Annotated in this window: 46 protein-coding genes and 2 pseudogenes (1 of these 48 running past the window's edge); 26 read left to right on the plus strand and 22 right to left on the minus strand. The window is 71.4% G+C overall.

Annotated elements, in window-relative coordinates; genetic code table 11:
• The first annotated feature begins 283 nt into the window (after positions 1-283).
• The 5 genes from ABZ896_RS16625 to ABZ896_RS16645 all read left to right on the plus strand — a co-directional run bounded on the left by ABZ896_RS16625 (position 284) and on the right by ABZ896_RS16645 (position 5,286).
• The gene (locus ABZ896_RS16625; protein ID WP_360928483.1) at positions 284-1,597 is read left to right on the plus strand and encodes a sugar ABC transporter substrate-binding protein; all 1,314 of its coding nucleotides are present in this window, start codon (positions 284-286) and stop codon (positions 1,595-1,597) included.
• Positions 1,597-2,583 (plus strand): sugar ABC transporter permease, encoded by a 987-nt coding sequence (locus ABZ896_RS16630; protein ID WP_360928486.1) that lies wholly within the window; start codon positions 1,597-1,599, stop codon positions 2,581-2,583. The genes ABZ896_RS16625 and ABZ896_RS16630 overlap by 1 nt, the downstream gene beginning before the upstream one ends.
• Before the next feature lie 7 nt (positions 2,584-2,590).
• On the plus strand, positions 2,591-3,430 hold the full coding sequence (locus ABZ896_RS16635; protein WP_360928650.1) for a carbohydrate ABC transporter permease: 840 nt from the start codon (positions 2,591-2,593) through the stop codon (positions 3,428-3,430).
• Positions 3,431-3,450: 20 nt separating this feature from the next.
• Positions 3,451-4,809 (plus strand): GH1 family beta-glucosidase, encoded by a 1,359-nt coding sequence (locus ABZ896_RS16640; RefSeq protein ID WP_360928489.1) that lies wholly within the window; start codon positions 3,451-3,453, stop codon positions 4,807-4,809.
• 81 nt (positions 4,810-4,890) lie between these two features.
• Positions 4,891-5,286 (plus strand): hypothetical protein, encoded by a 396-nt coding sequence (locus ABZ896_RS16645; RefSeq protein ID WP_360928492.1) that lies wholly within the window; start codon positions 4,891-4,893, stop codon positions 5,284-5,286.
• Between the two features lie 8 nt (positions 5,287-5,294).
• Here ABZ896_RS16645 and ABZ896_RS16650 read toward each other — a convergent pair whose 3' ends face one another.
• The 3 genes from ABZ896_RS16650 to ABZ896_RS16660 all read right to left on the minus strand — a co-directional run bounded on the left by ABZ896_RS16650 (position 5,295) and on the right by ABZ896_RS16660 (position 10,114).
• Entirely contained in the window at positions 5,295-8,564 is a 3,270-nt protein-coding gene (locus ABZ896_RS16650; RefSeq protein ID WP_360928495.1) for a type ISP restriction/modification enzyme, read from the minus strand.
• Between the two features lie 171 nt (positions 8,565-8,735).
• Positions 8,736-9,128: an SCO5389 family protein gene (locus ABZ896_RS16655; protein ID WP_360928497.1), complete on the minus strand. Its 393-nt coding sequence runs from the start codon at positions 9,126-9,128 to the stop codon at positions 8,736-8,738.
• 44 nt (positions 9,129-9,172) lie between these two features.
• On the minus strand, positions 9,173-10,114 hold the full coding sequence (locus tag ABZ896_RS16660) for an ATP-binding protein (protein ID WP_360928500.1): 942 nt from the start codon (positions 10,112-10,114) through the stop codon (positions 9,173-9,175).
• 115 nt (positions 10,115-10,229) lie between these two features.
• Between ABZ896_RS16660 and ABZ896_RS16665 the strand changes: the two genes are divergently transcribed.
• The 5 genes and pseudogenes from ABZ896_RS16665 to ABZ896_RS16685 form a co-directional block, all read left to right on the plus strand.
• Positions 10,230-10,775 (plus strand): GNAT family N-acetyltransferase, encoded by a 546-nt coding sequence (locus ABZ896_RS16665; protein WP_360928503.1) that lies wholly within the window; start codon positions 10,230-10,232, stop codon positions 10,773-10,775.
• Between the two features lie 5 nt (positions 10,776-10,780).
• Positions 10,781-12,286 carry an ABC transporter substrate-binding protein gene (locus ABZ896_RS16670; RefSeq protein ID WP_360928506.1) on the plus strand — a complete coding sequence of 502 codons (1,506 nt, stop codon included), beginning with the start codon at positions 10,781-10,783 and terminating at the stop codon, positions 12,284-12,286.
• A gap of 3 nt (positions 12,287-12,289) precedes the next feature.
• Positions 12,290-14,068 carry an ABC transporter permease subunit gene (locus ABZ896_RS16675; RefSeq protein ID WP_360928509.1) on the plus strand — a complete coding sequence of 593 codons (1,779 nt, stop codon included), beginning with the start codon at positions 12,290-12,292 and terminating at the stop codon, positions 14,066-14,068.
• Positions 14,065-15,294 carry an MFS transporter gene (locus tag ABZ896_RS16680; protein WP_360928512.1) on the plus strand — a complete coding sequence of 410 codons (1,230 nt, stop codon included), beginning with the start codon at positions 14,065-14,067 and terminating at the stop codon, positions 15,292-15,294. Before ABZ896_RS16675 ends, ABZ896_RS16680 begins: the two co-directional genes overlap by 4 nt.
• Positions 15,295-15,316: 22 nt before the next feature.
• Positions 15,317-15,760, plus strand: a pseudogene (locus ABZ896_RS16685) (GNAT family N-acetyltransferase); the annotation flags it as partial.
• Positions 15,761-15,799: 39 nt separating this feature from the next.
• Here ABZ896_RS16685 and ABZ896_RS16690 read toward each other — a convergent pair.
• A complete protein-coding gene (locus ABZ896_RS16690) occupies positions 15,800-16,579 on the minus strand; it encodes a CDP-alcohol phosphatidyltransferase family protein (protein WP_360928515.1) in 780 nt (259 codons plus the stop codon).
• 108 nt (positions 16,580-16,687) lie between these two features.
• On the opposite strand from ABZ896_RS16690, the gene ABZ896_RS16695 reads away from it, so the two are divergent.
• The 5 genes and pseudogenes from ABZ896_RS16695 to ABZ896_RS16715 all read left to right on the plus strand — a co-directional run.
• Positions 16,688-17,668, plus strand: a complete 981-nt coding sequence (locus tag ABZ896_RS16695; RefSeq protein ID WP_360928518.1) for a zinc-binding alcohol dehydrogenase — start codon at positions 16,688-16,690, stop codon at positions 17,666-17,668.
• A gap of 117 nt (positions 17,669-17,785) precedes the next feature.
• Positions 17,786-18,184 carry a 6-carboxytetrahydropterin synthase gene (locus tag ABZ896_RS16700; protein ID WP_360928521.1) on the plus strand — a complete coding sequence of 133 codons (399 nt, stop codon included), beginning with the start codon at positions 17,786-17,788 and terminating at the stop codon, positions 18,182-18,184.
• Positions 18,181-19,365: a glycosyltransferase family 4 protein gene (locus ABZ896_RS16705; RefSeq protein ID WP_360928524.1), complete on the plus strand. Its 1,185-nt coding sequence runs from the start codon at positions 18,181-18,183 to the stop codon at positions 19,363-19,365. The genes ABZ896_RS16700 and ABZ896_RS16705 overlap by 4 nt, the downstream gene beginning before the upstream one ends.
• Positions 19,362-20,432, plus strand: coding sequence for a trans-aconitate methyltransferase (locus tag ABZ896_RS16710; RefSeq protein WP_360928527.1), 1,071 nt, complete (start codon positions 19,362-19,364; stop codon positions 20,430-20,432). Before ABZ896_RS16705 ends, ABZ896_RS16710 begins: the two co-directional genes overlap by 4 nt.
• Positions 20,429-21,973: pseudogene (locus tag ABZ896_RS16715) on the plus strand (lysylphosphatidylglycerol synthase transmembrane domain-containing protein); the annotation flags it as partial. The gene ABZ896_RS16710 and the pseudogene ABZ896_RS16715, both read left to right, overlap by 4 nt.
• A 65-nt stretch (positions 21,974-22,038) precedes the next feature.
• On the opposite strand, the gene ABZ896_RS16720 reads toward ABZ896_RS16715, so the two are convergent.
• The gene (locus tag ABZ896_RS16720) at positions 22,039-22,800 is read right to left on the minus strand and encodes a creatininase family protein (protein ID WP_360928529.1); all 762 of its coding nucleotides are present in this window, start codon (positions 22,798-22,800) and stop codon (positions 22,039-22,041) included.
• A 38-nt stretch (positions 22,801-22,838) separates the two neighbouring features.
• Here ABZ896_RS16720 and ribA point away from each other — a divergent pair, with 38 nt between their 5' ends.
• Genes ribA through ABZ896_RS16745 form a run of 5 tightly spaced genes read left to right on the plus strand, consistent with a single transcriptional unit; the run spans position 22,839 to position 27,864 of the window.
• Positions 22,839-23,498 (plus strand): GTP cyclohydrolase II, encoded by a 660-nt coding sequence (ribA, locus tag ABZ896_RS16725; RefSeq protein WP_360928532.1) that lies wholly within the window; start codon positions 22,839-22,841, stop codon positions 23,496-23,498.
• A gap of 44 nt (positions 23,499-23,542) precedes the next feature.
• Positions 23,543-24,505 (plus strand): ornithine cyclodeaminase family protein, encoded by a 963-nt coding sequence (locus ABZ896_RS16730; protein ID WP_360928535.1) that lies wholly within the window; start codon positions 23,543-23,545, stop codon positions 24,503-24,505.
• Positions 24,502-25,635 (plus strand): FAD-binding oxidoreductase, encoded by a 1,134-nt coding sequence (locus tag ABZ896_RS16735; RefSeq protein ID WP_360928538.1) that lies wholly within the window; start codon positions 24,502-24,504, stop codon positions 25,633-25,635. The genes ABZ896_RS16730 and ABZ896_RS16735 overlap by 4 nt, the downstream gene beginning before the upstream one ends.
• Entirely contained in the window at positions 25,632-26,696 is a 1,065-nt protein-coding gene (locus ABZ896_RS16740) for a saccharopine dehydrogenase (protein ID WP_360928541.1), read from the plus strand. Before ABZ896_RS16735 ends, ABZ896_RS16740 begins: the two co-directional genes overlap by 4 nt.
• Complete coding sequence (locus ABZ896_RS16745) at positions 26,689-27,864, plus strand: saccharopine dehydrogenase family protein (RefSeq protein ID WP_360928544.1); 1,176 nt, start codon at positions 26,689-26,691, stop codon at positions 27,862-27,864. Before ABZ896_RS16740 ends, ABZ896_RS16745 begins: the two co-directional genes overlap by 8 nt.
• A gap of 21 nt (positions 27,865-27,885) precedes the next feature.
• On the opposite strand, the gene ABZ896_RS16750 is transcribed toward ABZ896_RS16745, so the two are convergent.
• A complete protein-coding gene (locus tag ABZ896_RS16750; protein ID WP_360928547.1) occupies positions 27,886-29,112 on the minus strand; it encodes a serine hydrolase domain-containing protein in 1,227 nt (408 codons plus the stop codon).
• Positions 29,113-29,276: 164 nt separating this feature from the next.
• Between ABZ896_RS16750 and ABZ896_RS16755 the strand changes: the two genes are divergently transcribed.
• Positions 29,277-29,717, plus strand: a complete 441-nt coding sequence (locus ABZ896_RS16755) for a PPOX class F420-dependent oxidoreductase (RefSeq protein WP_360928550.1) — start codon at positions 29,277-29,279, stop codon at positions 29,715-29,717.
• 5 nt (positions 29,718-29,722) lie between these two features.
• Here the strand turns inward: ABZ896_RS16755 and ABZ896_RS16760 are convergent, their stop codons facing one another.
• Positions 29,723-31,360, minus strand: coding sequence for a PQQ-binding-like beta-propeller repeat protein (locus ABZ896_RS16760; RefSeq protein WP_360928653.1), 1,638 nt, complete (start codon positions 31,358-31,360; stop codon positions 29,723-29,725).
• Here ABZ896_RS16760 and ABZ896_RS16765 point away from each other — a divergent pair.
• Together ABZ896_RS16765 and ABZ896_RS16770 are read left to right on the plus strand one after the other, a co-directional pair.
• Positions 31,328-31,486 (plus strand): hypothetical protein, encoded by a 159-nt coding sequence (locus ABZ896_RS16765; RefSeq protein WP_360928661.1) that lies wholly within the window; start codon positions 31,328-31,330, stop codon positions 31,484-31,486. The two genes, ABZ896_RS16760 and ABZ896_RS16765, sit on opposite strands and share 33 nt — an antisense overlap.
• A gap of 138 nt (positions 31,487-31,624) precedes the next feature.
• Positions 31,625-33,922 (plus strand): tetratricopeptide repeat protein, encoded by a 2,298-nt coding sequence (locus ABZ896_RS16770; RefSeq protein WP_360928553.1) that lies wholly within the window; start codon positions 31,625-31,627, stop codon positions 33,920-33,922.
• On the opposite strand, the gene ABZ896_RS16775 is transcribed toward ABZ896_RS16770, so the two are convergent.
• From ABZ896_RS16775 to ABZ896_RS16785, 3 genes are all read right to left on the minus strand, one after another.
• On the minus strand, positions 33,909-35,648 hold the full coding sequence (locus ABZ896_RS16775; RefSeq protein WP_360928556.1) for a hypothetical protein: 1,740 nt from the start codon (positions 35,646-35,648) through the stop codon (positions 33,909-33,911). The genes ABZ896_RS16770 and ABZ896_RS16775 overlap by 14 nt on opposite strands.
• 122 nt (positions 35,649-35,770) lie before the next feature.
• Entirely contained in the window at positions 35,771-37,111 is a 1,341-nt protein-coding gene (locus ABZ896_RS16780) for an MFS transporter (RefSeq protein ID WP_360928559.1), read from the minus strand.
• Positions 37,112-37,242: 131 nt separating this feature from the next.
• Positions 37,243-37,908 carry a TetR/AcrR family transcriptional regulator gene (locus ABZ896_RS16785; RefSeq protein ID WP_360928562.1) on the minus strand — a complete coding sequence of 222 codons (666 nt, stop codon included), beginning with the start codon at positions 37,906-37,908 and terminating at the stop codon, positions 37,243-37,245.
• Positions 37,909-38,074: 166 nt separating this feature from the next.
• Here ABZ896_RS16785 and ABZ896_RS16790 point away from each other — a divergent pair, with 166 nt between their 5' ends.
• On the plus strand, positions 38,075-38,950 hold the full coding sequence (locus tag ABZ896_RS16790) for a shikimate dehydrogenase (RefSeq protein WP_360928565.1): 876 nt from the start codon (positions 38,075-38,077) through the stop codon (positions 38,948-38,950).
• Between the two features lie 7 nt (positions 38,951-38,957).
• On the opposite strand, the gene ABZ896_RS16795 is transcribed toward ABZ896_RS16790, so the two are convergent.
• From ABZ896_RS16795 to tkt, 9 genes are all read right to left on the minus strand, one after another.
• Positions 38,958-40,421: a membrane-associated oxidoreductase gene (locus ABZ896_RS16795; protein ID WP_360928568.1), complete on the minus strand. Its 1,464-nt coding sequence runs from the start codon at positions 40,419-40,421 to the stop codon at positions 38,958-38,960.
• A complete protein-coding gene (locus ABZ896_RS16800; protein WP_360928571.1) occupies positions 40,403-41,377 on the minus strand; it encodes a hypothetical protein in 975 nt (324 codons plus the stop codon). The genes ABZ896_RS16795 and ABZ896_RS16800 overlap by 19 nt, the downstream gene beginning before the upstream one ends.
• A gap of 111 nt (positions 41,378-41,488) precedes the next feature.
• The gene (locus ABZ896_RS16805; RefSeq protein ID WP_360928574.1) at positions 41,489-42,076 is read right to left on the minus strand and encodes a histidine phosphatase family protein; all 588 of its coding nucleotides are present in this window, start codon (positions 42,074-42,076) and stop codon (positions 41,489-41,491) included.
• Between the two features lie 7 nt (positions 42,077-42,083).
• On the minus strand, positions 42,084-42,959 hold the full coding sequence (gnd, locus tag ABZ896_RS16810) for a phosphogluconate dehydrogenase (NAD(+)-dependent, decarboxylating) (RefSeq protein WP_360928577.1): 876 nt from the start codon (positions 42,957-42,959) through the stop codon (positions 42,084-42,086).
• A 1-nt stretch (position 42,960) separates the two neighbouring features.
• Entirely contained in the window at positions 42,961-44,613 is a 1,653-nt protein-coding gene (pgi, locus tag ABZ896_RS16815; protein ID WP_360928580.1) for a glucose-6-phosphate isomerase, read from the minus strand.
• Positions 44,606-45,541: a glucose-6-phosphate dehydrogenase assembly protein OpcA gene (gene opcA / locus ABZ896_RS16820; protein ID WP_360928583.1), complete on the minus strand. Its 936-nt coding sequence runs from the start codon at positions 45,539-45,541 to the stop codon at positions 44,606-44,608. Before opcA ends, pgi begins: the two co-directional genes overlap by 8 nt.
• Complete coding sequence (gene zwf / locus ABZ896_RS16825) at positions 45,538-47,073, minus strand: glucose-6-phosphate dehydrogenase (protein ID WP_360928586.1); 1,536 nt, start codon at positions 47,071-47,073, stop codon at positions 45,538-45,540. The genes opcA and zwf overlap by 4 nt, the downstream gene beginning before the upstream one ends.
• Entirely contained in the window at positions 47,070-48,215 is a 1,146-nt protein-coding gene (gene tal / locus ABZ896_RS16830; RefSeq protein ID WP_360928589.1) for a transaldolase, read from the minus strand. The genes zwf and tal overlap by 4 nt, the downstream gene beginning before the upstream one ends.
• A gap of 19 nt (positions 48,216-48,234) precedes the next feature.
• Positions 48,235-50,310: a transketolase gene (gene tkt / locus ABZ896_RS16835; RefSeq protein ID WP_360928592.1), complete on the minus strand. Its 2,076-nt coding sequence runs from the start codon at positions 50,308-50,310 to the stop codon at positions 48,235-48,237.
• A 146-nt stretch (positions 50,311-50,456) separates the two neighbouring features.
• Here tkt and ABZ896_RS16840 point away from each other — a divergent pair, with 146 nt between their 5' ends.
• Both ABZ896_RS16840 and ABZ896_RS16845 read left to right on the plus strand, forming a co-directional pair.
• Positions 50,457-51,371, plus strand: coding sequence for an AraC family transcriptional regulator (locus ABZ896_RS16840; RefSeq protein ID WP_360928595.1), 915 nt, complete (start codon positions 50,457-50,459; stop codon positions 51,369-51,371).
• Positions 51,372-51,473: 102 nt separating this feature from the next.
• Complete coding sequence (locus tag ABZ896_RS16845) at positions 51,474-54,515, plus strand: NACHT domain-containing protein (RefSeq protein WP_360928598.1); 3,042 nt, start codon at positions 51,474-51,476, stop codon at positions 54,513-54,515.
• On the opposite strand, the gene ABZ896_RS16850 is transcribed toward ABZ896_RS16845, so the two are convergent.
• The 3 genes from ABZ896_RS16850 to ABZ896_RS16860 all read right to left on the minus strand — a co-directional run.
• On the minus strand, positions 54,509-55,894 hold the full coding sequence (locus tag ABZ896_RS16850) for a glycoside hydrolase family 16 protein (RefSeq protein ID WP_360928601.1): 1,386 nt from the start codon (positions 55,892-55,894) through the stop codon (positions 54,509-54,511). The genes ABZ896_RS16845 and ABZ896_RS16850 overlap by 7 nt on opposite strands.
• 169 nt (positions 55,895-56,063) lie before the next feature.
• Entirely contained in the window at positions 56,064-57,296 is a 1,233-nt protein-coding gene (locus ABZ896_RS16855; protein ID WP_360928604.1) for an Ig-like domain-containing protein, read from the minus strand.
• Between the two features lie 120 nt (positions 57,297-57,416).
• Positions 57,417-57,671 carry the final stretch of an MMPL family transporter gene (locus ABZ896_RS16860; protein ID WP_360928607.1) on the minus strand. 1,851 nt of this gene lie beyond the right edge of the window, so only the last 255 of its 2,106 coding nucleotides appear in the window; its start codon lies off the right edge, out of view; it ends in the stop codon at positions 57,417-57,419.

Here is a 57,671-nt window from a genome sequence, read left to right on the forward strand (position 1 = left end):
GCCCCGCCGCGTCCGGGCTGGCGGTGACGACGATCTTCTCGATGCCCGGGGGCAACCTTCACGGCCCGGCCGACCGGGTACGCGCCGGCGCCGGCGGTGACGGCGGCACGGTGACGGACAGGCGGCCCGCCCTTCTCGGGGCGGGCCGCCCAGGCCACTGCCGGAGCACCGGTTCAAGAAGTGAACGCCGTCGCGTCCAACCCCTTGACGCGCCCAGCTCCCGCCGTTTAACTCACGTCCTAAATTAAGTCGTGAGTGCATTCCCTGAAGGGACACCAGGAGCATGCGCAGCATCCGAACCGCGGCCGTAGGCGCCGTCACCCTGTCTCTCGCCCTGGCCGCGACGGCCTGCGGAGGCGGTTCGTCGACCGGCGGGTCCAACGACTCGCCGAAGACCCTGACGTACTGGGCGTCCAACCAGGGCGCGAGCATCGAGGTGGACAAGAAGGTCCTCCAGCCCGAACTCGACAGGTTCGAGCAGCAGACCGGCATCAAGGTGAAGCTGGAGGTCGTCCCCTGGTCGGACCTGCTGAACCGCATCCTCACCGCGACCACCTCCGGCCAGGGCCCCGACGTCCTCAACATCGGCAACACCTGGAGCGCCTCGCTCCAGGCGACCGGCGCGCTGCTGCCGTGGAACGCCGAGAACTTCAGCGCGATCGGCGGCAGGGACCGCTTCGTCGACTCGGCGCTCGGCTCCACGGGAGCGCGGGGTCAGGACCCGGCGGCCGTACCGCTGTACTCGATGGCGTACGCGCTCTACTACAACAAGAAGATGTTCGCCGACGCGGGCATCGGGAAGCCGCCGGCCACCTGGGCGGAGCTGGTCGCCGACGGCAAGAAGCTGTCGAAGAACGGCAAGTGGGGCCTGGGAGCGGAGGGTTCGAACCCCTCGGAGAACATCCACCACGCCTTCGTCTCCGCCCGGCAGCACGGCGCCGACTTCTTCACCGCCGACGGGAAGCCGGACTTCACCAACTCCGGTGCGGTCGCGGGGGTCCAGCAGTACGTCGACCTGATGGCCAAGGACAAGGTCATCGCGCCCGGCAACGCCGAGTACGCCCAGAATCAGTCGGTCGGCGACTTCGCCAAGGGGAAGACAGCGATGCTGCTGTGGCAGTCCGCGTCCGCCAACCTCGCCTCCCAGGGCATGAGCGAGGACGACTACGGCATCGCCCCGGTGCCCGTCCAGTCCGGCGCCCCCGGCACCGGCGCGCAGGTCAACTCCATGGTCGCCGGCATCAACCTGGCCGTCTTCAAGAACTCCGACAACCTCGACGGTGCCAAGAAGTTCGTGAAGTTCATGGTGAGCGACGCCGAACAGAAGGTCCTCAACACGGCGTACAGCTCCATACCCCCGGTCAAGTCGGCCCAGGCGGACGCGAGTTTCACCACCGCCGCCAACGCCGTACTGAAGGACACCCTCGCGAAGAGCGCGGCCGCGCTGCCGCAGGTCGCCGACGAGTCGCAGTTCGAGACGGCCGTAGGGACCGCCGTCAAGGAGCTGTTCGCCGACGCGGCCGCCGGACGTCCGGTCACCGCGGACTCGGTGAAGGCGGCGCTGGAGAAGGCCCAGCAGCAGATGCCGGCCGCCTGATGACGTCCGCCACCGTGGAACGCGCCGAGCCTCGCCACCTGCCCGGCGCGGGACGCCCACCGCGCACCCGCCCCGGCCGCGTCCGCCGCGCCGGACTGCCCTACCTGCTGCTCCTGCCCGCCCTCGTCCTCGAACTCCTCGTCCACCTCGTGCCGATGGTCATCGGCATCGTGATGAGCTTCAAGGTGCTCACGCAGTTCTACATCCGCGACTGGGGCAGCGCGCCCTGGTCCGGCCTCGACAACTACAAGGTGTCGGTGGACTTCGACGCCCCGGTCGGCGAGGCGCTGCTGCACTCGTTCCTCGTCACCGTCGCCTTCACCGTCCTTTCCGTGGGCCTGTGTTGGCTGATCGGCACGGCGGCGGCGATCTGTATGCAGGACACCTTCCGGGGCCGCGGCCTGCTGCGGGCGCTGTTCCTGGTGCCGTACGCCCTGCCGGTCTACGCGGCCGTCATCACCTGGGTGTTCATGTTCCAGCACGACAACGGCCTGGTGAACCACGTCCTGCACGACCAGCTCCACCTCACCGACAAGCCGTCGTTCTGGCTGATCGGCGACAACAGCTTCTACGCCCTGCTGACCGTGTCGGTGTGGAAGGGCTGGCCGTTCGCCTTCCTCATCGTCATGGCCGGACTCCAGAACATCCCGGGGGAGTTGTACGAGGCGGCCGCCCTCGACGGCGCCGGCGTGTGGCAGCGGATCCGCCGCATCACCCTGCCGTCCCTGCGCCCGGTCAACCAGGTCCTGGTGCTGGTCCTGTTCCTGTGGACCTTCAACGACTTCAACACGCCGTACGTCCTGTTCGGCCGGACCGCCCCCGAGGCCGCCGACCTCATCTCGGTCCACATCTACCAAGCCTCCTTCGTCACCTGGAACTTCGGCACCGGCTCCGCCATGTCCGTGCTCCTGCTGCTGTTCCTGCTGGTGGTGACCGGCGTGTACCTCGCCGTCACCTCACGCGGACGGAAGGCCTCGCATGCGTAACTCTCCTATGGCGCCCCCGAGTTCGTTCCTGTGGACCCGACGCATCCTCCTCACCCTCCTCACCGGCTTCGTCCTCCTCCCCGTGTACGTCATGGTCTCCAGCTCGCTGAAGCCGCTCGCGGACGTCACGGGTGAGTTCCACTGGCTGCCGAGCGGGCTCACCGTCCGCCCGTACATCGACATCTGGTCGACCGTTCCGCTCGCCCGCTACTTCGTGAACTCCCTGATCGTGGCGGGCGCGGCGACGGTCTGCTCGGTGGTGATCGCGGTGTTCGCGGCCTACGCGGTCAGCCGCTACTCCTTCCGCGGCAAGCGCATCTTCACGATCACCGTGCTCTCCACCCAGATGTTCCCGGGCATCCTGTTCCTCCTCCCGCTGTTCCTGCTGTACGTCAACATCGGCGACGCCACCGGCATCGCCCTGTTCGGCTCGCGCGGCGGGCTGATCCTGACGTATCTGACCTTCTCCCTGCCGTTCTCGATCTGGATGCTGATCGGGTACTTCGACTCGGTGCCACGCGACCTGGACGAGGCGGCACTGGTGGACGGCTGCGGGCCGCTCGGCGCGCTCTTCCGGGTGGTCGTGCCGGCCGCGGTCCCGGGGATCGTCGCGGTCGCCGTCTACGCCTTCATGACCGCCTGGGGCGAGGTGCTCTTCGCCTCCGTGATGACGAACGACACCACCCGCACGCTCGCCGTCGGACTCCAGGGCTATTCCACGCTCAACAACGTGTACTGGAACCAGATCATGGCCGCCTCCCTGGTCGTGAGCGTGCCGGTGGTGGCCGGCTTCCTGCTCCTCCAGCGTTATCTCGTCGCCGGGTTGACGGCGGGCGCCGTCAAGTGACCTGTACGGAAAGGACTTACGTGAGCATCGACCTCGCCGCACTCCCGCACGACTTCCTGTGGGGCACGGCCACATCGGCGTACCAGATCGAGGGGGCGGTGGCGGAGGACGGCCGTTCGCCGTCGATCTGGGACACCTTCGCCCACACACCGGGGAAGATCGACGGCGGGGACGACGGCGACGTCGCCTGCGACCACTACCACCGCTGGCGCGAGGACATCGCGCTGATGCGTCAACTGGGCACGAACGCCTACCGGTTGTCGGTCGCCTGGCCACGGGTGATGCCGGCCGGTGACGGCCCGGTGAACCCCAAGGGCCTCGCCTTCTACGACGAGTTGACCGACGGACTGCTGGAGGCGGGCATCACCCCGTCCGTCACCCTCTACCACTGGGACCTGCCCCAGGTGCTCCAGGACCGCGGCGGCTGGCCGGCACGGGAGACCGCCGAGCACTTCGCCGCGTACGCCTCGGCGGTGGCGGAGCGGCTCGGCGACCGCGTCAAGCACTGGTGCACCCTCAACGAGCCCCTCTGCTCGGCCTGGATCGGCCACCTGGAGGGCAGGATGGCCCCGGGCCTCACGGATGTGACGGCGGCCGTCCGCGCCTCCTACCACCTGCTGCTGGGCCACGGCCTCGCCGTCGAGGCGATCCGGAGCGCGGTCCCGAACGCCCAGGTCGGAATCGTGAACAACCTCTCCACGGTCTTCCCCGCGACCGACCGCCCGGAGGACGTCGAGGCTGCGCGCCGCATGGACGGCCACACCAACCGCTGGTGGCTGGACCCGATCCACGGCCGCGGCTTCCCTTCCGACATGCAGGAGGTATACGGCGTGGAACTCCCCATCCGTGAAGGCGACTTGGAGAGGATCGCCGCGCCGCTGGACTGGCTGGGCCTGAACTACTACTTCCCCCAGACGGTCGCCGACGCCCCCGACGGCCCGGTCCCGCACGTCCGCACGGTCCACCGCCTCGGCGTCCCCCGCACCGGCATGGACTGGGAGATCGACCCGAACGGCATCGAGGAGCTGCTGCTGCGCCTCACCGACGAGTACGGCGCCCGCCGCCTCTACGTCACGGAGAACGGGTCCGCCTTCCCGGACGTCGTACGCCCCGACGGCACGGTGGACGACCCGGAACGCCAGCACTACCTCCTCGACCACCTCGCCGCCTGCGCCTCGGCCGCCCGCAAAGGCGCCCCCCTGGCCGGCTACTTCGCCTGGTCCCTCCTCGACAACTTCGAATGGGCCTACGGCTACGCCAAACGCTTCGGCCTCATCCACGTCGACTACCGCACCCAGACCCGCACGATCAAGGGAAGCGGGTATCGGTACGCGGAGGTGGTGCGCGCACATCGGGAACGGGGGCGGAGGGCGGCGTGATGAGAGTCGCTCGACCGTCGGCCCTGGAGCCTGCTGCGTGGTGGAGCGAGGCGCGCGGTGCGATGTGCTAGGCATGGGGCCATGCCGCTGCCGCACTTCGAGCTCAGCAGTTCCCAGTACCGGCTCCTGGCCGAAACCCTGCTCAGTCCGCTCCCCGACGCCGATGAAGGGGAGGACGCCCAACTGGACTGGCTGGCAAGGGGGCTGGACCCCGAGGACCCTGAACTGGACCTGTCGGAACTGGCCTTTCTCGGACTGGTGACCCGGGAGGGCGGAGCCGTCTCCACGACTCCGCTGGGAGCGGCGGTCCACTACCGGGCCGTGTACGAGGCGGCGGAGGAGCGGCTGTCCGCAGTGGTCCTGCTGATCGAAGCGGTGGGCCGGACAGATCTGCAAGTGGCGCGAGCGGTACGGGGGTTGGCCCAGGGCACCCTCTCGCTCGACCAGGCGCTGAACGAGGCCGGAGGGGGCGGTTGACGTCCCGTTCAGGCATCGTTCGCGCCGTCCGGGAACAGGGTGCCCTCCAGCCGCTGCCTCGCCTTGCGCGCCGTGGGAGGAACGGGCAGCACACGGTTCGCGGTGAGGTCGGCGACGGTGACGACCTCGGCCGCGAGTATGTCGTCGAGGAGCGCGCCCTGAGCGGCCGACAGGTCGGTGAGGCGCCGTAGGACGCAGAGCAGGTCGATCAACTCGCTCGTCCACTCGTGCGGCCAGGTGTCGACGTGGATGTCGTCGAGCGGGCTGGTCTTCTTGCTGGTGGGGGAGGCCTTGCGGTAACCGAACCACTTGTTGACGACGCGCATGCCCCCGACGTCGTACAGCCAGACGGCCTCGGGCACGGGGCCGAAGGCGCCCTTGCCGATGTGGAGGATCTGGGACTCGGCGTCGTGGCTCATGTGGTCGGGAACTTCGTCGCCGATGTGCCGGAGGTACTTCACCTGCCGTTCGTCACCGTCGTCGAACCCGACGCGTCCAGGACGACGGCCGGCGGACGGATCCGCACATCGCTGTCCGTACGTCATGGCCCACAGCACCTCGCGGCCCAGCTCGACACCTCTCCGCCACAGGTCGGGCTGCCGGGTGAGGGGGAGACGTACGCCGGGAGTGAGCAGTTCCTCGGTGAAGCGTTCGGTGAACGCGTGGTGTCCGGTCACGGCGACGGTGTAGGCGGCGAGGTCCTGCACGGTGACGTCTTCCGGACCCATGAGTTCGGTGAGAAGGGACAGCAGACGAGGGGGTGTGTTGGCCGAGCCGTCGGGGTGGAGCAGCGGCATCACGCGGCCCCCACGGCCGTTGAAGTGGTGGGTGTCGGGGAGCAGATGGGTCGCGACGAGTGCCGCACCTGAACTGATGGCGTGAGAGGACTGCTGGTTGAGGAAGATCTGGCCGGGTCGAAGGGACGCCCAAAGCTCGGGCCGAGGACGGTCGAGGACGCGATCGTCGGCTATGAGGAACTGACGATCGAAGCTGCGCAGCCCTATGCGTATGAGTTCCGGCGTTGTGGAAGTCTCCTGGGCGATGAGGCCCGCGCTTCGGTCGCCGGTCTCCTTGAACAAGGCGGCCTTCTCCAGTGGATCCGTCTCACGGATCAGCCGAGCCCAGCGGCGGCGCAGTATCTCGGCCGAGGGCGAGCTGACCCAGGATCGGTTCGCCTTCGATCCCGGGCTGCCCCAGGGAAAGAGGTCGCCGAGTTCGGGGAACTCCTCCCACCCCGACCGCGTGGCCGGTGTGAACGGGCGGCCTGGCTCGGTATGGACGTCACGCCAGCCTCCGTCGTCGAGGCGGACATCGCGCAGCTGCCCGAACTTGTCCGCGCGCCGTCCGGTCAGTTCCCGGTAGTGGACGTGGGCGCGGTGGTCCGGCCCTCGTACGGCATCCGCCCTGCGGACGAAGATGTGGATGGCCAACGGCTGGGCGACCTTGGGGAACACCCGGTTGGAGACGGGAGCCCGCTGGCCCTCCGGTGAGAGGTTGATGATCCATCCCTCGTCGCAGGTGCGCCGCAGGTATTCACGCATACCGCGCCCGCCGTGCCCCGTGGCCCACCCCGACGGGGTGATGAGGCACACCACGCCGTGCCGGTCCTCGGGATGGGCGTCGAACACCTTCCACGTCGACCAGCGCCAGAAGTACACGTACAGGTTCTTGAGCATGTGCTCGTAGCGGCCGTTGCCGGGATGGCGGAAGGCGTCGAGGAGCGGGGGTTCCTTGCCGGAGGGCCGTTTCTCCACCCAGCCGCCACGGTCCTCCGCCTTGTCGTCGTACGGCGGATTCGTGACGAGGGCGGTGACGGGCGTGCGGGCCTTGATGTGGTTGGCGCGCCTGCGTGAGTCGGACAGGGCTCCGTACGTGGAGGCCAGGTACTCCTCCTCCACGAAGGGATTGTCCAGGGTGTCCGTGACGAACAGGTTGAGGCCGTTGCGGGGAAGCGGAGCCTCGTACCGCTTGAGGAGGTCGGACGCGCGGAGTTCGGCCACCGCGAACGGGCCCATCTGGAGTTCGAAACCGAACAGCCGCGAGGCGAGCCGGGCGATCGCGTCGCGGGCCATTGCCGGACCCTGGCGTTCGGCCCGTGTCGCGACGCGCTCGATGACCGTGTGAAGGAAGGTGCCGGTCCCCATGGCGGGATCGATGATCTTCACCTCGTCGGCGCCGAACCCCTCCTCCTGGCCGAGCCGGGTGCGCACCACGTCCTCGGTGAGACGCACCATGTCCTCGACGATCTCGTGGGGCGTGTAGTACGACCCGCTCTGCTGGCGCAGTTCGGGGTCATAGACGGTGAGGAAGTGTTCGTACAGGTGGAGGTAGGCGTCCCGGTTGCCCGCACGGATGGTCTCCCAGTCGACGTGCCCGATGGTGCGGGTCAGCAGGTCGAGGGTGACGGTGAAGCGCTCGTTGACGTTGTCCGTCAGCAGTTGGAGCGCTTTGCCCATGAGGGCGTGACCGGTGTCGAGCCGGCGGCCGATCTCGTGGAAGGAGTTCGGACTGAGAGGGATGTGTTCGGTGCGGGCCAGCAGCAGCGCGAAGGTGATGGTCTGGGCATAACCGTCGGCGAAGGTGGCGTCGTCGGCCGACGGGAAGAGTAATCGGCGCCAGTCGTTCTTGAGTCCGGTGAACGGCCGGGCCCGAATGTCGTCGTCCGGTGCCGACGACCGGGCCTCGAAGTCCAGTTGTTCCAGAACGGTGGAGCGCAGCAATCGGCACAACGGCGCGATGTGCTGGACGAGACGGGAGACCTGGGTGATCCTCGGTGGGCTCCAGCGCAGGAACTGCTTCATGAGAGCGTCGAACGCGGCCGGGTCGTCGACCGACAGCCGGTCGCCCGCGCTCTTCAGTGCGCCACGGAACCGGACGGTCTCCCCGAGCTGGTCGCCGTGCCGGAACAACCGCCACTCGGTGCCGTTGGAATACAGCAGATTGGGCAGGTCCCGGAGCTTCTCCCACTGCTCACGGTTGGACTTGGAGAAGGTCTCCGGGTCCACCGAAAGCGTGGGTTTCTTCAACTCGATGTAGCCGATGATGCCGGTCGCCGTGCGGACGGCGTAGTCGGGGCGCACTCCGAGGTCGGGAATGCGGTACTCGTCGTGCCAGGTCACCTCGCGGTGCTGGTGATGCTCACCCACGGCCTTCAGCAGCAATTCGAGGGGAGCCCGGATGGACGACTCCTGGCCGCCGCCACCCGACAGCTTTCTCCGGCACTGCCGGCCGAACTCCGATACCGCGTCCCGTAACCAGCCGTGAGCGTCTTCAGGCATGGCCCCCCTGCCCCTGCAATGAGAAGCGCCCCGGGCATAGCTGTCCGGGGCGTGCCACACGAAGATTGATCCGTCAAATGGTTTGCAGTAAGAGATCGTGACGGACGGTCAAAGCCGTTGTCCATCCCGTAGCGACAGATTTTTTCCGAACACTTCGATGGCCCTCCTCCGTCAGCAGTCCCTGAACTCCGGGGACTGGTTCAGGATCTGGGAGCGGAGGGAGGTGAAGCGGGTGTACGTCTCGCTCGTGGTCGACTCGGGGCGGAAGGCCGCCACGCGGTGGCAGTTCTGGAAGGCCAGGGCGATGCCGAAGTGGCGTTCCAGGCTGCCGCGGATCGCGTCGCTGGCGAGGGCGCGCAGGAGCTGGCCGCGCTCCTTCTCGGACGGGGGAGGGGTCTGGTTGTCGGTGAACTCCGCGATGCCGGACTTGAGTTCGGCGGCGAGGGAGGCGATGAGGTCGTAGGCGTAGGGGAGGGACGTGCGGACCGTGTCCACGAAGTCCTGCTCACGGATGTCGCCCCGCTCGGCCTCGGCGAGGAGTGCGGGGGAGACGTCGAGAGACATGTGAGGGTTCCTGTTCTGGTGGGGGTGAGGGGTGTGATGCCGGGTCAGGACAGTGCGGCCGGACCCGGTACGTACTCCGGGTCCACCTGCGCCGCCAGGTCCTCGCCCGCCCACGCCCGCGCGTTGCGCAGGTGGAACTCGACGGCGTGGCGGTGCAGGGTCGCCCAGTCGCGGGGGTGGGAGTCGACGGCCTCGCGCAGGACGTTCAGGGCGTGCCGGTTGTGGGGCTCCAGGGTGTCCAAGTCGTCGTCGGAGCGGCCCTGTTCGGCGGCGCGTACCCACGGGGACTGGACCAGGTGGGTCAACAGGTCGTCGCCCACCTGCTCCTTGAGGAAGAGCAGGTCGTCCTCGCCGGTCACCTTGTTGCCGACCACGGCGATCCGGATCCCGAACTCCCGTGCGTGGTCCCGGTACTGGCGGTAGACGGAGACGCCCTTGCGGGTGGGCTCGGCCACCAGGAAGGTCATGTCGAAGCGGGAGAACAGCCCGGAGGCGAACGCGTCCGCGCCCGCCGTCATGTCCACCACGACGTACTCGCCGGGGCCGTCCACCAGGTGGTTGAGGTACAGCTCCACCCCGCCGAGCTTGGAGTGGTAGCAGGACACGCCGAGGTCGCTCTCGTCGAACTCGCCCGTCACCATCAGCGGTACGTCACCGGCCCGGCGGACGTGCCGCGCGTGCAGCTCGTCGTCGCCGAGCAGGGTCAGCAGGCGTGAACCGCGGCCCGGCGGGGTCGTCTTGATCATCGCCTCGGCGGAGGGGATCCGCGGGTTGGTGCCGCGCAGGTACTCCTTGATCGAGGACACGTGCGCGCCCAGCGGAGCCGCTGCGAAGGAGCCCAGGTGCCCCAGCGCCTCCGCCAGGTGCTGGTTGATGTCCCCGTCCACGGCCAGCACCGGCGCGCCCGAGCGGGCCAGATGCCGGGAGAAGAGCGCCGACAGGGTCGTCTTGCCGCTGCCGCCCTTGCCGACGAACGCGATCCGCACTACCGCTCCATCTTTTTGAAAATGGAAGTCATGTCGGTAGGTTTTAGGCGTGTTCCCGATCACTGTCAAATCGCCCGGTGATCAAGTGCCCCGCCTTAATGCATATGATGTGCAAGTGCGTGACTACAGCATCAGGGCGGCAGGCCCGGACGACCTCGACAGCGCGCGAGCCGTGATGCTCGACACCGTCTACCGCGACTTCGGTACCGGCTACGTGCCCCGCTGGCACGGCGACATCATCGACCCGGCCGCCGCCTACCTCGCCCCGGCCCGCCACACCCTCCTCGTCGCCCTCGACCCCGACGATCCCGGCGGCCGGACCGTCGTGGCCACCGCCGCCCTCGACTCCCGCGGCCCCGCCCACCCGCCGAACCCCCGCGCCCTCGCCGAGCGCTACCCCTCCGGCGAGACCGCCCAACTGCGGCGCGTCTACGTCCGTCCCGAGCACCGCAGGCGCGGCCTCGCCCGGCGCCTGGTCGACGAACTGCTCGCCTTCGCGGCCGCGGACGGCGGCTACCGCGCGGTGTATCTGCACACCGACCCGGCCGTCCCCGGTGCCGAACCCTTCTGGCGCTCCCTCGGCAAGGTCGTGCACGACGAACGCGAGACCACGGGCGGCGCGAGCAACGTCGTCCACTTCGAGATACCGATGGGACGGTGACCGCGATGCCCAGCCACGGCCGACACCGCAGCCGCCACCACCTCCTCGGCTCCCTGCTCCTCGCCCCGCTCCTCACCGCCTGCTTCGCCTCCAACGGCGACCCCGACGCCCCGGAGAACGGCGACGGCTCCCGCCTCCGCGTCGCCCTCGCCTTCCCGCCCGCCGAGAACCTCTCCCCGTACGGCGCCGACGCCACCCTCCTCAGCCGCCTCGGTGTCACCGAGGGCCTGACCGCCCTCGACGCCAACGGCGCCGCCGCCCCCGCGCTGGCCCAGTCCTGGCGCCGCGAGAACGACCGGACCTGGCTGTTCACCCTGCGCGAGGCCACCTTCCAGGACGGCACCGAGGTCACCCCGGCCGCGGTCGCCGGCGCCCTCACCCACGCCACCGAGGCGAAGCCCGCCCCGGCCGCCCTGTCCGGCGTGACGCTCTCGGCGAAGGCCGCGGGCGACACCACCGTACGGATCACGACCGAGGTCGCCGACCCCGTGCTGCCGCTCAGACTCTCCAGCCCCAGCCTCGCCGTGTTCGGCGCCAAGGCCTACGGCAAGGACGGCGGCGTCGATCCGGCGGGCACCGCCACCGGCCCCTTCGAGCTCACCGAGGTCACCGGCTCCACCTCCGCCACCCTCGACCGCTACGACGACTACTGGGGCGGCCGCGCCCAGGCCTCCGGCGTCGACGTCCGCTTCATCGCCGACGGCACCGCCCGCGCCAGTGCCCTGCGCACCGGCGAGATCGACCTCGCCGAGGCGGTCCCCGTCGCCCAGGCCGCCACGCTCGACAAGGCCACCCGCGAGGAGACCGCCACCACCCGCACGACCAGCCTGCTTCTCAACGCCAGGACGGGCCCTTTCAAGGACCCGAAACTCCGCGCCGCCGCCCGCGCGGCCGTCGACACCTCGACCCTCGCCAAGGGCGTCTACGAGGGCCACGCCGACCCCGGCACCGGCATCTACGGCCCCGCCGTGACCTGGGCCGAGGGCAAGCGGCAGCAGGCAAAAAGGGCCCAGGCAGAGGACCCCGACGGCGCCCGCATCACCCTCGCCACCTACGACAACCGGCCCGAACTCCCCGAAGTCGCCCAGGTGTTGAAGCAGCAGCTGGAGAAGGCCGGGTTCAAGGTCACGCTGGAGGTGCGCGAGTACTCGCGGCTGGAGAGCGACGCGCTGGAGGGGAAGTTCGACGCGTTCGTCCTCGCCCGCAACACTCTCGTCGACACCGGCGACCCCGTGGCGGTCCTCGCCAGTGACTACACCTGCGACGGCGGCTACAACATCGCCCAGCTCTGTGACCGGGACGTCGACAAGGCGGTGGCGAAGGCCGAGTCCGAGGCCGACCCCGGCAGACGCCAGGACGCGGCCATGGCCGCCGAGGCCGCGATCCTCGGCACCGACGCCGTCGTCCCGCTCGTCCACCAGCGGATCATCACCGGCGTCGCAAGCGACGTCCGCGGCGCGCTCCTCGACCCCTACGAGCGCACCCTCCTCGGCACCGGAACGCGACGCTGACCCGTGCGACACCCGCTGCCCGCGCTGCTCTGGCGCGCCCTGCTCGCCGCCGCCCTCGTGTGCGGGATCGGCCTGCTGCCCTGGCTGGCCCGCACCGACCCGGCGCTGACCGTCCTCAAGGCGCGCTCGGCCGACCGCGACCCCACCCCCGAGGTGCTGGCGGACATCCGGGCCCAACTCGGCCTGGACCAGGGTCCGTTCAGCCTCCTCGGACAGTGGCTGGGCGGGCTGTGGCGCGGGGACGCCGGACGGTCCTGGCTCTCCGGGGGAGAGGTCACGCCCGCGGTGCTCCAGGCGCTGGGGGCGTCCCTGCTGCTGATGGCGGTCGCCCTCACCGTGGCCGCCGTCACCGCCGCCCTGATCTGCGCCCGCACCCTGTGGCTCGGCGCGCACCACGGGCTCGACAACTCCAAGGCCCCGGGCGCCGGTTCGGCGATGCTGGCCGCGCTCCCCGAGTTCCTCACCGCGTCCGTGCTCGCCACCGTCGTCGGCGTGCAGCTCGGCTGGCTGCCCGCCCTCGGCTGGTACGGGTTCCGGTCGACGATCCTGCCCGCCCTCGCCCTCGGCCTGCCCGCCGGGGCCGTGCTCGGCCGCCTCCTCGACGACCTGCTGCCCGGCGCCTTCGCCGAACCCTGGGCGCTCGCCGCGGCCGCCCGCGGACTGCCCGGCCGCGGCATCGCCCGCCAGGCGGTACGCCGTTGCCTGCCCGGACTGCTGCCGAACACCGGCCTGTTCGTGGTCGGCCTGACCGGCGGCTCGGTCGCGGTGGAGCAGATCTTCGACATCCCCGGCCTCGGCCGCACCACCCTCCAGGCCGCCCTCGCCCAGGACCTGCCGGTCCTCCAGGCCGGCGCCCTCACCCTGCTCCTCCTCGCGGCGACCGCCACGGGACTCGCCTCCCTCGCCACCCGCCGGATCGCCGGACCCGCCCTGCGCGACGGCTCGCTGTCCTCCCCACACCGCCGCCAGACCCCCGCCCGCACCATCCAGCCTTTCCTCTACGGCGGTCTCCTGCTCGCCGTCATCACGCTCGGCCTGCCCCGCGACCCGCTCGCCCTCGACACCGTCCGCCGTCTCCAACCGCCCTCCTGGGCCCACCCGTTCGGCACCGACGCCCTCGGCCGGGACCTCCTCGCCCGGGTCGCCCACGGTGCTCTCGACACCCTGCTCCTCGCCTTGGTCATCGGTGCCGCCGCGTTCGTGACAGGGGTGCTCCTCGGCCTCGTCCCCCGGATCGGCGGACCGCTCGCCGACACCGTGAGCGCCGTACCGCCCGTCCTCGGCGCCCTCCTCGTCACCGCGGTCGCCGGTACCGGGGCGGCGACCCCCGCGCTCGCCGTCGGCTTCGTCGCCTGGGCGCCGCTGGCCGTCCACACCTCCGCCCTGCTCCGCCAGGAACGCGCCGCCCTGCACGTCACCGCCACCCGCGGGCTCGGCGCCGGACGCGGCTACCTCCTGCGCCATGAACTGCTCCCCGCGGTCCTCCCCTCGGTCACCCGGCACGCCCTCCTGCGGCTGCCCGGCACCGCCCTCGCCCTCGCTTCCCTCGCCTTCCTCGGCCTGGGCGCCCAGCCGCCCTCCCCGGAGTGGGGCCTGCTCCTCGCCGAGAACCAGCCCTACGCCGAGCGCGCCCCCTGGGCCGTGATCGCCCCCGCCGCCGTCCTCGCCCTGCTCGGGGCGCTCGCGGTGAGCGCGGCGGGCGGGGTGCGGCTGCCACGGCGCGCGGATCGTCGTACGGCCGAACACCGCGCATGCACAAGGGCGTTGGTGGAGACCGGATGACCCAGCCGACCACCTACACGGCCGCCACCACTAGGCTCTCCCCGCTGCTCCGGCTGCTGACCCTCACCCAACTCGCCTTCAATATCGGCTTCTTCGCCGTGCTGCCCTTCCTCTCCGAGCATCTCGGGCAGGCCGTGGGGATGGCGGGGTGGCTCGTCGGGTTCGTGCTGGGGCTGAGGACCTTCAGCCAGCAGGGGCTGTTCGTGGTGGGCGGGGCGCTCGCCGACCGGTACGGGATCCGGCCCGTCGTCCTCGTCGGATGCGTGCTGCGGATCGCGGGGTTCGGCTGGCTCGGGTTCGCCGAGGAGACCTGGACGGTGATCGGGGCCGTCCTGCTGATCGGGTTTGCCGCCGCGCTGTTCTCGCCCGCCGTGGAGTCCGAGGTGGCCCGGCAGGCGGTGATCCACGAGGAGAGCGGGGGCGGTTCGCGGACGCGGGTGCTCGCGCTGTTCACGGTGGCGGGCCAAGCGGGCGCGTTCGTGGGGCCGTTGCTGGGCGCGCTGCTGCTGGCGGTGGACTTCCGGACCGTGTGCCTGGCCGGGGCCGGGGTCTTCGTGCTGGTGCTCGCCGGACACGCCCGGCTGCTGCCGCAGCACGTCCCGGGGCGGGAGCGCGTCCAAGTCCGGGGCGGAATCAAACCGTTGCTGCGCAACCGGGGCTTCCTCGCACTGTGCTGCGCCTACGGCGCCTACCTGCTCGCCTACAACCAGCTCTACCTCGCCCTGCCCGCCGAGGTCGAGCGCGCGACCGGCTCGCAGGCGCCGCTGGCGTGGCTGTTCGCGCTGTCCTCGCTGCTGGTGGTGACCGCCCAACTCCCCGTCACCCGCCGGGTCGGTGACCGGCTGAGCCTGCGCCGGTCGATGGTGGCCGGGCTGCTGCTGATCGGCGCCGGGTTCGCGGTCGTCGCTCTCGCGAGACCAGTCAACTGGACCGGTACCGCCGGGCTGTTGCCCGCGGCCGGGTTCGTCGTCCTGCTCACCTTCGGGCAGATGCTCGTCGCGCCGGTGGCCCGGGCCTGGGTGCCCGACCTCGCCGAGGAGGGCCGACTCGGGCTGTACATGGGGGCGTTGTCGTCGGTGTCCGGGCTGATCGTGCTGATCGGCAGCTCGGTCACCGGCAGCCTGCTCGACGCGGGGCTGCCCGCAGCGGTGCCGTGGCTGGTGCTGGCCGCTGTACCGGTCGTAGCGATCGGGCTGTTGCCGCGGCGGCGGACGCCCCCCATGTGAACCCCGGCGGTAGGGTCCACCCATGGAGACCCAGGACACCCAGGTGGCGATCGTCCAACAGGCTGATCAGGAACTCGTCGACGCCTTCACCCGGATGCTGCCCCAGCTGTCCTCGTCCGCCACGCCCCTCGACCTCGCCGCGCTCGGCCGCATCCTGGCCTGTGACGCCAACACCATGCTGATCGCCCGGTCCGCCGGAAGAATCGTCGGCACCCTGACCCTGGTCATGTTCCCGGCGCCCGCCGGGCTGCGGGCCCGTATCGAGGACGTGATCGTCGACCACGAGGCACGCGGTCAGGGCATCGCCGGACTGCTGATCCGGGAGGCCATCCGGCTCGCCAAGGAGGCCGGGGCCCGTACCGTCGACCTCACCTCCCGCCCGGACCGGGCGGCGGCGAACCGCCTCTACGAGCGGCAGGGGTTCCGGCAGCGGGAGTCGACGGTGTACCGGGTGCCGTTGAAGGGCTCACCCCGCAAGAAAAACGTCTTCGCAAGAAAGACGTCTTCAGGACGCGACAGCGGCCCGCGGCGCCGGCGCCAGCTCCAGCAGCTCCTCCACCGCCGCCTCGTCCGCCCGGTGCGTACGCCACAGCCACAGGACGTCACGCCCGAACGACCAGACCAGGGTCGCCAGGGCGAGGGCCACCACCCCGAACGTCGCCGCGTACGGCAGATACCCGGACGCGGCCACCAGCAGCAGGATCCCCTGGAGCGCGGCCACCGTCTTGCGGGCCATGCTCGGCGGCAGCGGCGCGTTCAGCCACGACCAGACGCGGGCGGCCGCGACGAAGCCGTAGCGCATCCCGCCGATCAGCAGCGTCCACGGGCCGAGCGACATCCCGACGTACACGCTGAGTACCAGGATCAGGAAGGCGTCGACCTCCATGTCGAAGCGGGCGCCCAGCGGGGTCGAGGTGCCCGTCGCCCGGGCGACCTTGCCGTCGACGCCGTCGAGGATCAGGGCCACCGCGGTCAGGCCCACGAAGAGCGTCACCGGCGGGGAGTCCTGGAAGGAGTCGGCGACCAGCGCCGTCACCCCGCCGACGAGGGTGGCCCGTCCGAGGGTCACCCGGTTGGCCGGGCCGAACGACCGCGGCCTGGTGCGATGCAGCGCCCGGGAGAGCACGGCCCAGGTGGCGAGGGCGAAGGCGAGGCCGGTCAGCCAGCCCGCCGGTCCCATGCCGATCGCCGTGCCGAGCAGGGCCAGCAACAGGATCTGAACGCCCGCTCCCACAGCGGTCTCCTGCTGGACCAGCCTTGCTTCGTAAGTGTTGTTCAGGGCCACCGCACATTCCTCCGGCCGGATGACAGAGTGGATCAAGGCCGCGTACTGTGCGCGACCTGTGCACATCTCGGTACGTGAACGAGTTCCCGATCGTTCAGGAGGTTCTCGATGAAGCCCGCCGCACGTGCGTTCTGGATCACCCGTCCGGGCGAGGGCGAGATACGGGAGGTGCCCCTGTCGGCCCCCGGTGCGGACGAGGTCCTGGTCCGCTCGCTGTACTCCGGAGTCAGCCGGGGCACGGAGACCCTCGTGTTCCGCGGCCAGGTCCCCGAGAGCCAGCACGCGGCCATGCGGGCGCCCTTCCAGGAGGGCGACTTCCCGGGCCCGGTGAAGTACGGGTACCTCAACATCGGAGTCGTGGAGGAGGGGCCCGCCCAGCTGAAGGGCCGTACGGTCTTCTGCCTCTACCCGCACCAGACGCGGTACGTCGTCCCCGCGAGCGCCGTGACGGTCGTACCGGACGAGGTCCCGGCCGCGAGGGCCGTCCTCGCCGGCACCGTCGAGACCGCCGTCAACGCCCTGTGGGACGCGGCGCCGATGATCGGCGACCGGGTCGCGGTGGTCGGCGGGGGGATGGTCGGCAGCTCGGTCGCCGCGCTGCTGGCCCGCTTCCCCGGCGTACGGGTGCAGCTGGTGGACGCCGACCCGGCCCGCGCGAAGACCGCCGAGGCCCTCGGGGTGGATTTCGCCTCGCCGGAAGACGCCCTCGGCGACCGCGACCTCGTCGTCCACGCCAGCGCCACCGAACAGGGGCTCGCCCGCTCGCTGGAACTCCTCGCCGCCGAGGGCCGGGTCGTCGAGCTGAGCTGGTACGGCGACCGGCGGGTCAGCCTGCCGCTCGGCGAGGCCTTCCACTCCCGGCGCCTGACGATCCGCAGCAGCCAGGTCGGCACCGTCTCCCCGGCCCGCGCGAACCGCAGCTACGCCGACCGGCTCGCCCTCGCCCTCGATCTGCTCGCCGATCCGTCACTCGACGCACTCATCACCGGGGAAAGCGCGTTCGAAGAGTTGCCCGAGGTGATGCCGGCGCTCGCGGAGGGACGGATTCCCGCGCTGTGCCACCGTGTGACGTACCCGGTGAGCGCCTGACCTGAGAAAAGAGTGAGAGTCGACTGAACAAGGGGAAGCGAAGAGCCGTACTACTCGGCATCCCCCCGGCGGGAAGCAGCCGGGGGACCAGACGCGCCGCACCTGGAGGGTCGTCCGTTGTTCAGCATCACCGTCCGCGATCACATCATGATCGCCCACAGCTTCCGCGGCGAGGTCTTCGGGCCCGCGCAGCGTCTGCACGGAGCGACGTTCCTGGTGGACGCCACGTTCCGGCGCGAACAGCTGGACGACGACAACATCGTCGTCGACATCGGACTGGCCACCCAGGAGCTCGGCGCCGTGGTGAGCGAGCTGAACTACAGAAACCTCGACAACGAACCCGCGTTCGCCGGAGTGAACACCTCCACGGAGTTCCTGGCGAAGGTCATCGCCGACCGGCTGGCCGAGCGGATCGAGAAGGGCGCGCTCGGCGAGGGCGCCAGGGGACTCGCGGGCCTGACCGTCACCCTGCACGAGTCGCACGTCGCCTGGGCGAGTTACGAGCGTGCCCTGTGACCGACCTGACGACCGAGCGGCCGGGCCGGCTCGACTACGTTCCCGTGCAGCACGGGGCCCTGAAGAACGCCGAGATCCTCCCCATGTCCCTGCGCTCCGTGCACTTCGTGATGCCGGGCGGCGTCGACGACCCGACCGCGCCGAGCGGCGGCAACGCCTACGACCGCCGCGTCAGCCTCGACCTGGCCGCGTTCGGCTGGCAGGTCCACAAGCACGCGGTGGCCGGCAGCTGGCCGCGTCCCGGCGCCCCCGCCCGCACCGAACTGACCCGCACGCTGCGGGATCTCCCCGACGACACGATCGTCCTCATCGACGGGCTCGTCGCCTGCGGGGTCCCCGAGATCGTCGTCCCCGAGACTCAGCGGCTGCGGATCGTCGTCCTCGTCCACCTGCCGCTCGGCGACGAACGCGGGCTCGAACCGGCGGTCGCCGCCGACCTCGACACCAGGGAGCGGACCGTGCTGCGGGCGGTTCCCGCCGTCGTCGCCACCAGCGACTGGGCCGTACGACGCCTCGTCTCGCACCACGGCCTCGCGCCCGAGCGGGTCCACGTCGCCACACCCGGCGCCGACATCGCCCCGCTCGCCTCCGGCACCGACGGCGTCTCCCGGCTGCTGTGCGTGGCCGCGGTGACGCCCCGCAAGGGCCAGCACCGGCTCATCGAGGCCCTCGCCGGGGCGACCGAACTGCCGTGGAGCTGCGTGTGCGTCGGCGGGATCACCCAAGATCCCGAGTACGTCGCCCATCTGCGGATGCTCATCAAGAAGTACGGCCTTCAGGACCGCCTGCACCTGGTGGGACCGCAGGCCGGTGCCCAGCTCGACGCGAGTTACGCCGCCGCCGACCTGATGGTCCTCACCTCCTACGCCGAGACCTACGGCATGGCGGTCACCGAGGCCCTGGCGCGCGGCATCCCGGTGCTCGCGACCGACGTCGGCGGGGTGGCGGAGGCGGTCGGCCGTGCCCCCGACGGCGGGGTGCCCGGCATCCTCGTCCCGCCGGAGGACCCCGCAGCCCTCGCCGCGGAGCTGCGCGGCTGGTTCGGCGAGGCGGACGTACGGCGCCGTCTGAAGGCCGCTGCCCGGGGCCGGCGGGCCGCCCTGGACGGCTGGGCGACCACGGCCCGCAGCCTGGCCGGAGTACTGGGCCGACTGCCGAGCGAACCCAGGAGGGCGGCATGAGGAACACCACCGTGACGAAGCAGAGCGGCAAGATCCCGGCACAGCCGGGGCCGAGGGAGGGTGTCACCCCGGTGAACTCGGAATCTGCCGCTGCCTCTGCCGCGACGTCGGGGGCGGCCTCGGCCGGGGCTCCGACCGCTGCCGAAACGGTCATCCCCGGTGCCGGGCCCGTCGCCCGGCTCGGTGAGCGGCCCGGTGAGCGGCCCACCCTGCGGCTGCGGGACGCCGGGCCCGACGACGCTCCCCGGTACGCGCCCGAGTGGCTGGAGCTGCGGGAGGGACCCGACGCGGCCGCGCGGGCAGGGGAGTTGCTCGATCCGCTGCGGATCCGGCTGGCCAACCTGCCGGGCAAGGCCGGGCTCGTCATCCACGACCTGGGCTGCGGCACCGGCTCCATGGGCCGCTGGCTGGCACCCCGCCTCGACGGCCCCCAGCACTGGGTCCTGCACGACCGCGACCCCTACCTCCTGCACTTCGCCGCCGTCGCCTCCCCGCGCGCGGCCGCCGACGGCAGCCGGGTCACCGTCGAGACCCGCCGCGGCGACGTCGGCCGGCTCACCCCGGACGCGCTCGCCGGCGCCTCCCTGGTGACCGCCTCCGCACTCCTCGACGTCCTCACCCGCGAGGAGATCGACACCCTCGCCGCCGCCTGCACCGGCGCCGGCTGCCCGGCCCTGCTCACGCTCTCCGTGGCCGGCCGCGTCGAACTCACCCCGTCCGACCCGCTGGACGAGGAGATCGCGGCCGCGTTCAACGAACACCAGCGGCGCTCCGGACTGCTCGGCCCCGACGCGATCACCGTCGCCGCCGAGGCGTTCTCCGAGCGCGGCGCGACCGTACGACTGCACCCGAGCGCCTGGCGCCTCGGCTCCGCGGACGCCGCGCTCACCGCGCAGTGGCTGCGCGGCTGGGTCGGGGCGGCGGTGGAGCAGCGCCCGGACCTGAAGGAGCGTGCCGAGCGCTACCTGGAGGAGCGCCTGGAGGCCTGCCGCGCGGGCGAGTTGACGGTCGTCGTCCACCACAGCGACCTGCTGGCCCTGTCCCGTCCGACGGGCGGCGCCGCATGAGCGTGGAGACGGTACGACCGGAGACCGAGCGCCGCGAGAAGGGCCGCCGGCCGGCCACCGACACCGAGCGGGTCGGCGAACTCACCGCGAAGCCGGAGCGACCGACCCTGCCGGGCCGGAGTGACGACCTCCCCAGGGCCGCGGGGCGTGCGAGTCTGTCGGGCGGGAGCGACGACTTCCCCAAGTCCGGGGAGCGGGCGAGTCTGCCGGGCGGGAGCGACGGCCTCCCCAGGGCCGCGGGGCGTGCGAGTCTGTCGGGCGGGAGCGACGACTTCCCCAAGTCCGGGGAGCGGGCGAGTCTGCCGGGCCGGAGTGACGACCTCCCCAGGGCCGCGGGGCGTGCGAGTCTGTCGGGCGGGAGCGACGGCCTCCCCAAGACCGGCGAGCGCGCGAGTCTGCCCGTTCGGCGGCCCGCGCAGCCCGTCGAGCCGGTTGCCTTCTCCCAGCATGCACTCACGCTGCGGGCCGAGGCGCTCCGGAGCCGGGACGACGTGCTCGCGGCCCGCGCCGACGCGATCCTGGCCCGGGCCGAACTGCTCGCGGCCTCCGGGCTGCCGGTCGGGGACCTGACCGCCGCGGCCGTCTCCGGCGACCGGATCGGCGTGATCGTGACCGAGGCCCGGCCTGCCAGGGCCAGGGCACCCCGGTGGCGCACCGCCCTGCGCGGCGTCCTCAACTCCCGCGCCGTACGCACCCACTTCGGCACCGTCGTCGGCGTCACCATCCTCGCCCTCCTGCTGTGGCGCCTCGGCACCGGCGTCTTCCTGGAGGGCCTGCGCCGCATCGACAGCCCCGCGCTCGTCGCGGCGCTCGCCATCGGCGTCCTGACCACCGTACTCAGCGCCTGGCGCTGGCAGTTGGTGGCCCGCGGCCTGCGCATCCGGCTGCCCCTCGGCGCGGCCGTCGCCGACTACTACCGGGCCCTGTTCCTGAACGCGGCCCTGCCCGGCGGCGTCCTCGGCGACGTGCACCGCGCGGTCCGGCACGGACAGAGCGCCGGCGACATGGGCCGCGGCGTCCGCGCCGTCGTCCTCGAACGGGTCGCCGGACAACTCGCGTTGGCGCTCGTCGGCGGCACCATGCTGCTCACGATGGAGTCGCCGGTGCGGGAGGAGGCCCGCCACCTCGCCCCCGCCGTGGGCCTCGCCACTGTCGGCGCGCTCGCCGTGGTCGTCGCCCTGCGGATGAACCGCGCCCCCTCCTCCCGCCGGGGCCAGGCCCTGCGCTCCACCCTCGCCGAGGCGCGGGAGGGCCTGCTGTCCCGCCGCAACTGGCCCGGCGTAGCGCTCTCTTCGGCCGTCATCCTCGCCGGCCACCTCGGCATGTTCGTCCTCGCCGCCCGCATCGCCGGCTCCGGCGCCTCCGTCGCGGCCCTGCTGCCGCTCGCCGTACTCGCCCTGCTCGCGATGGGACTCCCGCTGAACGTCGGCGGGTTCGGCCCCCGCGAGGGCGTCACCGCCTGGGCGTTCGCCGCCGCCGGCCTCGGCGCGGAGACCGGCCTCGCCACCGCGGTCGTCTACGGCGTCCTCAGCTTCGTCGCGAGCCTGCCGGGCGCGGCCGTCCTGGTCGTCCGCTGGTACCAGGGCCTGCGGCGCCCGGCACCCGCTCAGCCCGCGTCGAATGCGGTGAGCGTCGAGAAATACGCGCCGAAGGAGTCCGAGAGGCTCGCCAGCAACGCTTTCCCTTTTTCCGCCGAGCCCAGCGAAGGGCGCCCGATGACACCGGAATCGGTGTAGCCGGACATACCGAGGGTGAGGAGATGACGACGGTCGTCAGCGACGAAATCGGCGCTCTCGTAACCGGGTCGGACACATTCCGGGTGGGCGTGCAGAAGAATGGAGGTCTCGATTTCTCCCGCATGCATGTCGGTGAGCAGCGAGGTGACCACCCCTGCCTCCTGCCGGGCCGCCTCCCAGTCCTCCGCGGCCGGGAAGAGCGCCATCCGCTCCCCGCGCGCGGAGGCCTCCTGGACGACGTTGCCGAGGACGTAGTTGCCGCCGTGTCCGTTGACCACGACCAGCGCCTCGACGCCCGAGCGGCGCAGCGAGGCCGCGATGTCCCGTACCACCGAGTGAAGGGTGACGGCGGAGATGCTGACGGTCCCCGGCCAGGCCGCGTGCTCGTGCGAGCAGGAGATCGTCACGGGCGGCAGCAGATGCACCGGGTACGCGGCGGCGATCTCCCGCGCGACGGCACAGGCGACGAGCGTGTCGGTCGACAGGGGGAGGTACGCGCCGTGCTGTTCGAAGCTGCCGACCGGGAGGACCGCGACCTGTGTTGAGACGCCCGCGCCCCGCGTCCGTACGTCTTCCGTAGTGTCACCCGGCAACAGACCGTACGCCGCCGACCGTATTCCCGAACCACTCATCTTTTCCCGGCCTTTCGTCTCTGCTTAGGAATCAGATCATGACAGAAAAAATTGGCGTACTCGGCAAGAAGCCACCCCAGCGTACGGGCGTGGAACGGGTGGTGAATGCCCCGCTGCCCACCGTGTACGGCAAATTCCAGGCGGTCGGCTACCTCGACCACGACCGCGGTGACGAACAAGTCGCCCTGGTGCACGGTGAGATAGGCACGGAGGACGTCCTCGTCCGGCTGCATTCCGAGTGCCTGACCGGTGACGCCTTCGGCTCCCAGCACTGCGAGTGCGGCGACCAGCTCGACGCCGCGCTGCGGGCGGTCGTCAAGGCGGGCAGCGGCATCGTCGTCTATCTGCGCGGGCACGAGGGCCGCGGCATCGGCCTGCTCGCCAAGCTGCGCGCGATGGCGCTCCAGGCGGAGGGCCTGGACACCGTCGAGGCGAACCTCGCGCTCGGCCTGCCGGTGGACTCGCGGGACTACGGCGTGGCCGCCGAGATCTTCCACGACCTGGGCGTGAAGTCCGTCCGCCTGATGTCCAACAACCCGCGCAAGCGCGAGGCGTTGCTCCAGCACGGCATCAAGGTCGCCGAGACGGTGCCGCTGCTGATCACGCCGTGCGAGAGCAACATCACCTATCTGCGCACCAAGCGGGAGCGGTTGGACCACGTCCTGCCCCATCTGGACGCGGTGGCTCACCTGTCCTGATCACGGGCGGGTTCCGGGACGGGAAATCCGGACAGGAAGAGGGCATGACCGACGACGTCCTCTTCCTCTCCGGGGAACAGGTGGGCCGCCTGCTCGACGCGGACACTGCCATCGCCTCGCAGCGCGCGGCCTTCACGGCCCTCGCCCGCGGGGAGGCCGACCTGGCGCCGAAGATCATGCGGCCGAGCCGCTTCGACGACAGTGTGGTCTTCGCCTATGTCTCCCGGCTGTCCGCCGACTCCGGGGCCGTCGCGAAGTTCGGCAGCGTCAATCCGGGCAACGCGGCGGCCGGGCTGCCCACGATCCACGCCGTGGTCACGGTGCTCGACCCGGCGACCGGCCGCCTGGCCGCGGTCATGGACGGCACCGCGGTGACCACTCTGCGCACCGCCGCCGCGAGCGCCGTCGCCGTCGACGCCCTCGCCACGCCCGACAGCGCGGACCTGGCGGTCCTGGGCTCGGGCACCCAGGCCCTGGCCCATGTGCGGGCGATCGCCCGGGTACGGGACCTGAAGGCCGTACGCCTGTGGAGCCCGACCCCGCACCACCGCGCCCGCGCCGCCGCCACGCTCGCGGACCAGGGTTTCCCCGTCGAGCCGGTCGACACCGCCGAGGACGCGGTGACCGGCGCTTCCCTCGTCGCGACCTGCACCCTGAGCCGGACACCGGTGGTGCTCGGGCGGTGGCTGGCCCCCGGGTGCACGGTGGTGAGCGTCGGTTCCTTCGAACCCACCCGCCGGGAAGCGGACTCCGACGTCCTACGGCGGTCAGCGGCGGTCGTCGTGGACGATCCGGAGACGGCGGCGGGGCATGCCGGTCCGATCGTGGACGCGCTCGCCGACGGGCTGCTGAGCGAGGTCATCGCGCTGGGCGACGTCCTGACCGGCCGCGCCACCGCACGCACCGGCCCCGCCGACATCGTCTACTACAACAGCACCGGCCTCGGCATCCAGGACGCGGCCGCGGCCTGGGCCGTGGTGCGGGCCGCGCGGGGGGAGCACGCATGAGTGTGGTCGTCATCGGCGGCGGGGTGATGGGCACGAGCATCGCCCGCCATCTGGCGCGGGCGGGCGTACGGGACGTCGTGCTGGTCGAGCGGGACGAACTCGCCTCCGGCTCCACCTCGAAGGCCGCGGGCGGGGTGCGGGCGCAGTTCTCCGACGAGCTCAACATCCGGCTCGGGGCGCGGAGCCTGGAGGCGTTCGGCCGGTTCGAGGCGGAGACGGGTCAGGACATCGGCCTGCACCGGGTCGGCTATCTGTTCCTGCTGTCGACGCCGGAGGAAGTCGCCTCCTTCGAGGCGAGCGTCGAGCTCCAGAACTCCCTCGGTGTGCCCAGCCGCATGATCGACCCGGCCGAGGCCCGCCGGCTCTCCCCGCTCATCACCACGGACGGACTGCTGGCGGCCGCCTTCTCGCCCGACGACGGCCACTGCACGCCCGAGTCCGTCGTGTACGGCTACGCGGCCGACGCCCGCCGCCACGGCGCGACCGTCCTGCGCCACACCGAGGTCACCGGCATCGAACTGCGCGGCGACGACATCACCGCCGTCCTGACGACCAAGGGCCGGATCGCCACCGACACCGTGATCTGCGCGGCCGGCGCCTGGTCCCGGGCCGTCGCCGCGATGGTGGGCGTGGACCTGCCCGTCGAACCCCTGCGCCGACAGATCGCCGTCACCGAACCGGTCGAGGGCCTGCCGCCGAACCTCCCGATGACCATCGACTTCACCAGCAGCCTCTACTTCCACACCGAGGGCCCCGGCCTCCTGCTCGGCATGTCCGACCCCGACGAGACCCCCGGCTTCGACACCGCCCCCCACGACCGCTGGATCCCACGCCTCGCCGCCGCCATGGAACACCGCGCCCCCGCCCTCCTCGACCTGCGCCGCACCGGCGGCTGGGCGGGCCTGTACGAGATCACCCCGGACCACAACGCCCTGATCGGCGAAGCCACTTCGGTCTCCCGCTTCCTGTACGCGACCGGCTTCTCCGGCCACGGCTTCCTCCAGGGCCCGGCCGTCGGCGAGGTGGTCCGTGACCTGTACCTGGGCCGCGTACCCTTCGTGGACGTCAGCCCCTTGAGCGCCGGCCGGTTCGCGGCCGACGCCCCGCGTCCGGAGGCCAACCGCGTATGACCGAGCTCCATCTGTGGCTGCGCCACGAGGACCGTTCCACCGAACGGCGCACGCCGATCGTGCCCTTGGACGCCCGGCGGCTGGTCGAGAGCGGGGTGCGGCTGACCGTCGAGGATTCCCCGCAGCGGATCTTCCCGATCGAGGAGTACGAGGCGGTCGGCTGCGGAGTCGAACCGGCGGGTTCGTGGATGTCCCGGGCACCGCGGGACGCCGTGGTCGTCGGCCTGAAGGAACTCCCGGACCGGCCCGCGTCCTTGACGCACCGTCACATCTTCTTCGGGCACGCCTACAAGGAGCAGCCCGGCGCCGTGGACCTCCTGCGGAGGTTCGCCGCCGGGGGCGGGGCGCTGCTCGACCTGGAGTACCTGGTCGACGACCAGGGGCGCAGGCTCGCCGCGTTCGGCTACTGGGCCGGCTATCTGGGCGCCGCCCTCGCCGTCCTCCAGCACCGGGGCAGGCTCGCCGCTCCGCTCACGCCCACCTCCAAGGAGGAACTGGACGAGATCCTCCGCCCGGCCGCCGGGGACGAGGAGTTCACGGCGCTGGTGATCGGGGCGCTGGGCCGCAGCGGCCGGGGCGCCCGCGTCGCCCTGGATACCGCCGGGATCGGGGCGACCGCCTGGGACCTGGCGGAGACCCGTGCCCTGGACCGCCCCGCCCTGCTCGCCCACGACGTCCTGGTGAACTGCGTCCTCGCCACCAGCCCCATCCCGCCCTTCGTCCGCGAGGAGGACCTGGACGACCCGGACCGCCGGCTGCGCACCCTCTCCGACGTCACCTGCGACGTCGGCTCACCCCTCAACGTCCTCCCCGTCTACGACCGCACCACCGAGTGGACGGACCCCGTGCGCCGGCTGCGCAAGGAGCCCCCGCTCGACCTGATCGCCATCGACAACCTGCCGTCCCTGCTCCCGCGCGAGTCCAGCACCGACTTCTCCGCGTCCCTGCTGCCCCAGCTCCTGGACTTCGAGACCGGCGGGCCCTGGGGGCGCTGTCTGGACCGGTTCCATCAGGCCTGCCGTGAACTCGGCATCGAGGAAGGGGAGTTCCGCCGTGACTGAACCCGGCGCCGCCGCGCCCGATCCGGTCCCCGCGACCGGCACCGTTCACTGGATCGGCGCCGGGCTCTCCACCGGCAGCGGTCTGGCCGCCCTGTGCGACACGGTCGACCGTGTGCTGCTGTGGCACCGCACCGAGGAACGCGCGGAGGCGGCCCTCGAAGCGCTGGGACTCAACGGACAGGCCGTGCCCCGCGCCTACACCCTGTCCGCGCTCGCGGCCGAACTGGCGCCCGGCGACGTCGTGGTGTCGATGCTGCCCGCGCCCGAGCACGCCGGGATCCTGGCCGTCTGCGTCCGCGAGAGCGCCCACTTCGCCTGCTCCAGCTATGTCTCCGACGCCGTCCTCGACCAGGTCCCGGACGCGGAGAAGGCCGGGGTCGTCGTCCTCACCGAGGCGGGGCTCGACCCGGGCATCGACCACCTCTTCGCGCACAGCCTGGTCTCCCGCGCCCGCGCGGCCATCGGCGACCGTACGACAGCCTCGTACCGTCTCACCTCGTACTGCGGCGGAGTGCCCGCGGTCCCGAACGACTTCCGGTACCGCTTCAGCTGGGCCCCCGCCGGTGTCCTCAACGCCCTGCGCTCGCCCGCCCGTTACATCGAGGACGGCACCGCGACCACCGCCGACCGGCCCTGGGAGGCGACCCGGACGCATGTCGTCGACGGCGAGGCCTTCGAGGTCTACCCCAACCGCGACAGCGTGCCCTTCGTCGAGCAGTACGGTCTGCCGTCCGGCTGGACGGCGGAGACCTTCGTGCGCGGCACCCTGCGCCTGGAGGGCTGGCTGCGGGCGTGGGAGCCCGTCTTCGAGGAGCTGAAGGCCGGCGACGACGCCCGGATCGCCGCGCTGGCCCAGGAGTTGGCGGCCCGCTACCCGACGACCGAGGAGGACCGCGACCGGGTCGTCCTCGCCGTGTCGCTCGACGTGACGGGTGCGGAGGGCCGGACCTGGTCCGGCGGCTACCTCCTCGACCTGGAGGGCGACGACGAGGACAGCGCGATGGCCCGCTGTGTCTCCCGCACCCTCGCCCTCGGCGTGCGGCACATCCTCGACGGCTCTCTGCCGGCGGGACTGAACCGGGCCGCCGAGACCGCCGCCCGGTCCGAACAGTGGCTGGGCGAACTCGCCCGTGAGGGCGTCCACTTCACCCTGCGTGTGGACGCATAGGTTCGAGTGGACGCATAGGTCCTATTCGACGATCGCTTCGTGCACCAGTCGCTTGAGGTCCGGGAACAGCTTCAGCGTCTTGGGCCGCACCTGCGTGTAGAACTGCACGGTCAGGTCGCGGCCCGGGTCCACCCAGAAGGTCGTCGAGGCGGCCCCGCTCCAGCCGAACGCGCCCAGCCCCGTGGGCGCTTGAGTGCGGGCGGGGTCGATCACCACGGAGACGCCGAGGCCGAAGCCCATGCCGTCGTTGTTCGGCTCGTCGTGCGCCGGCCTGCTGCCGAAGGACCGCAAGTCAGCGCCGTCCGGCAGGTGGTTGGAGGTCATCAGGCCGACCGTGTCGGCGGACAGCAGCCGGGTGCCGTCGAGTTCGCCCCGGCCGCGCAGCATCTCCATGAAGCGGTGCATGTCATGGGCGGAGGCCGCCATCCCGCCGCTGCCGGACAGCAGCCGGGGGCGGCCGTGCAGCGGGAGACCGAGGACCGGCTCGATACCGCCGTCCTCCGTCTCGCCGTACAACTCCGAGAGCCTGCCCGCCTGTTCGGGCGAGACGCAGAACCCGGCGTCGGTCATCCCGAGCGGGCCGAAGACCCGCTCCGCGCAGAACACGTCGAGCGGCTGACCCGAGACGACCTCGATCACCCGGCCCAGCACATTGGTGGCGACCGAGTAGTTCCACTCGGTGCCCGGCTCGAACTGGAGCGGCAGGCGCGCGTACACGTCGACCGTCTCCGCCAGCGTCGAGCCCATCACCACCGAGGACTCCAGACCGGCCGCCGTGTACAGGGCGTCGACCGGGTGGGAGTGGTAGAAGGCGAAGGTCAGACCCGCGGTGTGGGTCAGCAGATGGCGGATCAGTATCGGCCCGTCGGCCGGGCGGGTGGTGAGGCCTTCGCCCTCGCCGGAGACGTACACGCGCGGCTCGGCGAAGGCGGGGAGGTGCTGTTCGAGCGGGTCGTCCAGGGAGAGCCTGCCCTCCTCCACCAGGAGCAGCGCGGCGACCGAGGTGACCGGCTTGGTCATCGAGTAGATCCGCCACAGCGTGTCCGCCTCGACGGGCAGCCCGGCCGCGAGGTCGCGCCGGCCCATCGTCGTCAGGTGGGCGACCCGGCCGCCCCGGGAGACCGCGACGAGGTAGCCCGGCATGCGTCCTTCGTCGACCCAGTGCGCGAAGTGCTGGTCGAGGCGGTCCAGCGCCTTCACGTCCAGCCCGACCTCACCCGGGTCGACCTCTTGTCGCAGCTGTGCCATGGCTCTCCTTCGTCGCGTCCGTCGAGGTGCGATGCGGCATACCCGCCCGCGAGCACCTCAGACATCATCGTCGCGCAGGAACACCGCCCGGGACCCCGGGTCGGCCGTGATCGCCGACCACCGGCCGGGGAATGCGCCGTGCGGCCGGGCCGGTTGTTCCCGGCATGACTCAGGACGCGACACAGGACGCACTGCTCCGGCTGCTCTCCCGCGGCCACGGCGGGGTGCTCGTCACCCTCAAGCGCGACGGCCGCCCCCAGCTGTCGAACGTCAGCCACGCCTACTACCCGGACGAGCGGATCATCCGGATCTCCGTCACGGACGACCGCGCCAAGACCCGCAACCTGCGCCGGGACCCCCGCGCCTCCTACCACGTGACCGCCGGGGACCGCTGGGCGTACACGGTCGCCGAGGGGACGGCCGACCTGACACCGGTCGCGAAGGACCCGCACGACGAGACGGTGGAGGAGCTGATCCGCCTCTACCGCGACGTCCAGGGCGAACACCCCGACTGGGACGACTACCGGGCGGCCATGGTCCGCGACCGGCGGCTGGTGGTGCGGCTGAAGGTGGAACGGGCGTACGGCATTCCGGAGCGCGGCTGAGGACGCTACCGGGGCCGCTCGATCGCCGCGACCCCCTCGGGGACGGCCAGGTACACGTGCCGGCCGTCCACCACCGGCCGGTACTCCGTGCGGACCGGCATGCCCGGGTCCAGCACGCACCGGGTCACGCCGCCGGCGTCCACCACGTACAGCGACGCGCCGAGGAGCACGTGGACGAGGCCGCCGTGGACGGTGGGCTCGCTGTGCGCGCCCCTGCCGGGGGCCTCGACCGTCCACACCGTCCGCCCGTCCCGGTCGACGGCCTTCAGCTCGTTCGAGGACGCGCTCACGACCAGGTCGCCGAGGACGGTGTGCGGCGGGACGACGACCGCCCCGCCGAAACGCGGGGGCCATCCGGTCGCGGAGTCCCGCCCGGACGCCGGCAGCAGCCGCCCGTCCACGGGATCCAGGGCGAACACCACCTCGTCGTTGCGCACGTACACCACGTCCTCCGCGACCACCGGCTGCTGGCCCAGCTTCCCCGGCAGCCGGGTGCTCCAGGCGACGCTCCCGTCCGCGCGGTACGCGCGCACCGTGCTCCGCATCGCGAACCGGTCGGTGGTCACCAGCACGAGGCCACGGGCCACGACGGGGAGCGTGTCGTACGAGTCGTAGCCGCCCCGGTCGAACACGCGCTCCCAGCGGACGCGGCCGTCCACGCCCACCGCGCACAGCCGCCCGCCGTTCCGGTACACGCAGTAGACGCCGTCGTCCGTGGCCACGGACGCGGTGACCGGGCCTGTGCGGGCCCGAGGCTTCTCGACGGGCGTCGACCAGAGGTCCGTCCCGGTCCGGGACACGGCGTACAGGCTGCCGTCCATGGCCCCGAAGTACAGCCGGTCGCCGTCGGGGGAGGGGGTGACGGCGGGGCTGCCGAGTTGTCCGCTGAGCATGCCGTGCCGGGAGAGCCACTGCACGGTCACGGGCCGGGGGTCGGGCGGCAGGGGGTCGGGCTCGGGCTCCGGTGGCGTGCCGTCGCCGTCGTCGCGGTCGCGCAGCCACAGCCAGGCCCCGGCGGTGAGCAGGGCTCCGGCCGCGAGCGCTTGCAGCGTGCGTCGGCGGGTCGGGGGCGGGGCGGGCGTGTCGGCGGGGTTCTCTGACAGACAGCGGGCGACCAGGTCCCGTACACCGTCCGGCAGGTCCGACAGATCCTTCTGCAAGGGCACACGCCCCGACGCCGCGTACGCGAGGACCGAGCCCAGCGCGAACACGTCCTCCGCAGGCCCCACTTGGCCGCCCATGTGGCTGACACCGAGGTCGACGATCCGCGGTCCGTCCGCACCGAGCACCACGCTCGACGGGTCGAGACCCCCGTGGACCAGGCCCTGCGCATGGATCGCGTCGAGCGCCTCGCCCAGCGCGGCCGCCAGCAGCCGTACGGCTTCCTCGGGCAGGGGGCCTTGACGCCGGACGGCCTCGCGCAGGTCGGGACCGTCGATGAACTCCGTTGCGATCCAGGGGTGTTCACTCTCGGTGTCCGCGTCGACGATCCGCGCCAGGTACGTCCCGGGACCGGCCGCGATCCTCCGCGCCGCGCAGACCTCCTCGTGGAAACGGGCACGGAAGACCGGGTCCGCCGCCAACTCCACCCGCACGACCCTCACGGCCAGGTGCGTACCGTCCGCCGCCTCGGCCAGGTACACCTCGCCCAGACGACCGGCACCGAGTCCACCCAGGACCCGGTACGGCCCGACCCTCCAAGGATCCGTCCCGCGCAGCCGCCGCACCCCGAACTCCCCCTGCTCGACCCCGCAGAAGCGAGCGTATAGGCGGGCGTACGCTCCCGTGTGACAGCTGATGCACAGGTGAACTGCGGTGCATGGCACGGTGGGTGATGTCTCGTCACCTCCGCCGCCACTCGCTAGGGTTGATCCACTGCGAGGACCACGGGCGGGGGAGTGCACGGCATGATCGATCTGATCTCGGTGGGAGCGATCAGCGCGGTGCTGACCGCTGTCGGAGGCGGCATGGCGGGCGAGGCCGGCCGCTGGGCCTGGGAGTCGGCGGGCGGACTGGTCCGGCGCATCGCCGGACGCGAGGTGACCGCGCCCACCACCGCCGACCAGATCGACGAGGTGGCCCGCCTGGTCCACGATCGGGTGCACCAGGACGCGCAACTCGCCCGTTCCTGGACCCTGTTCGCCCGCACCGCACCCGTACCCGGCGCGCCCCGGCGGCTGCGGCGCCCGCAACTGCCCGACGCCCCGCGCTACTTCACGGACCGGGAGCGGGCCGTGAAGCTGCTCGACAAGGAGGCGTCCCGCCCCTTCGAGGGCCGCCCGCGCCTCGCCCTCCTGCACGGGCCCGAGGGCATCGGCACCACCACCCTCGCCTGCCACTGGGGCTGGCGGCAGACCGCCCGCTTCCCCGACGGCCAGCTCTACGTCGATCTGCGCACCCGTACCCCCGAACTCGCCCTGGGCGATCTCCTGCGCCAACTCGGCGTCCCGGACGCGGAGATGCCTCCGTCCCTCCAGGGCCGTGCCGACCTCTTCCGGGACTGCGCGGCCGACCGGCGGATGCTGCTCGTCCTCGACCACGCGGAGTCCCTCGCGCAGGTACGGCCGCTGCGCGCCTCGGCGCCCGGGGTGTTCACCCTCGTCATCGCCCGCCAGCCGCTCGCCGGACTCGGCGCGCTGGAGATCCCGGTCGGACCGCTCGCGAAGAAGGACGCGAGGCAGATGCTGGAGCGGATCGTCCCCGAGTCCGTCTTCGCCGAGGTGCGCCGCAGCTTGCCGGCCGTCCTGGACCGGTGCGCCGGCTCGCCGTACGCCCTGCACTCCGCCGCACTCGGGCTTGCGGCGAGTCCTTCGCGGGGGCTCCCCGAGCCGGCGGGGCCGGGCGAGCCCCCGGGCCCGGCGGCGCCAGGGCGTCCTGGCGAGCCCTCCGATCCTGGCGGACCCGCGGATACCGGCGCACTCGGTCATCCGGCTGCGCCCAGTGATCCTGCCGCGCCCGTGGACCCGCCTGCGTCCACGCGTCCCGGCGCACCCGTAGGTCAGGGGGTGCCGACGAACCCCGGCGTCCCCGCGACCGACCCCGTCCGCACGGCCGTCGAGCACGCCTACCGCCGCCTCGCCCCCGACGCGGCCCGCCTCTACCGTCTCGCCGGTCTGCGCGACTGGCCGGGCCTGGACGCCGCCGCGGCGGCCCGTGCCGCGGACTGCGAAGTCACGGACGCCGCACGGCACTTGGCCGACCTCACCACCGCGCTGCTCCTCGAAGAGACCGCCGCAGGCCGGTACCGCTACCGTGCCGCCGCCCGGTCCCACGCCGAGCGCGAAGCGGTCCTGGTCGACGGCATCGGGGCCTGCTCCGCAGCCGTCGCCCGGGTCGTCGAGCACTACCGGGACCTGGCCGTGGGCGCCGCCCGGGCCGCGCTCCCGGAGAGCTGGCGGACGCCCACCGCCCCCTCGCCGGTCACCTTCGCCGACAAGGGCACGGCCGTCGCCGCCCTCGCCGCCGACGCCCCCGGCCTGGTCGAAGCCGTGCGCACCGCCGAGGAGTTCCACGACCCGGACACCGTCGTGCTGGTGGGCAGGGCCCTGTGGCCGCTCCAGCTCAAGGCCGGTCACCTCGACGTCGTCCTGCCCGCCCTGCGCACCGCCGCGAGGGTCGCCGACGAGCACCTGCCCGGCACCCGCACCGCCGCCGCCCTGCACTTCCAGCTCGCGCACTGCCTCATGGAGACGCGCCGTTGGGACGAGGCCGAACCGGAGGCGCGTGCCGCCGTCCGCGACGAACGCACGGCCGGACACACCCGCGGCCACGCCTCCGCCGTCGAACTCCTCGGCCTGCTGCGGATGCGCCAGTGGCGGTTCGCCGAGGCGTACGCCTGCTTCGAAGAGGCCTACGGCATCTACGACTTGATCAGTCCTGACGACGAGGACCACGGCGACCTCCCGCGCGCCCGCGCCCTCCTGGACCGGCACAAGGGGCGCGCCCTCGGGTATCTCGGGCGCCGGGAGGAGGCGGTGGACCACCTCAACCGCGCGCTGGAGATCTTCCGGGCCGGACCCACTGCAGAGACCTACAACACGGCGCGCACGCTCACCGACCTCGCCGACTTCCATCTGGAGGGCGGGGAGCCGCAGCTGGCCCTGCCGCTGATCGACGAGGCGCTCGGTCAACTCGGCCGCGAACAGGCCGAGTTCCATGTGATCCGACTCCAGGCACTGCGGGAGCGCTGCGTCACGCCGGAGTGATGTCCACCTGGCGGTCCGTCCCGCCGGTGCGGACCACCAGCACCTCATCCCATGCCTTGCCCGCCGCTAGCCACGCGTGCAGGGCCGACGCGTACACGGCCGGATCCGCGTCAGCGCCGGGCCCGGCCGTCAGCCGCAGCAGCGCTCCGGCCCGGGTGCGCACGACGCAGGACGACGGCGATGTGACATACGCGGCGAGCGCGCAGTGCGGATACCGGTCGAGGACCTCCGCGCTCCAGCGCGCGGGCGGCCCGAGCCGCGGATCGTCCTCGGCGCCGTACCGGAACACCACGTCAGCCAGGTCGAGTTGATCCGTCTCCCGGGTGTCCTCGTGGATCGCCGTGTGCACCTCGAAGCCCTCCTCGTACGGCGGCTCGTGCGGGCCCGCGAACCGGGTGACCGCGATCTCGCCGGACCCGAGCAGCCGGGTCAGCACCCGGAGCGGGACGGTCGGCACCGGCGGTTCGTACGGCGGGAGTTCGAGCGGTTCGAGGCGCGCGGGTGCGTCGGGCTCGGGGAGGTCGAGGGCGTCGTAGAAGAGGCGGCGCAGCCGGGCGGCGGACTCGCCGGGGACGGAGCTGACGAACTCGGCGGGTTCGGGCGGGGGTTGGTGCCCGTCGATGAGTGACCGCAGCTGGGCGCGCAGGGGTTGCGTGGGGTCCAGGCGGGGTGCCGTACGGACGAAGGCGTGGACTGGGGCGTCGGGGGCGAGGCCGGAGAGGGGTGCGGCGCCGAGGAGGACCGGGGTGCCGAGGGCGGCGGCGTAGTAGGTGACCGAGCCGTGGTCGCCGATGACCGCGTCGGCGGCGATCAGGGCCTGGCGCCAGCCGTGCAGGGGGTCGACGAGGGCGAGGCCCGCGCGGCGGGCGCGGTCCAGCCAGGCCCTGATCTGGCCGGGGCCGTGGCCGTGCCAGACGTTGGGATGCAGGACCGCGGCGAGCCGGTACTCGTCGGCCGGGAGTTCCGAGGTCAGCCGGGGCAGCAGGGAGGGGAGGAGGTCGTCGCCGCCGTCACCGAACAACGACTCGGGGTTCCAGGTGGAGTTGAGGACGACCAGCCGCTGACCACGGCCCACACCGAGTGCGCGGCGAAAGCGGTCGCGGTGCGGGCGGGCCGCCAGCATGCGGTCCCAGCAGGGGTCTCCGGCGAGTACGGCGGTCGGGGCTGCCTCGGGACACACGGCGCGGAGACGGTCGTACTGCTCGGGGTGAGAGAGGACGAGAACATCGGCGATCGGCTTCCCGTCGGAGTCGAGCAGCCACTCGGGCGAGAGCCCGAAGACGGGCGCACCCGGCTCCACCGACGCCCACCCCGCCGACCCGTTGCCCGGTGTCGGGTGTCGGGTGTCGGGTGTCGCCAGCCTCTTAGTATATCCGACACCATGCGACAACACGCTCAATACGCCTGAAAGTGACCGGAGTTGACCGCCGAAGCTCGCCGCGATCACCAAGGCGACCGGCGTGGCCACGGCCTGTTCCCACGGCAGCACGGGCACACCGGTATCGGCCAGCAACTCCGCTACCCCGGCCCGGAAAGCGGACGATCCCGGGCAGGTGGCCAGCAACTGCACCCGGAAGTCGTCGTGGAAGAGCGGCAGCACGTCCGACAACCGCGTCGCCGCGGTCACGTTGTGGACGACGACCAGCACCTTCCGCGCACCCGCCCGCGTGGCCCACCGCGCCGAGTCGTCCCCGACCGGCACCCGTATCCATGCGTCCCCCGTCACCTGCCCGTCCACCCTTCGTCCCTGTGCGCACGACCGGGCAACGATAGTCAACGGCCGATCCCGTGCATGCCGGACCCCCGGAGCCGTCAAGGGCGACCGGGGGCCGGGGAGGTCGTAAGAGGTCAGGCCGTCACCGTCTCCGCGCGCGAGGGCTCACGGGAGGCGCGCGTGCCCAGATCCGGGGTCGGGATCTTGTGTGTCTCGCGGGCCGTCAGGGCGGCCAGTACCGGTGGGACGCACAGCGCCGCCGTGAAGAGGGCCACCGCGGACCAGTCCGTGCCGTCGGACCCGGCGATCTGGGCCGCGAAGGTGACCGCGAAACCGGCCACGGCGAAGCCGATCTGCGTGCCGATCGCCATGCCGGACAGCCGGACCCGGGTCGAGAACATCTCGCCGTAGAAGGAGGGCCAGACACCGTTCGCGGCGCTGTAGACGACACCGAAGGTGACGATGCCGAGGAACAGGATCAGCGGGTAGTTGCCCGTGGAGATCGCCCACAGGTACAGGAACATCATCACCGCACTGCCCACCGCGCCGACCAGGAACACCGGGCGCCGCCCGATCCGGTCCGACAGCGTCGCCCACGCGGGGATCGCGCCGAGCGCGACGAGGTTGGCCAGCGCCCCCACCCACAGCATCGAGGACCGGCTCATCCCCACCGCGTCGCTCGTCGCGTACGCCAGCGCCCACACCGTGAAGATCGTGGAGACCGAGGCGATCAGCGCGCCCCCGATCACCCGCAGCACATCCGCCCAGTGCTCCCGCAGCAGCACCGCCAGCGGCAGCTTCGGCACGTCCCCGGACGCGGCCTGCTGCTCGAACGCCGGCGTCTCGTCCAGCTTGCGCCGGATCACGAACCCGACCACGGCGACCGCGACGCTCATCCAGAACGGCACCCGCCAGCCCCACGACAGCAACTGGTCCTCGGGCAGCGCGGCCACCGGAATGAAGACCAGCGTGGCGAGCAGCTGACCGCCCTGCGTGCCGCTGAGCGTGAAGCTCGTGAAGAAGCCCCGCCGGTGCGAGGGCGCGTGCTCCAGCGACATGGAGTTCGCGCTGGCCTGCTCACCGGCGGCCGAGATGCCCTGGAGCACCCGGCACAGCACCAGCAGCACCGGGGCGAGGGTGCCCACCTGGTGGCGGGAGGGCAGACAGCCGATGAGGAAGGTCGACAGGCCCATCAGGATCAGCGTGAAGACCATGATCTTCTTACGGCCGACCCGGTCGCCGAAGTGTCCGAGGAAGAGCGCCCCGACCGGCCGGGCCGCGTACGCGACACCGAACGTGGCCAGCGACAGCAGGGTCGCGGTGGCCGGATCGGACTCGTCGAAGAAGACCTTGGGAAAGATCAGGGCTGCGGCGCTGCCGTAGATGAAGAAGTCGTAGTACTCCAGGGCGCTGCCGATCCAGGCGGCGGTGGCGGCCTTTTTCGGTTGCCCGACGGCTTCGGCGGGGACGGACACGGCGTTGCTCCTTCGGGGGACTCCGGGAGCTACCCAGTCGCGGTTAATTAACCCACTGGGTAGTTAATGAGCGGTTGCCGAGGATGTTGCGCCCGCGTTTCCCGGGTGTCAAGAGGTGGCGACGTCCGGAATCAATCCGTCGCGCGTTCCGCGGTCAGGTACGCGATCACCATGTCCCCGAGCATCGCGCGGTAGTGCTCGCGCTGCTCCGGCGCGACCAGGTCGCGGCCGAAGAGCGCCCCGAAGGTGTGCCGGTTGGCGACCCGGAAGAAGCAGAACGAGCTGATCATCGCGTGCAGGTCGACCGCGTCCACGTCCGCCGTGAACAGGCCGGACCTGCGGCCCTCGTCCAGGATCCGGCGGATCACGTCCAGCGCCGGCGAGCCGATCCTGCCGAGCTTCTCGGAGGCGGCGATGTGCTCGGCCCCGTGGATGTTCTCGATGCTGACCAGGCGGATGAAGTCGGGGTGCTGCTCGTGGTGGTCGAAGGTCAGCTCCGCGAGCCGCCGGATGGCCGCGACCGGGTCCAGGTGCTCCACGTCCAGCGACTGCTCGGCCTCCCGGATCACGGTGTACGCGCGCTCCAGGACGGCCGTGAAGAGCTGCTCCTTGCCGCCGAAGTAGTAGTAGATCATCCGCTTGGTGGTGCGGGTGCGGGCGGCGATCTCGTCGACCCGGGCGCCGTCGTAGCCGGCCCGCGCGAACTCCCGCGTCGCCACGTCGAGGATCTCGGCCTGGGTGCGGGCGGCGTCGCGGATCCGCCCGTTCGGTCGTGCCGGTTCGTCGACGCTGGTCATCGGGTTCCTTCGGGAGTACGGCTCCGGTGTCGCAGATTCTAGAAGGCGAGCGACCGCCCGCCCGCGGGACCTCCGCGGGAGCGCGCCGGGGCCTTCCCCGGGGGCTGCCCGGCTGATATAGCTAACGTACTGGTTCGTACATTAACGCTCGGCTCAGGAGGTCCGCGTGGCCAAGGACTCGTTTCTCGTCGGACTGATCGGCGCGGGCATCGGACCCTCGCTCAGCCCGGCGCTGCACGAGCGGGAGGCGGACCGGCAGGGCTTGCGTTACCTGTACCGGCTCATCGACATCGACGCCCTCGGCGTACGCCCCGAGGCGGTCGGTGAGCTGGTGCGGGCCGCCCGCGATCTCGGTTTCGACGGGCTCAACATCACCCACCCCTGCAAGCAGCTGGTGATCGAGCACCTGGACGGGCTCTCCGCGCAGGCCGAGGCGCTCGGCGCGGTCAACACCGTCGTCTTCGAGGACGGCCGCGCGACCGGTCACAACACCGACGTGACCGGCTTCGCGGCCTCCTTCGCCCGGGGGCTGCCCGACGTGCCGCTGGAGCGGGTCGTACAGCTGGGCGCGGGCGGCGCGGGCGCGGCCGTCGCGCACGCCGCGCTCACCCTGGGCGCGGGCCGGGTCACCGTGGTGGACGCGCTGGCCGACCGGGCCGCCGACCTCGCCGCCTCCCTCACCCGCCACTTCGGCGCGGGACGGGCGACCCACGCGACCCCGGAGCGGCTGGCGGAGCTGCTCGCCGAGGCCGACGGCATCGTGCACGCGACCCCCACGGGGATGGCCGCCCACCCCGGCCTGCCCTTCCCGGCAGAGCTGCTGCACGCCGGGCTGTGGGTCGCCGAGGTGGTCTACCGCCCGCTGGAGACCGAACTGCTGCGCACCGCCCGCGCGTTGGGCTGCGCCACGCTCGACGGTGGGGGCATGGCGGTCTTCCAGGCGGCCGACGCGTTCCGGCTGTTCACCGGACGGGAGCCGGACGCGCCGCGGATGCTCGCGGACATCACGGAGCTGGCGGGGGCGGTGGGCGCCCCCAAGTAGCGTCGTCCTACTGCCGGTTGACCGTCCGCGTCACGCCCGCGAAGACCGTCGTGGCCAGGATCCAGCCCGCGATGACCAGGGCGTACGACAGCCACTGGTACACCCCTCGCGGCGCGAAGGCGCCCTCCTGGCCGAAGGAGATCACCGGAAGCAGCAGGTCGAGGGTGTAGAACAGCGCGTTGAAGCGCGGGGCCTCGTCCGCCTTGAGAGCCGGCGGGTGGTGGAGGCCGTAGGCGATCGTGCCGATCGCGAGCAGGGAGACCAGCCAGACGCCGGCGCGCAGCGGGTGGAAGCCGTAGCCGACGGTGGCGTCCTGGACATGGCCCCACACCCGTCCGTACCAGGGCAGGGTGGCGCGGCGCCGGCGCTGCTTGGCGAGCTGGACCTTCCGGGCCGCGTCGTCGTCGCCGATCCTGCGGTAGGCGGCGGTCAACTGCTCGTAGCCGTGCGGGACATACCCGTCGCCGTCGCGCTCCAGCATCGGCAGCCGGCGCTCGGCGGGCTCGTGCGGGGTGAGGGTGGTGTAGGTGAGGTTGTTGAGCAGTACCTCGTCCGGCACCGCGTCCGGGTCGAGGAAGAGGACGTCGGTCTGTGTGCGGCGCAGGTTGAGGGTGCCCTCCATGGGGGTGCCCCGGCGCAGCCACAGCTCCCCGAAAGTGCAGCTGCTCGCCCGCAGCGCCGCGTCGCCGGGATTGACGAGGTGGGCGTACGACAGGTCGAGGCGGCCCGTGACGCGGGCGCCCCGCAGCCCGATCCAGCCCTGCACTCGCGCGTGCCGGAGCAGGACGTCGCCGTCCACGGTGAGGGTCTCGGCGTCGAGGACGTGCCTGCCGGGGAAGCTGAGCCGCGCCTCGTTGAGGTTGACCGATCCGGCGATGTTGGCACCGTTGAGCCGCATCTCGCCGTCGATCCGCAGGCCCGGGGCCCACAGGTCGTCACCGGTGGTCATCTGGTTGAGCTGGAGCACCGGTTCGGGGGCGTCCACGGCCGTCAGGTGGGCCCGCTCCATGAACAGCGCGTTGCTGATCTGGGCGCCGCCGAGCCGTACCGGTCCGTGGATCCGGGAGTGCGAGAGCCGCAGTACGCCCTCCACCCGTACCGCGCCCGCGGTGAGCCCGGGCAGGACGGAGGCGCCGAGATTCAGCTGGCGCAGCCGGGCCCCGTAGAACTGGGGGACGCCCGCGAAGAAGCAGTGGCTCATCCGCACGGCGTGGTCGCAGTTGCCGTACCGCATGTCCAGGGTGCCGCTGATCCGGGCGCCCGCCACTTTCAGCGCGGCGATCTCCCCTTCTTCCTGCGGTCCGCTGAGCAGCAGGGCCCGTATCACGGTCGCGCGGACGGTCCGTTCGGGACCCCAGTCGGCACCGTCCGCCGGATCGTCGTCCTCCGCCGTACGGAAGTCCACGGCCTCGCCCCGGGAAAACGCCCGCCACACCCGCAGTTCGGCCGGTGTCAGGTTGTCGATCTCCATCGGAGGTGACTCTGACGCGACCGTGCACGACTGTCAACAGGCCGCCGTGGCGCCCGTGGTGGGCCTTTCGGGCCACCCGCCTCAGAAGCCTCCGATACCGAAGCCGCGCCTGCGGACGGACGGCGTCGGGACCTCCGGTGCGGGTACCTCCGGTCCGGGACCTCGTCCGGCGGGAACGGCGACACCTCGACCGAGTCGATCCAGGGCTCGAAGACCTCCGATCGCGTCTCCCACTCCGGCCGCCACTCGATCTCGTCGAGGAAGCTCTCCTCGTCGAGCGTCCGCAGTGGCGGGGCGATCGGCTCGATCGTAGGCGCGGCCGCGCCCAGTTCGGCGAGGGTCCTCACCAGGTCGCGTACGTGCCTCTGGTACTCGGCCCTGCCGAGCATCGCCGTCACATCGTTGATCACCGTGAACGCGGTGGGCGCGACAGCGTACTTGAGCGCCTTGAGCCCGCCCCTGACCAGCGGGTCGCAGCCCCGTGTCACCTGGTCGGCCACCGTGAACGCCTGGTGTACGCCGTCCGCGGAGGGGAAGCGGACGGCGGTGTTGAGGTCGAAACCGGCGCCGACGAGCCGTTCCCCGAAGTGGCGCGGCTCGACGGGCACGGACCGCCGCCGGAACGTGGCCCGGACGTCCGCCAGGTCGAGGTCGTACGCGGTGAGAGCCGTGGCCAGATCGAGCATGCACCGCAGCGTGCCGCGGGCTCGCCGCGGGTCGGAGAAGATACGGCGGCGCTGGTGCTCGCGTTTCTCGCCGGTGATCGCCGCCATGAGATCGACGAGACGCTCGTCGGCCTCGGCGGCCCGCCGCCCGAAGTCCTCGGCGTGCGGGCCGTCGAGGAGGGCGAGGGCCGAGAGCGCCGCCCGCCGCAACGCCCGTGCGGCGCCGACCACTTCACGACGGGGGGCCAGGGGCGATTTCGTGATCCGTGCGCTGTCCGGGAGAGCCGTCATGGCATCCACCTAATTCGCTCCGCGTGGGTCATTCATCCCTACCCGCCGCGAACCCCGGACCACCTCGTTCCGCCGCACCGGCGCCGACCGGGGCGAAGTCCCCACGGCGCGCTACGGCTTGGTGTTCCACTCCGCGATCACCGGACGGTTGTGCTCCAGCGAGAGCCGGCCGACCGTCCCGGTCGCGAGCTGGAACAGACGGCCCTCCCGAGGGGGCAGCCCGAGTCGGCGGGCCGTCAGTACCCGGAGGAAGTGGCCGTGTGCCACGAGGATCACGTCACCGTCGGGCAGCGCGGCCGAGACGCGGGACAGGACCCGGTCGGCGCGGCGGCCGATCTCCTCGGGCGACTCGCCGGGATGTCCCTCGGGGCCGGGCGGTACTCCGTCGGTCCACAGGTCCCAGTCGGGGCGTGCCCGGTGGATGTCGACCGTGGTGATGCCCTCGTAGCCGCCGTAGTCCCATTCGTGCAGGTCCGGTTCGACGACGGACCCGGTGACGCCCGCGAGTTCGGCGGTGCGGATCGCCCGGCCGAGCGGGCTGGTCAGAGCCAGTGCGAAGGTCCGCTGCGAGAGGAGCGGAGCGAGCGACTTGGCCTGCTCCTCACCGTCCGGGGTGAGGGGCAGGTCGGTCCAGCTGGTGTGCTGTCCCGACCTGCTCCACTCCGTCTCGCCGTGGCGGACCAGGAGAAGGTCCCCCACAGCGGACCTACTTCGACTCGACGGCGTGGCCGCCGAACTGGTTGCGCAGCGCCGCGATCATCTTCATCTGCGGCGAGTCGTCCTGTCGGGACGCGAACCGGGCGAACAGCGAGGCGGTGATCGTGGGCAGCGGCACCGCGTTGTCGACGGCCGCCTCCACGGTCCAGCGGCCCTCGCCGGAGTCCTGCGCGAAGCCCTTGAGCTTGTCCAGGTGCTCGTCCTCGTCGAGGGCGTTCACCGCGAGGTCGAGCAGCCAGGAACGGATGACGGTCCCCTCCTGCCAGGAGCGGAACACCTCCCGGACGCTGTCCACCGACTCGACCTTCTCCAGCAACTCCCAGCCCTCGGCGTACGCCTGCATCATGGCGTACTCGATGCCGTTGTGGACCATCTTGGAGAAGTGCCCGGCGCCGACCTTGCCCGCGTGGACATAGCCGTACGGCCCCTCGGGCTTGAGTGCCTCGAAGATCGGCTGGAGCCGCTCCACGTGCTCCTTGTCGCCGCCGACCATGAGCGCGTAGCCGTTCTGCAGGCCCCACACACCGCCGGAGACACCGGCGTCGACGAAGCCGATGCCCTTGGCGCCCAGCTCCTCGGCGTGCTTCTCGTCGTCCGTCCAGCGGGAGTTGCCGCCGTCGACCACGGTGTCACCGGGGGAGAGCAGCTCGCCGAGTTCGTCCACGACGGACTGGGTGGGGCCGCCGGCCGGCACCATCACCCAGACCACGCGCGGCGCTTCGAGCTTGTCGACCAGCTCGGACAGGCTCGCCACGTCGGAGACCTCGGGGTTGCGGTCGTAGCCGATGACGGTGTGGCCCGCGCGGCGGATCCGCTCGCGCATGTTGCCGCCCATCTTGCCCAGGCCGATGAGTCCCAACTGCATGTCAGTGCACTTCCTTCAGTTCACGGTAGGCGGCCACGAGGGCGGTGGTGGAGGAGTCGAGACCGGGGACCTCGGCACCCTCGGTCAGGGCGGGCTCGACGCGCTTGGCGAGGACCTTGCCCAGCTCGACGCCCCACTGGTCGAAGGAGTCGATGTTCCAGATCGCGCCCTGGACGAACACCTTGTGCTCGTAGAGGGCGATCAACTGGCCCAGGACCGAGGGGGTGAGGGCGCGGGCGAGGACCGTCGTGGTGGGGTGGTTGCCCTGGAAGGTGCGGTGGGTGACCTGCTCCTCGGCCACGCCCTCCGCGCGCACCTCGTCCGCGGTCTTGCCGAACGCCAGCGCCTGGCCCTGGGCGAAGAGGTTCGCCATCAACAGGTCGTGCTGCGCCTTGAGTTCGTCACTCAGTTCGTCGACGGGCTTCGCGAAGCCGATCAGGTCGGCCGGGATCAGCTTGGTGCCCTGGTGGATCAACTGGTAGTACGCGTGCTGGCCGTTGGTGCCGGGCGTGCCCCACACCACCGGACCGGTCTGCCACCCCACCGGACGCCCGTCGCGCTGCACCGACTTGCCGTTGGACTCCATGTCCAGCTGCTGGAGATAGGCGGTGAACTTGGAGAGGTAGTGGCTGTAGGGCAGCACCGCGTGCGACTGGGCGTCGAAGAAGTTGCCGTACCAGACGCCCAACAGGCCCAGCAGCAGCGGGGCGTTGTCGCCGGCCGGGGCGTTCTGGAAGTGCTCGTCGACGATGCGGAAACCGTCGAGCATCTCGCGGAACCGGTCCGGGCCGATGGCGATCATCAGGGAGAGGCCGATCGCCGAGTCGTACGAGTAGCGTCCGCCGACCCAGTCCCAGAACTCGAACATGTTGTCCGGGTCGATCCCGAAGTCCGTGACCTTCTCGGCGTTCGTCGACAGGGCGACGAAGTGCTTGGCGACGGCCTTGTCCTCGCGGAGCCCCTGGGGCCCTTCGAGCAGCCACGACCGGGCCGAGGTGGCGTTGGTGATCGTCTCGATCGTCGTGAACGTCTTCGACGCCACGATGAACAGCGTCTCCGCCGGATCCAGGTCCCGCACGGCCTCGTGCAGATCGGCGCCGTCCACGTTCGACACGAAGCGGAACGTCAACTCCCGTGCGGTGAACGCCCGCAGGGCCTCGTACGCCATCGCGGGACCGAGGTCCGAGCCGCCGATGCCGATGTTGACGACGTTCTTGATACGACGGCCCGTGTGCCCGGTCCACTCACCGGAGCGCACCCGCCCGGCGAAGTCGCTCATCTTGTCCAGCACGGCGTGCACCTGCGGTACGACGTTCTCGCCGTCGACCTCGACCACCGCGTTCGCGGGGGCCCGCAGCGCGGTGTGCAGCACCGCCCGCCGCTCGGTGAGGTTGATCTTCTCGCCGCGGAACATGGCGTCCCGGAGGCCGAACACGTCGGTGGCGGTGGCGAGTTCCTGGAGCAGGGCCAGCGTCTCGTCGGTGATCAGGTGCTTGGAGTAGTCGATCCGCAGATCACCGACGCGCACGACATACCGCTCCGCGCGCGAGGGATCGTCGGCGAACAGCTCCCGCAGATGCGCGTGCCACTCGGCGCGGTGGTCCTCCAGGGCCGTCCACTCGGGACGACGTACAAGAACAGGCGAGTCAGACATGAGCAGGCGTCTCCTTGGTTCCCTCGCCCCTGAGGGCGACGGCGTACATCTCGTCCGCGTCGAGGCGGCGCAGTTCCTCGGCGATCAGTTCGGAGGTGGTGCGGACCTTGAGCGCGAGGGTGCGGGAGGGCTGGCCGGGCAGCGAGAGCGTGGCCAGCGGGCCCTCGGGGCGGTCGATGACAACCTCGCCGTTCTCGGTGCCCAGGCGCACGGCCGTGACGACCGGTCCGGCGGTGACGACCCGGTCGATCTTCACCTTCAGGCGCGCCTCCAGCCACCGCGCGAGCAGCTCGGCGGCCGGGTTCTCGGCCTCGGCCTCCACCGCGCCGGAGATGATCCGCGCCTTGGCCTGGTCGAGGGCCGCCGCCAGCATCGAGCGCCACGGCGTCAGCCGCGTCCACGCGAGGTCGGTGTCGCCGGGCGCGTAGGACCGCACCCGGGCGGCCAGCACGTCGAGGGGGTTCTCCACCGCGTACAGGTCGGTGATCCGGCGCTGGGCCAGCGCGCCCAGCGGGTCCTTCGAGGGGACCTCAGGCGCCTCCACCGGCCACCACACCACGACCGGCGCGTCCGGCAGCAGCAGCGGCAGCACCACGGAGTCGGCGTGGTCGGAGACCTCGCCGTAGGTCCTGAGGATCACCGTCTCGCCGGTGCCGGCGTCGGCGCCCACCCGGACCTCGGCGTCCAGCTTGGACGCCGTGCGGTCGCGGGCGGTGCGGGCGTGCCGCTTGATGACGACCAGGGTGCGCGAGGGGTGCTCGTGCGAGGCCTCCTCGGCCGCCTTGATCGCGTCGTAGGCGTTCTCCTCGTCCGTGACGATCACCATCGTCAGGACCATGCCCACCGCGGGGGTTCCGATGGCGCGGCGACCCTGCACCAGCGCCTTGTTGATCTTGCTTGCCGTGGTGTCGGTCAGGTCGATCTTCATGGCCTGCGCCAGCTCCGTCCGTCTCGTGCGAGCATCTCGTCGGCTTCCCCGGGTCCCCAGGTGCCCGACGCGTACTGCGCGGGCCTGCCGTTCTCCGCCCAGTGCGCCTCGATGGGGTCGAGGATCTTCCAGGACTCTTCCACTTCCTGGTGACGGGGGAAAAGGTTGGCGTCGCCGAGGAGTACGTCAAGGATGAGGCGCTCGTACGCCTCGGGGCTGGACTCGGTGAACGACTCGCCGTAGGCGAAGTCCATCGTCACGTCCCGGATCTCCATCGAGGTGCCCGGCACCTTCGACCCGAACCGGACCGTCATGCCCTCGTCCGGCTGGACGCGGATGACGATGGCGTTCTTGCCGAGTTCCTCCGTCGCGTTGTGGTCGAAGGGGGAGTGCGGGGCCGTCTGGAAGACGACCGCGATCTCGGTGACCCGGCGGCCGAGCCGCTTGCCGGTGCGCAGATAGAAGGGGACGCCCGCCCAGCGGCGGTTGTCGACGTTGAGCTTGATGGCCGCGTACGTGTCCGTGGTGGAGGCCGGGTCGATGCCCTCCTCCTCCAGGTAGCCGGGCACCTTCTCGCCGCCCTGCCAGGCGCCCGCGTACTGCCCGCGCACGGTGTGCCTGCCGATGTCCTCCGGCAGCTTCACGGCCCTGAGGACCTTCAGCTTCTCGGTGAGCAGCGACTCGGCGTCGAAGGCGGCCGGCTCCTCCATGGCGGTGAGCGCCATCAGCTGGAGGAGGTGGTTCTGGATGACGTCACGGGCCGCGCCGATGCCGTCGTAGTAGCCCGCGCGGCCGCCGATGCCGATGTCCTCGGCCATCGTGATCTGCACGTGGTCGACGAACGACCGGTTCCAGATCGGCTCGTACATCTGGTTGGCGAAGCGCAGCGCCAGGATGTTCTGGACGGTCTCCTTGCCCAGGTAGTGGTCGATCCGGAACACCTGGTCCGGCTCGAACACGTCGTGCACCAGCGCGTTGAGCTCCCGCGCGGTCCCCAGGTCCCGCCCGAACGGCTTCTCGATGACCGCCCGCCGCCAGGCCCCCTCGGGCGCGTCCGCCAGCCCGTGCTTCTTCAGCTGCTGGACGACCTTGGGGAAGAACTTCGGCGGTACGGAGAGGTAGAAGGCGTAGTTGCCGCTCGTGCCGCGCACCTTGTCGAGGTCGTCGACGGTCTGGCGCAGCTGCTTGAACGCCGTGTCGTCGTCGAAGTCGCCCGGGATGAACCGCATCCCCTCGGCCAGCTGCTGCCACACCTCCTCGCGGAACGGGGTCCGGGAGTGCTCGCGCACCGAGTCGTGCACGACCTGCGCGAAGTCCTGGTCCTCCCAGTCCCGGCGGGCGAACCCGACGAGCGAGAAGCCCGGCGGGAGCATGCCGCGGTTGGCGAGGTCGTAGACGGCCGGCATCAGCTTCTTGCGGGACAGGTCGCCGGTGACACCGAAGATGACGAGCCCGGAGGGGCCGGCGATCCGGGGGAGCCGGCGGTCGCGGGGGTCGCGCAGCGGGTTGTCCCAGTCGGCGATGGTGGTCATTCCGCGTCAACTCCCTTGCTGTTCAGGGACTTCGTGACGGCGTCCAGCAGGTCCTGCCAGGCCGCCTCGAACTTCGCGACGCCCTCGTCCTCCAGCTGCTGCACGACCTCGTCGTACGAGATCCCGAGCGCCTCCACGGCGGCCAGGTCCGCGCGGGCCTGGGCGTAGCCGCCGGTGACCGTGTCGCCGGTGATCTCGCCGTGGTCGGCGGTGGCGTTCAGGGTGGCCTCGGGCATGGTGTTGACCGTGCCGGGGGCGACCAGGTCGTCCACGTAGAGCGTGCTCTTGTAGGCCGGGTCCTTGACGCCGGTGGAGGCCCACAGGGGGCGCTGCTTGTTGGCGCGGGCGCCGGTGAGGGCGGTCCAGCGGTCGCCCCCGAACACCTCTTCGTACGCCTGGTAGGCGAGCCGTGCGTTGGCGAGCGCGGCCTTCCCCTTGAGCGCGAGGGCCGTGTCCGTGCCGAGGACCGTCAGCCGCTTGTCGATCTCGGAGTCGACGCGGGAGACGAAGAAGGAGGCGACGGAGTGGATCGCGGAGAGGTCGAGCCCCTTCTTCGCGGCCTTCTCCAGACCGGCGAGGTAGGCGTCCATGACCTCGCGGTAGCGCTCCAGCGAGAAGATCAGCGTGACGTTGACGCTGATGCCGAGGCCGATGACCTCGGTGATCGCCGGGAGGCCCGCTGTGGTCGCCGGGATCTTGATCATCACGTTCGGACGGTCCACCAGCCAGGCGAGCTGCTTGGCCTCGGCGATCGTCGCCCGCGTGTTGTGGGCGAGGCGCGGGTCGACCTCGATGGAGACCCGGCCGTCCCGGCCGCCGGTCGCGTCGTACACCGGCCGCAGGACGTCGGCGGCGGCGCGGACGTCGGCGGTCGTCATCATCCGTACGGCCTCGTCGACGGTCACGCCCCGGGTGGCGAGGTCGTTCAGCTGCTCCTCGTACCCCTCACCCGAGCCGATGGCGGCCTGGAAGATGGAGGGGTTGGTGGTGACGCCCACCACGTGCTTCGTGGCGATGAGTTCGGCGAGGTTGCCGGACTCGATCCGCCCCCGCGACAGGTCGTCCAGCCAGATGGAGACGCCCTCGTCGGAGAGGCGCTTGAGTGCTCCCGCGGTCGCGGTTGCTTCGGTCACAGTGATCATCTTCTTTCTGGCGATCGGATCAACCGCGCGCGGCGGCCACGGATTCCCGGGCTGCGGCGGCGACGTTCTCGGCGGTGAAGCCGTACTCGGCGAACAGGGTCTTCGCGTCGGCGGAGGCGCCGAAGTGTTCGAGGGAGACGATGCGTCCTGCGTCACCTGTGAACCGGTACCACGTCAGGCCGATACCGGCCTCGACCGCGACCCGGGCTCGCACGGACGGCGGAAGGACGCGCTCCCGGTACTCCCGCGGCTGCTGCTCGAACCACTCCACGGACGGCATCGACACCACGCGCGTGCCGACCCCCTCGGCCTCCAACTGCTCCCGCGCGGCGACGGCGAGCTGGACCTCGGAACCGGTGGCGATGAGGACGACGTCCGGGGTCTCCTTGGACGACTCCTTCAGGACGTAACCGCCCTTCGCCGCATCGGAGTTGGGCGCGTACGTCGGCACGCCCTGGCGGGTGAGCGCGAGGCCGTGCGGGGCCGGGTCGGTGGCGTGCCGCCTCAGGATCTCGGCCCAGGCGACCGCGGTCTCGTTGGCGTCGGCCGGGCGGACGATGTTCAGGCCCGGGATCGCGCGCAGGGACGCGAGGTGCTCGACCGGCTGGTGCGTCGGCCCGTCCTCGCCGAGACCGATGGAGTCGTGCGTCCAGACGTAGGTGACGGGGAGCTGCATGAGCGCGGACAGGCGGACGGCGTTGCGCATGTAGTCGGAGAACACCAGGAAGGTGCCGCCGTAGATCCGCGTGTTGCCGTGCAGCGCGATGCCGTTCATCTCCGCGGCCATCGAGTGCTCGCGGATGCCGAAGTGGATCGTACGGCCGTACGGGTCGGCCTCCGGGAGCGGATTGCCCTCGGGGAGGAACGAGCTGGTCTTGTCGATGGTCGTGTTGTTCGACCCGGCGAGGTCGGCGGAGCCGCCCCACAGCTCGGGGAGGACGTCACCGAGGGCCTGGAGGACCTTGCCGGAGGCGGCGCGGGTGGCGACGGACTTGCCCTCCTCGAAGACGGGGATCGCGTCCTCCCAGCCGTCGGGGAGCTGGCCGGCGACGATCCGGTCGAAGAGGCGTGCGCGCTCGGCGTCGACGGATCGCCACTCGGAGATCTGCTTGTCCCAGGCGGCGTGCGCCTCGGCGCCCCGGTCGAGGGCCCGGCGGCTGTGGGCGAGCACCTCGTCGTCCACCTGGAAGGACCGCGTGGGGTCGAAACCGAGGACCCGCTTCGTGGCGGCGACCTCGTCCTCGCCGAGCGCCGAGCCGTGGGAGGCCTCGGTGTTCCGCGCGTTCGGGGCGGGCCAGGCGATGATCGTGCGCATGGCGATGATCGAGGGCCGCCCGGTCTCGGACTGCGCCGCCTTCAGGGCCGCGTACAGGGCGGGTACGTCGATGTCGCCGTCCTCGCCCGGTTCGATGCGCTGGGTGTGCCAGCCGTAGGCCTCGTACCGCTTCAGCACGTCCTCGGAGAACGCGGTCGCCGTGTCGCCCTCAATGGAGATGTGGTTGTCGTCGTAGAGGAAGACGAGGTTGCCGAGCTTCTGGTGGCCCGCGAGGGAGGAGGCCTCGGCGGAGATGCCCTCCTCCAGGTCGCCGTCGGAGACGATCGCCCAGATCGTGTGGTCGAAGGGGGACTCGCCCTCGGGGGCCTCGGGGTCGAACAGACCGCGCTCGTAGCGGGCGGCCATCGCCATGCCGACGGCGTTGGCGACGCCCTGGCCGAGCGGCCCGGTGGTGGTCTCCACGCCGGCGGTGTGGCCGTACTCGGGGTGGCCCGGCGTCTTGGAGCCGTGGGTGCGGAAGGCCTTCAGGTCATCGAGTTCGAGCTCGTAGCCCGCCAGGAACAGCTGGGTGTAGAGCGTCAGCGAGGTGTGCCCGGGGGAGAGGACGAAACGGTCACGGCCGGTCCACTCGGGATCCGCGGGATCGTGACGCATCACCTTCTGAAAGATCGTGTACGCGGCGGGGGCCAGGCTCATCGCAGTGCCCGGGTGGCCGTTGCCGACCTTCTGCACGGCATCCGCCGCCAGCAGACGGGCGGTGTCGACGGCACGCCGGTCGAGTTCGGTCCATTCGAAGCTGTCCGGTGTCTGCGTGCTCATCTTCAAGAAGTCCTCGATCGCAGCGGGGTTTCTGGTCTGTTGCCTTCGAACTTAAAAGTCTGACTTTTACGACGGAAGGTCGCCGTGTGTCAGCCTGTGGTGAAAGTGGGACACGGATCGCTCCAGGCAGGCGGCACGAGAAGGACATGGCGGACAGAACCATCCAAGACTCCATCCAAGGCGGAGCCGGTGACGGCGGAGTGGACGGGATCAGAACGTTCCCCTTCCCCATCGAGCTGAGTGTGTGCGGAGTGGGCATGCAGGTCGGGCCGATGGGCGCCGGCCGGACCTGGCACGCGGACGCCCCGCTGGAGCGCGTGCACCGCATCGACTTCCATGTCGTCATGCTGTTCGACGGCGGGCCCGTCCGCCACATGATCGATTTCGCCGAGTACGAGGCGACGGCCGGCGACCTGCTGTGGATCCGCCCCGGACAGGTGCACCGCTTCTCGCCGACGAGCGAGTACCGCGGAACCGTCCTGACCATGCAACCCGGGTTCCTGCCGCGGGCGACGGTCGAGGCGACCGGCCTGTACCGCTACGACCTCCCGCCGCTGCTGCACCCCTCCGCGCCCCAGCTGGACGGTCTCAGATGCGCGCTGACCCAGCTCCGCCGGGAGTACGAGGACACGTCCACGCTCCCGCTGAGCCTGCACACCTCCGTCCTGCGCCACTCCCTGACGGTGTTTCTCCTCCGCCTCGCCCATCTGGCGGCGAGTTCGGAGGAGGCGGGACGGCGGACCGAGTCGACGTTCACGCTCTTCCGGGACGCGGTGGAGAAGGGGTTCGCCACCAACCACAGCGTCAGCGCGTACGCCGACGCGCTCGGCTACTCCCGCCGGACCCTGGTCCGCGCGGTCCGCGCGGCGACCGGCGAGACACCCAAGGGCTTCATCGACAAACGGGTGGTCCTGGAGGCCAAGCGCCTCCTCGCCCACACGGACATGCCGATCGGCCGGGTGGGCGCGGCGATCGGCTTCCCGGACGCGGCGAACTTCTCGAAGTTCTTCCACCTGCACACGGGGGTGACGCCGGTGGTGTTCCGGGCCGAGCTGCTCTGACCACCCGCGCCGATCCCCTCCTCCCGACGCCTCCGACTCCCTATGATCGGAAGAGCTTCACGGGTGGGGACGCGTCCCCATGGCGTCGGTTCGGGGGGCCCGATGGATCCGGCCAGTATCGGTACGACCGCTCGCGTCGCCTCCTCGGTGGTGAGGCCGATCATCGCCAGACTCTTCGTCAAGGAGGGCCGGGGCGCGGGACTCGTCGACAAGCCGGTACGACTGTCCCGATGGTTCGGCTGGGGCGAGAAGCGGAGCCTGAGCGGGCTCGACATGTGGAAGATCGCCCGGGAGCTGGTGACGGCCGCCGTCGAGGCGAACCCGCACGAACCGCCGGTGGCCTCCGACGAGCGCGAGGCCCTGGCGGACGCCCTGGCCGCGACCCTCGGCGCCCTGGGCGAGCTGGACATGGACGACGCGCAGGCGGTCCGGCTCGGCCACGAGGACCTGGCGCGCAGACTCGCCGCCGCCCGCCCCGACGCCACCCGTGACCTGTCGGCCGACGCGGTCGTCCTCTACGGCAGCCTCCTCGACCTGAGCTGCCTGCACATCCTGCACTTCTTCACCCAGCGCTCGACCTTCGTCGCCCACGCCCAGGTGGCCCAGACCCGGCTCCTCGACGAGACGCTGCGGCTGCTGGACGCCCTGGTGGACCGGATTCCGCGACCCGGCAGCGCGGACGAGGAGTTCGAGACCCGCTATCTGGCCCACATCGAACGCAAGTACGGCAAGCTCAACATCTTCGGCCTCGACCTCAGCGATCCCGGCCAGGCCCGCTGGCCGCTGGACACCGCCTACCTGAACCTGGAACTGGCCTCCCACCGGGTCGGCGGTTCGCCGTCCGCGAGCCGCAGACGCGTCGAGGAGGCGCTCGCCGACTGCCACCGGGCGGTGCTGCGCGGCCTCGCCGGCTCCGGCAAGACCACGCTGATGCAGTGGCTGGCCGTCTCCGCGGCCCAGAACTCCTTCCCGGACGAACTGGCCGCACTGCGCGGACGCGTGCCCTTCGTGCTGCCGCTGCGGGCCGTCGCCCAGGACCCCGCGCTGCCCGGCCCCGAACAGTTCCTCAAGGCGGTCGGCAACATCCTGCACGGGCTCCAGCCCGAGCACTGGGCCGACCGGGTGCTCGCGAGCGGACGCGGAATGGTCCTCGTCGACGGCGTGGACGAGGTCTCGGAGAGCGAACGCCCCGTCGTCAGACGGTGGTTGCTCGACCTCGTCGACCTCTACCCGCAGTCCTTCTTCCTCGTCACCACCCGGCCCTCCGCCGTCGAGACCCGGTGGCTCGACGAACTCGACTTCGCCGAGTTCAACCTGCTCCCGATGAGCCGCGACGACGTCGACCGGTTCGTCCACCGCTGGCACGACGCCGCGCTGACCGGCGTCACCGAACCGGAGGAACGGCTGGCCGTCGAGCGCTGCCGGGAGGCCCTGCGCGGCACGCTCCGGCAGAAGCACGACCTGCACCGGCTCGCCACCAACCCCCTGATGTGCGCGCTCATCTGCGCCCTGCACCGCGACCGGCTCACCCATCTGCCCGAACGCCGCATGGAGTTGTACGCCGCCGCCCTCACCATGCTGCTCGTGCGCCGGGACAAGGAGCGCGAGATCCCCGTGCCGTCCGGCCTCGCGCCCACCGAGGAGGCGCAGGTCCAGCTGCTCCAGCGGATCGCGTACTGGCTCATCCGCAACGGCCGTTCCGAGGCGGCCCAGAACACCGCGGTGCGCATCATCCGCGAGAAGCTGCCGGCGATGCCCGACCTGGCGTCCCCCGACCGGGCCGAGGACGTCTTCCGCTACCTCCTGCTGCGCAGCGGACTGCTGCGCGAACCGTCCGCGGGCACGGTCGACTTCATCCACCGCACCTTCCAGGACTACCTCGGCGCCAAGGCCGCCGTGGAGGCGGAGGACCTGGGGCTGCTCGCCGAGTTCGGGCGCGACGACCAGTGGGACGACGTGATCCGGCTCGCCATCGGCCACGCCCGCGACGGCGAACGCGCAAGGCTCCTCCGGGCGTTGGTGGAACTGGGCGACCAGACCGTCGACCCCCAACTGCGCCGCCGCTACCACCTGCTGGCCGCGGCCGCCCTCGAACACGCCACCACGCTCGATCCCGCCATCCGCGCGATGGTCACCCGCCGGGCCTCCGCACTGATCCCGCCCGCCACCCCCGCGGACGCGGAACAGCTCGCCGGTGCCGGCGACATCGTCCTGGACCTGCTGCCCGGCCCCGCGGACCTCACACCGGAGCAGGCGCGGGCCACCGTGATGACCGTGGCCCGGATCGGAGGAGAGGCCGCCCTGCACCGGCTGGCCGCCTTCAAGCGGGTGGCCGATCGCGACGTACGCCAGGAAGTGGCCCTGTCCTGGCCCTGCTTCGACGCCCGCTCCTTCGCCGAGGAGGTCCTGTCCGGCCTCCCGGTGGACGATCTCGTCATCCAGCTCTCGAGCCACGAGCAGACGGCGTGTCTCGCCCTGCTCGACCGGGCGCCCCACCTCGCGCTGCGCGGACAGGCGCTGACCGGTGGCCTGGTGGACGCCCTGATGCCGCTGAAGGTGCACTCCCTGCGGGTCGAGGCGTCCGGCGCGGTGCGCTTCCCCCTGCCCTCGCTCGCCCCGCTGAGCGGACTGAGCCGCCTCGTCCTGGAAGCCTGCGACGTCGTCACGAACCTGGCCGTGCTCGGCGAGTGCCGGGTCGCCGAACTCGGCCTGCACCGGCTGCCGGAGGGCACGGACCTCTCCTTCCTCGCCCGGGCCGCGAACCTGCGCTCCCTGTCCCTGTCCTGCGACCACGGCATCGCACTGCCCACGGTCCCGCTGCCCCAGATCGGCAGGCTCACCCTGGACTGCGTCCTCACCGACCGGCCGCTTGCGGACCTCGCCCCGCTGTTCCCCGGCCTCACCGCACTGACCCTGCGCCTGACCTGCCGGAACCCGCAGGCCGACGTGGATCTGTCCCCGCTGCGCACACTGCGGCGGGGACAGATCGACATCACGCTGGTGGACGCGGGCAGGGTCCACGGCCTGGACGCCCTCCCCGCCGACCGTGTCGAGGTACGGCACGAAGAGAGCGCCGGCCCTCGGCACCGCACCCGGACGGGATTCCTACGACGCCGAAGGGCGCCCGAAACCCCCGGTCAGTGACCGAAGTTGAACCAGTTCACGTTAACGAAGTCCGCCGGCTGGCCGCTGGTGAAGGTGAGGTAGACGTCGTGCGTGCCGGTCACCGAGCTGATGTTCGCCGGGACCGTTCTCCAGGACTGCCAGCCACCGGTGTTGGCGATGGAGAAGCTGCCGATCGGGGTGCTCGTACGGCTGTCCAGACGGACCTCGACCAGTCCGCTGACACCGCTCGCCGCCCCGCTCGCCACCCGCGCCACGAACTGTGTCGCCGCCGTGGAGCCGAAGGCGACGTTCTGGTACAGCGCCCAGTCTCCGTTAGCGAGAGAACCGATGTCCTGGCCGCCGCCGGTGTCCGTGGTGGTCTCGGCGACCACCCCGCTCTGGCTGTTGTACGACTCGGCCTGGATCGCGCTGTAGGCGTCACGGCTGCCCGACGGCGGAGTCGTGGAACCGCTCCCACTCGCCGACAGCACCTGCACGTAGTCCACGAGCATCGGCACGCCGGACTGGGTGCCGGAGTCGAGGCCGCCGCCGAACGCGTCCGGGAAGGCGCCGCCCATCGCCACGTTCAGGATGACGAAGAAGCCGTGGTTGGTGGCGTTGGCCCAGGTCGTCGCGTCCACCTGGCTCGCGTTGACGGAGTGGAACTGCGTGCCGTCGACGGAGAAGCGGATCGTCTCGGGGCTCACCGAGCGGTCCCACTCCATCGTGTAGGTGTGGAACGCCGCCTGGCAGGTCGAGCCCGGACAGGCGACGTTGTTGCCGAGGCCCGTCGTCTCGTTGCACGGGCCGCCCGGGTTGGTGCCGCAGTGCATGGTGGCCCACACCCGGTTCATGCCCTGGACGTTCTCCATGATGTCCAGCTCGCCGACGCTCGGCCAGTTCTGGTAGTTGCCGCGGTACGGCGCGCCCAGCATCCAGAAGGCCGGCCAGTAGCCCTCGGCCGCGGTGCCGGTGACGTTCGGCATCTGGATGCGCGCCTCAACGCGCAGCTTGCCGCCCGCCGGGGGCTGGAAGTCGGTGCGGTTGGTCTCGATCCGGCCCGAGGTCCAGTTGCCGGCCGAGTCCCGCAGCGGGGTGATGCGCAGGTTCCCGCTGCCGTCGAGGGAGACGTTGCTGGTGCTGTTCGTCATCGTCTCGACCTCGCCTGTGCCCCAGTTCGCGGGGCCGCCCGGGTACGAAGTCCCGGTCGCGTACTGCCAGTTCGAGGTGTTGACGCCGGTTCCCGCGGTGCCGTTGAAGTCGTCGACGAAGACCTGGGACCAGCCGGTGGGCGGTGTGGGGGCGGAGGCGTCGGCGGGGAGGGTGGCCGCCGTCGCGAGGGCGGCGGCCAGGCCGAGGGTGCTCAGGACGGCGACGAGGGCTCGCCGCCGTCCGGGTATGCCGGAGGTTTCACTCATGGGGGTGCCTCTCGGGTACGGAGAAGGGAGCGCGGGTGCCTTCGAGAACCTTTGAGAGCGCTCTCAAAGTGGGCCCAATGTGCTCGCAGTCACTCCTGTCGTCAAGAGGTTGAGCCGTGAAAGTCCCTTCACTCCAGGTGAGTTCACCCCTTGAAGCCGGGCATACCGACTAAACCGCGCTGCCCGCCTTCCAGTCCGACCACGACAGGTTCCAGCCGTTGAGGCCGTTCGACGCCTCGACGGTCTTCTCGCCGGAGTTCTTCACGATGACGACGTCGCCGAGCATCGAGCTGTCGTAGAACTTGTAGCCGTCCACGGAGGTGTTGTTCGCGCCCTTGGCGTCGTGCAGGCCCACACAGCCGTGGCTGGTGTTCTGGTGGCCGAACACCGAGGTGGACGCCCAGTAGTTGCCGTGCACGAAGGTGCCGGAGGTGGTCAGGCGCTGGGCGTGCGGGACGTCGGAGATGTCGTACTCGTCGCCGAGCCCGACCGTCGAGGACTCCATGCGGGTCTGCTTGAACCGCTCGCTGATCACCATGATCCCGGACCAGGTGGTGTGGTCGGAGTCGCCGCCGGAGACCGGGTAGGTGGCGACGGTCTCGCCGCCCCGGCGGACCACCATCTCCTTGCTCGACAGGTCGACCGTGCTGATCTGCTCGCGGCCGATGTGGAAGGTGACGTCCTTGGCCTGGACGCCGTAGACGCCGTCCGTGCCCTCGACGTCCTTCAGGCGCAGGCTCAGCGTGATCTTCGTGCCGGCCGCCCAGTAGGTCTCGGGCCGGAAGTCGAGGCGGGTGTCGCTGAACCAGTGGCCCACGATCTCCACCGCGGGCTCCGCCGTCACGGTGATCGCCTTCTGGACGGCCGCCTTGTCGGACACGGCGTGCGTGAAGTTGAGGGAGACGGGCATGCCGACGCCGGACGTGGAGTCCGCCTCGGGGGTGAAGTAGCCGACGAACGTCTCGCCGGGGCTCTTCGTCGTGAACGTCGACGTCTGCTCGGTGCCGCCGTCCGCCTTGGCCGTGACCGTGTACTTGGTGCCCGAGTAGGGGTTCTTCGACGAGGTCCACTTCGTCTTGGCGTCGTTGAACGAACCAGCGAGGGTGGAGCCGTCGTTGCCGGTGACCGTCACCGTGGCGAGGGTGCCGTCCGTCACTGCGATCTCGACGGGGCTGGCGAACGCGGCCTTCGTGGTGCCGTCCGCGGGAGTGACCGAGATCGTCGCCTTCTTGGCCGCCGCCTGCACGGAGGCCGTCTGCTCCGTCCCCTCCGACGCGTCCGCCGAACCGCTGCACCCGGTCAGCAGGGTCGCGGCCGGTACGGCCCCGAGCGCGGCGAGGATCCCGCGCCGGGACCACTTCGACTGCTCCTCGGAACGGTTCGATATGTGCGAGACGCCCACGTTCAGGCCTTCCTGAGATGTCCACGTTTGAGGGTGCATCGTGCGCCTCGTACCTTGGGCAAGCCTTTGAAACGGCGGACCCCTGGCTGAGATTCCGGTGAGGACACGCTGAGCGAAGGTCTACGGGGTGCTGATATACGGCGATTCCGGGGCATCCTTCGCCTCGCGCAGCCCGAACCGGTCGTGCAGCCGGCGCAGGGGCTTCGGCGCCCACCAGGCCCGCGGGCCGAGCAGCGCCATGGTCGCGGGCACCAGGAGCATCCGTACGACCGTCGCGTCGATCAGCACCGCCAGGGTCAGCCCGAGTCCGATCTGCAGGATCGGGGAGAACCCGCCGGTCATGAAGGCGCCGAAGACGACCGCGAGGAGCAGGGC

The sequence above is a fragment of the Streptomyces sp. NPDC047072 genome (assembly GCF_040643855.1).
Taxonomy (GTDB): domain Bacteria; phylum Actinomycetota; class Actinomycetes; order Streptomycetales; family Streptomycetaceae; genus Streptomyces.

What these genes read in the sequence shown, in the direction of transcription:
- ABZ896_RS16730 (WP_360928535.1), top strand. Translation starts at nt 23,543, where the DNA reads ATGACCGACGACGTCCTCTTCCTCTCCGGGGAACAGGTGGGCCGCCTG.
- ABZ896_RS16755 (WP_360928550.1), top strand. Translation starts at nt 29,277, where the DNA reads ATGACTCAGGACGCGACACAGGACGCACTGCTCCGGCTGCTCTCCCGC.
- opcA (WP_360928583.1), bottom strand. Translation starts at nt 45,541, where the DNA reads ATGAAGATCGACCTGACCGACACCACGGCAAGCAAGATCAACAAGGCG.
- ABZ896_RS16785 (WP_360928562.1), bottom strand. Translation starts at nt 37,908, where the DNA reads ATGACCAGCGTCGACGAACCGGCACGACCGAACGGGCGGATCCGCGAC.
- ABZ896_RS16695 (WP_360928518.1), top strand. Translation starts at nt 16,688, where the DNA reads ATGAAGCCCGCCGCACGTGCGTTCTGGATCACCCGTCCGGGCGAGGGC.
- ABZ896_RS16770 (WP_360928553.1), top strand. Translation starts at nt 31,625, where the DNA reads ATGATCGATCTGATCTCGGTGGGAGCGATCAGCGCGGTGCTGACCGCT.
- ABZ896_RS16625 (WP_360928483.1), top strand. Translation starts at nt 284, where the DNA reads ATGCGCAGCATCCGAACCGCGGCCGTAGGCGCCGTCACCCTGTCTCTC.
- ribA (WP_360928532.1), top strand. Translation starts at nt 22,839, where the DNA reads ATGACAGAAAAAATTGGCGTACTCGGCAAGAAGCCACCCCAGCGTACG.
- ABZ896_RS16710 (WP_360928527.1), top strand. Translation starts at nt 19,362, where the DNA reads ATGAGGAACACCACCGTGACGAAGCAGAGCGGCAAGATCCCGGCACAG.
- ABZ896_RS16795 (WP_360928568.1), bottom strand. Translation starts at nt 40,421, where the DNA reads ATGGAGATCGACAACCTGACACCGGCCGAACTGCGGGTGTGGCGGGCG.
- ABZ896_RS16800 (WP_360928571.1), bottom strand. Translation starts at nt 41,377, where the DNA reads ATGACGGCTCTCCCGGACAGCGCACGGATCACGAAATCGCCCCTGGCC.
- ABZ896_RS16850 (WP_360928601.1), bottom strand. Translation starts at nt 55,894, where the DNA reads ATGAGTGAAACCTCCGGCATACCCGGACGGCGGCGAGCCCTCGTCGCC.
- ABZ896_RS16680 (WP_360928512.1), top strand. Translation starts at nt 14,065, where the DNA reads ATGACCCAGCCGACCACCTACACGGCCGCCACCACTAGGCTCTCCCCG.
- ABZ896_RS16645 (WP_360928492.1), top strand. Translation starts at nt 4,891, where the DNA reads ATGCCGCTGCCGCACTTCGAGCTCAGCAGTTCCCAGTACCGGCTCCTG.
- ABZ896_RS16650 (WP_360928495.1), bottom strand. Translation starts at nt 8,564, where the DNA reads ATGCCTGAAGACGCTCACGGCTGGTTACGGGACGCGGTATCGGAGTTC.
- ABZ896_RS16735 (WP_360928538.1), top strand. Translation starts at nt 24,502, where the DNA reads ATGAGTGTGGTCGTCATCGGCGGCGGGGTGATGGGCACGAGCATCGCC.
- ABZ896_RS16840 (WP_360928595.1), top strand. Translation starts at nt 50,457, where the DNA reads ATGGCGGACAGAACCATCCAAGACTCCATCCAAGGCGGAGCCGGTGAC.
- tkt (WP_360928592.1), bottom strand. Translation starts at nt 50,310, where the DNA reads ATGAGCACGCAGACACCGGACAGCTTCGAATGGACCGAACTCGACCGG.
- ABZ896_RS16655 (WP_360928497.1), bottom strand. Translation starts at nt 9,128, where the DNA reads ATGTCTCTCGACGTCTCCCCCGCACTCCTCGCCGAGGCCGAGCGGGGC.
- ABZ896_RS16635 (WP_360928650.1), top strand. Translation starts at nt 2,591, where the DNA reads ATGGCGCCCCCGAGTTCGTTCCTGTGGACCCGACGCATCCTCCTCACC.
- ABZ896_RS16630 (WP_360928486.1), top strand. Translation starts at nt 1,597, where the DNA reads ATGACGTCCGCCACCGTGGAACGCGCCGAGCCTCGCCACCTGCCCGGC.
- ABZ896_RS16750 (WP_360928547.1), bottom strand. Translation starts at nt 29,112, where the DNA reads ATGGCACAGCTGCGACAAGAGGTCGACCCGGGTGAGGTCGGGCTGGAC.
- tal (WP_360928589.1), bottom strand. Translation starts at nt 48,215, where the DNA reads ATGATCACTGTGACCGAAGCAACCGCGACCGCGGGAGCACTCAAGCGC.
- ABZ896_RS16845 (WP_360928598.1), top strand. Translation starts at nt 51,474, where the DNA reads ATGGATCCGGCCAGTATCGGTACGACCGCTCGCGTCGCCTCCTCGGTG.
- ABZ896_RS16720 (WP_360928529.1), bottom strand. Translation starts at nt 22,800, where the DNA reads ATGAGTGGTTCGGGAATACGGTCGGCGGCGTACGGTCTGTTGCCGGGT.
- gnd (WP_360928577.1), bottom strand. Translation starts at nt 42,959, where the DNA reads ATGCAGTTGGGACTCATCGGCCTGGGCAAGATGGGCGGCAACATGCGC.
- ABZ896_RS16740 (WP_360928541.1), top strand. Translation starts at nt 25,632, where the DNA reads ATGACCGAGCTCCATCTGTGGCTGCGCCACGAGGACCGTTCCACCGAA.
- zwf (WP_360928586.1), bottom strand. Translation starts at nt 47,073, where the DNA reads ATGACCACCATCGCCGACTGGGACAACCCGCTGCGCGACCCCCGCGAC.
- pgi (WP_360928580.1), bottom strand. Translation starts at nt 44,613, where the DNA reads ATGTCTGACTCGCCTGTTCTTGTACGTCGTCCCGAGTGGACGGCCCTG.
- ABZ896_RS16670 (WP_360928506.1), top strand. Translation starts at nt 10,781, where the DNA reads ATGCCCAGCCACGGCCGACACCGCAGCCGCCACCACCTCCTCGGCTCC.